Below are 55,956 nucleotides of genomic sequence, written 5' to 3' on the forward strand. Positions count from 1 at the left end.
GCCGCGAACACGTCGGCCTGCGACAGCCGGAGCGGCGCATGGCCTTCGCCCTGCATCGGCGCGGTCGCGGCCTGGCCGCTGCGCGCGCGCTCACGCGCCAGGCGCAGGATCTCGGCCTCCATCGACGCGTCGGGGTAGCCGATGCGCACGTACATCAGGAAGCGGTCGAGCTGCGCCTCGGGCAGCGGGAACGTGCCTTCCTGTTCGATCGGATTCTGGGTCGCCATCACCAGGAACAGGTCGGGCAGCGCATAGGTCTGCCGGCCCACGGTGACCTGGCGCTCACCCATCGCTTCGAGCAGCGCCGACTGCACCTTGGCCGGCGCGCGGTTGATCTCGTCGGCAAGCAGCAGCGAGTGGAAGATCGGGCCGGGCTGGAACTGGAAGCCGCCATCCTGCGGACGCCAGACCTCTGTGCCGGTCAAGTCGGCGGGCAGCAGGTCCGGGGTGAACTGCACGCGTGCGAAATCCGCTTCCAGCCGGCTGGCCAGCGCACGGATCGCGGTCGTCTTGGCAAGGCCGGGCGCGCCTTCGACCAGCAGGTGTCCGTCGGCGAGCAGGGCGATCAGCAGCCGCTCGACCAGCGCCGCCTGGCCGACGATCTCGGTCGACAGCCGCGCCCGCAGCGCGGTGAAGGCCGCATGCAGGCGCGCAGCCTCGCCCTGCGCTTCGGCGTCATGGGCGTGAAGGCCCGTCTCGGTCGTTCCTGGTGGCATCGGCACGCGTCCCTCGGGCAGTCTCGAACGCGGAGTTTGACCGATGCGGGACGGAAATGTTCATCCCGCGGCCTGCGGAATGCACGACACCACGCCTCCAAACGAAACGGGGGCCGAAGCCCCCGTCCGTCGAAACGCGCTTGCGATCGATGCCGCGTCGATCAGACGCGCGGCGCGACCTTCATGACCTTCGGGGTGACGAAGATCAGCAGCTCGGCCTTGCCCTTCGAGCGGCCGCGCTTCTTGAACAGGTTGCCCAGCACCGGCAGGTCGGCGAGGAACGGCACCTTCGATGCCTGGCTGCGGTCGCTGAACTCGTACACGCCGCCGACGACCACGGTGTTGCCGTCTTCGATCAGCACGGCAGTGGTGACTTCACGCTTGGCGATCAGCGGCACCGAGCCGGCGACCGTGTCGATGAAGTCTTCCAGCTCATCCTTCTTCACCAGCAGGTTCAGGAAGACGCGACCGTCGTTGGTGATGGTCGGGGTGACGCGCAGTTCCAGCACCACGTCCTTGAAGTTCACGGTCTGGGTGATCTGACCGTTGCTCGACTGGGTGGTGACGTAGCCGATTTCGCGACCCTGCTTGATGATCGCTTCGCGCTGGTTGCTGGTCACGACGCGCGGGCTGGAGATCACTTCGCCGCGGCCTTCTTCCTGCATCGCCGACAGTTCGATGTCGAGGGCGTAGCCGGCGTTGAGGATGGTGAAGGCCATCGTCGCCGGGTTGGACGACAGCAGGCCGCCGGCCAGCACGCCGAGATCGACGTTGTTGCCCTTGCTGATCGTGGAGCTTCCGCGGATCGGCGCCGGGCCGACCTGACCGCCCGCGATCCAGGCGCGGTACGCCGCGAGATAGGCGTTGTCGGTCTGCGTGATCGAGTTGCGGGTCGCGGTCGTGTTGGCGATGTTGTTGCCGAACGTGACGTTGTTCTTGCTGCCGTTGATGCCGAACTTGGCGCCGAGTTCACGCGCGAAGTCTTCGGTGGCGATGACCACCTTGGCTTCGATCAGCACCTGGTCGACCGGCGTGTCCAGCTGCGCCACGAGGCGGCGGACCTCGGCGACGCGCGCCGGGATGTCGATCACCAGCAGGGTGTTGGTACGGCGGTCGAAGCTGATGCTGCCGCGCGAGGACAGGAAGCCGCGGCTCTGGCCTGCACCGCCCGAGCTGCCGGCCGCACCGCCACCGCCACCGGAATTGCCCTTGCTCTCGTCGGTCAGCAGCTTGGCGATGTCCTCGGCGTTGCCGTAGCTCACCGGGATGTATTCGGTGACCGTCTCGGCGCGGTTCTCGATCGCGATGCGGGCATCTTCCTTGTCCTGCTCGAACTTGGCGATTTCCGCCTGCGGCGCGACCCAGATGACGTTGCCGCTGCGGCGCTTGTCGAGCTGCTTGGCCTGCAGCACCAGATCCAGCGCCTGGTCCCACGGCACGTTGATCAGGCGCAGGGTGACGTTGCCCTGGGTGGTGTCGCTGGCGACGATGTTGAGCCCGGACTCTTCGGCGATCAGCTGCAGCACCGTGCGGACCGGGATGTCCTGGAAGTTGAAGGTCACCGCACGACCACCGTAGCCGCGGCCACTGCCGGTCGCGGCCACCGTGGGCGCCTTCTGGGCCGTGGCGGCGACAGCCGTGGCGCTGCCGACGGCGCGCGTCGGCGTGGCGGCACGCGGCACCAGCTCGACGATGTAGTCCTTGCCGGTCTGGTAGGCCAGAGACTCGAACGGACCGGTGGTCGTGAGCACCAGCTGCGTCTTGGTATCGCCCTGCGCCAGCGCCTGCACGTTCTGCACCGGCGTCGCGAAGTCGGTGACGTTCAGCGAGCGCTGCAGGTGTGCCGGCAGCCTCGCGTTGCCGATGTCGACGATCACGCCGGCCTCGGCCGACCGCATGTCGGGCATGGCGCCGTCGCGGTCGAAGCGGAGGATCAGCTTGCCCGATCCGCCATCGCCCCGCTTGAAGTCGATGTCGGTGATGGCGCTGACCGCCGGAACCTGCTGCCCCGCCTGCGCGGCGGGTGCCGGTGCGGGCGTGGCGGCGTTGACGGCGCTGAGCGCCGACAACAGGCCGACGGTCAGGCCGAACATCGCGGCCCTGATTGGCATCGTGCGACGGCCCTGCTGCTGGCTATGCGCGTTGAGTACGATCATTTCGCTATCCCCTCGTCTTATTCGTCATCGAGCGAGACCGTCGCCGGCCGCTCCAGCCAACCGCCTGCACCGTCGGGCACCAGCTCGACGAGCTCGATCCGGTCTTCGAAGATCGCAGTCACGCGTCCGTCCGCCTGGCCCATGTAATCGCCTGGCCGCACGCGGTAGGTGACCTTCTCGGGCACCATCACCAGCGCGACCAGGTTGCCGCCCTTGCCCAGCGTCCCGACCATGTCGAGGCTGTCGAGCGGGAACTGTTCGAGCACCTGCTTGCGCCGGTTCGAGTCCGGACGCGGACCCGCACCCTCCGAACCCGGCGAGAACGCCGTGCTGAACGGATCGCGCAGGTTCTGCGCGGCATATTCGAATTGCTCGAAGCGCTGCATCACCGGCAGCGGGTCGAGCGGCGGCGCGGGCCGCGCCTTGACCTCGGCGACCCACTCCTCGAGATTCGGCGCGTCGCCGGGCGTGCTGGTGATCGAACGCCCGCAACCTGCGAGCGCGGCGACCAGCGCGACCGCGAGCACGAGGCGCGCCGTGTTGTCGTGTTGTCTGCGCATCAGCGGCTGCCTCCCTGTGCGGCGGTGGCCTCGGCGGACTTGTTCGCAGCAGTGGCGGCGGCCTGCGCACCGGGCACGGCCGGGGTTGCGCCGCCTGCCCCGCCCGCGGGTGCGTCCGCGACCACTTCGTCTTCGTCGCGATAGCGATAGGTCTTGACCGTGCCCTTCAGCTCCAGGATCGAATCCGGGCCGATGGCGACGGGCTTCTTGTCGGTCGGCGCGCCTGGCGCGCCGCGCGGGGTGAGCTGGATGTCGTGCATGGTCATGATGACCACGCGCGGCAGCGAGGCCACGCCGCTGACGAAGGCGCCGAACTGGTGGTACGAACCGACCATCTTCAGCTCGATCGGCTTCTCGACGTAGAACTTAAGCTGGGTCTCGTCGCCGGGCTGGAACAGCTCGTTGGTGATGCCCGTCGCCAGCGCGGTCTGCGAGATGTCGACGATCAGCGCGGGCATTTCGGTCTTGCTGGGCAGCTGGCGCAGCATCTGCTGGAGCTGCTGCTCCATCAGCGCGAGCTGCTGCTTCAGAGGTTCGAGGTTGGCGGCTTCGCCCTGCTTCTTCTCGAAGTCGTCGCGCAGCGTGACCTCCTCGGCCTCGAGGCCTTCAAGCTGCGCGCCCTTCGGGCGCGTCATGAAGTTCCAGAGGACGAACAGGATCAGCAGGCAGAGCGCGATGCAGAACCCGAACTGCCACTCGCGCGGCCAGGAGCCGGCGTTGTTGAAGTCGAGCTCCTTGAGGGTCATTTTCTTCTTGCTCACGACTTCGCTCCTCCCGTCGGTGCGGCCGGAGCGGCCGGCGTGGCGGGCTGCTGAGTATTGGCGGGTGCGGCGGCGCCGGCGGGCGCAGGCGCCGCCGGGGTCGCTGCCCCTGCCGCCGGTGCGGTGCCGGCGGGCGCGGTCGCCGCCGGCGTGGCGGGCGTCAGCGTCTGCAACTGCTCGGTGGTGACGGTGGCGGGCGTGGCACCGGCCGGAGCCGCGCCTTCCTCGCCTTCCTTCTTCGCGTTCGGGTTCACCAGGGTGACGGTGAGGCTGAAGGTGTACGGCAGGCCCTTGTTCTCGCCCTCGGACTGGATGACCGACAGCTCGGGCTTCGACATCCAGCCGGACGCCGACAACACTTCCATGTAGGTACTGACCCGCGCATGCGACTGCGAGCGGCCTTCCAGCGTCAGCTTGTCGCCTTCCTGCTTGATCGAGGTGAGGATCACGCCATCGGGGATCGTGCGCACCAGCGAGTCGAAGAGGTGGACCATCTGCGAGCGGTTCGCCTGCAGCTCCTCGATCACCTTCTTGCGGTTGAGCAGCTTCTTCTTCTTCTCTTCGAGCTTCTCGATCTCGGTGATCTGGGCCTTCACTTCCTCGATCTTCTGGGTGAGGAACGCATTGCGCTCCATCTGGCCCGAGATCTGCATGCTGTAGTAGGTGTTGACCAGGAACCACAGCCCGAGGCCGGCCACCGCGGACAGGGCCAGCATCAGCATGAACTGCTTCTTGCGTTCTTTCTGGCGCTCCGCGCGCCACGGGAGGAGGTTGATGCGTGCCATCAGTCGAAACTCCTCAGGGCGAGGCCGCAGGCGATCATCAGCGCCGGCGCATCCTGCGCGAGCGCGTGCGCCTGCACGCGTGGGCCAAGGGTCATCTGCGCCAGCGGATTGGCGACCATGGTCTGCACGCCCAGCTGTTCCTCGACCATCGCCGCGATCCCGACGATGGAGGCGCAGCCGCCGGCGAGCACGATCTGGTCGACGCGGTTGTACTCGCTGCCGGCGTAGAAGAACTGGAGCAGGCGGCCGATCTGCTGCGCCATCGCTTCCTTGAAGGGCTCCAGCACCTCGATCTCGTAGCTTTCGGGCAGGCCGCCCTGGCGCTTGGCCAGGCCGGCTTCCTCGTAGCTCAGGCCGTAGCGGCGCATGACTTCATCGGTCAGCTGCTTGCCGCCGAAGACCTGCTCGCGGCTGTAGATGTTGCGGCCGTTGCGCAGGATGCTGAGCGTGGTCATCGTGGCACCGACATCGACCAGCGCGACGATGCCGTCGTGCGGGATGTTCAGCGTGCCGGCGATGAGCGCGTAGGCATTCTCGATCGCGAAGGCCTCGACGTCGATGACGCGGGCGGTCAGGCCGCCGACCTCAAGCGCCGAGGCGCGCATCTCGACGTTCTCGGAACGCGAGGCGGCGAGCAGGACCTGGACCATCTCCGGATTGCCGGGCATCGGGCCCAGCACCTCGAAGTCCAGGTTCACTTCCTCGATCGGATACGGAATGTAGTTGACGGCCTCCAGCTCGATCTGGGACTCCATGTCGTCCTCGTCGAGCTCGGCCGGCATCGGGATCACCTTGGTGATCACCGCCGACCCCGCCACCGCGGCGGCAGCGTGCTTGGCCTTGGAGCCGGACCGGTTGAGCGCCCGCTTGATGGCCTCTCCCACCGCCTCGATCTCGACGATGTTCTTCTCGGCCACGGCATTCGGCGGCAACGGCTCGACCGCGTAGTGTTCCACTCGATAGCGGTCGCCAGCCCGAGACAGCTGCAGGAGCTTGACGGCGGTCGAACTGATGTCGACACCCACCAACGGTGACTGATTTTTTGCGAACAGTCCCACTTTTTTCCCCTTCCCACGCGCGCTTACGCGCGTTACGTGTCCCAATACATTAAATAACGGACTTTTCACCCCATGGCAACAGGCACGTGCGCCCGGTGATGCCCATAGTGAACTCTGTCACGACATGACCCCCTCCCGCCCGGGGTCCACAGGGGGCTCCCGACGGGTGGATGCGCGAACCCGCCCCCCTCCCGACCCCGCCCGTGAGGCAGCGGATGCGGCACCCGTCACACTGTCGCCCGGCTCCCAGCCGGCTGTCGACCCTGCGCCGCCCCCTATAATCTCCATCTGCCTTGTCTACACCCATCGCCGCCAGGATTCCCGTACGCATGTCCCTGATTCGCCGACTGTTCCGCTGGGCCCTCCTGTTGACCCTGCTCGGCCTGGTGGTCGGCGGCATCGCCTTCGCGGCGCTGTACTACACGGTCTCCTCCAGGCTGCCCGACGTGCAGACCCTGCGCAGCATCGAGCTGCAGGAACCTTTATATGTATACGCCCGTGACGGGCGGCTCATGGGCCTGTTCGGCGAGACCCGCCGCTACCCGGTCGAGATCGAGAAGGTGCCCAAGCGCCTCAAGGACGCCTTCCTGGCCGCCGAGGACGCCCGCTTCTACGAACACGACGGCGTGGACTACAAGGGCGTGGGCCGGGCCATCAAGGAACTGGTCTTCACCGACAAGGAGCGCGTCGCGGGCGGATCCACCATCACCCAGCAGGTCGCGCGCCAGTTCTTCCTCAGTTCCGAGTACAGCTACACCCGCAAGTTCGCCGAGATGCTCCTGGCCCGGAAGATGGAGCAGGAGCTGACCAAGGACGAGATCTTCGAGCTGTATCTCAACAAGAGTTTCTTCGGCAACCGCGCCTACGGCGTGGCCGCCGCCGCCGAGTTCTATTACGGCAAGTCCCTGGACCAGCTGGATCTGGACGAAATGGCCTCGCTGGCCGCGATCCCCAAGTTCCCGTCCACCGCCAACCCGATCAGCAACCCGGAACGCGCCCGCCAGCGCCGCGACAACTATGTGCTGGTGCGGATGCGCGAGCTGGGCTTCATCACCCCGGCCGAGGAGCAGGCGGCGCGCGCGACCCCGATGCACGCCAGCCCGCACGAGCGCCCGGTCGAGGTCTATGCGCCCTACGTCGCGGAAATGGTCCGCCAGGAGATGATCGACCGCTTCGGCAAGGACGTGCTGACCAAGGGCTACCACGTCACCACGACCATCGACCCGGTGCTGCAGGCCGCTGCCGACAAGGCCGTGCGTGACGGCCTGGGCACCTACGACCGCCGCCACGGCTGGAACGCCAAGGCGCTGCCGCACATCGACCTGCCCCCGGGCGAGGATGCCGCGACCGCCGCCAAGCGGCTGCGCGACCATCCGACCCAGGGCGAACTGCGCGCGGCCCTGGTGCTGGGCACCAGCGGCGCCAATGCCCAGGTCGTGCTGGCCGACGGCACGGTGCTCGACCTGGGCCCGGAGACCTCGCGCTGGACCGGCAAGGCGCCCGGCACCCTGCTCAAGCGCGGCGATGTGGCGCGCGTGCGCCGGATCGAGCCGGAAGCCAAGGTCGACCCGGCCAAGGCCGGCGCCGCGACCGCCGCCACTCCGGCTCCGGCCGGCCCGGTGACCTGGCGCCTGGAGCAGTTGCCGCGCGCCCAGTCGGCGCTGGTCTCGCTGGATGCCGATACCGGCGCGCTGCGCGCCCTGGTCGGCGGCTTCAGCTTCGCCGGCAGCAAGTTCAACAACGCCACCCAGGCGCGCCGCCAGCCGGGCTCATCGTTCAAGCCGTTCGTGTATGCAGCAGCCTTCGAGCGCGGCTACAACCCGGCCTCGATCGTCCTCGATGCCCCGGTCGTGTTCCGCATGCGCGCCGGCAAGGTCTGGCGCCCGCAGAACGACGGCGGCGGCTTCGCCGGCCCGATCCGCGTGCGCGAAGCGCTGGTCCAGTCGCGCAATCTAGTGTCGGTGCGCATGCTCGACGCCATCGGCGTGGACTACGCGCGCAAGTACATCACCCAGTTCGGCTTCGAGGAAAAGGAACTGCCGCCGAACCTGTCGATCTCGCTCGGCACGCCTTCGCTGACCCCGCTGTCGATCGCGCGCGGCTACGCGGCCTTCGCCAACGGCGGCTTCCGCATCGACCCGTGGCTGATCGACGAAGTGAAGGACCGCGACGGCAAGCAGGTGTTCAAGCAGACCCCGGCCGTCGCCTGCCGCGGCTGCGGCGCGGGCCGCGCCGGTCAGCCGGCCGTGCCCGCCTCCAGCGTCGTCGATGGCTTCGACCTCGGCCCGGCCGGCGGCACCGCCGCGACGCCCAAGCCAGGCGAAGGCAAACCGGGCGCCAAGCCGACCGAGGCCAAGGCCGCCGTCGCCACCACCCTGCCCGCCGGCGCCGTGCTCGCACCGCGCGCGATGGACGAACGCATCGCCTACCAGATCACCTCGATGATGCGCGACGTGGTCCTGCGCGGCACCGCCACCGACGCCCGCCGCCTGAACCGCGAAGACGTCGGCGGCAAGACCGGTTCGACCAACAACCACCGCGACGCCTGGTTCTCCGGCACCGGCGGCAACCTGATCACCACGGTGTGGGTCGGCAAGAGCGACAACACCTCGCTGGGCTACCGCGAATACGGCGGCAAGGCCGCGCTGCCGATCTGGATCGACTACATGGCGGTGGCGCTGAAGGACGTGCCGGTGGCGCCGAACGATCCGCCGCCGGGCATGATCAAGGTCGCGGTCACCGCCAGCGGCCAGCTGCTGCCGACCGAGAGCAGCGGCGGCATCACCGAATACGTGAAGGTCGAAGACCTCGAGAAGATGGAAAGCTTCGTCGACTACGGCAGCGACGAGGCGATGCCAAGCGAGGACTCGTTCGACATCTTCTGATGCACGACATCGCAGGCCGGGCACCGATCCGGCCTGCGGTCCACCACCGCCGCCGATTTGTCATTTCACGGGCATCGGTTACAGTCAGTCCCTGGCCACGCAGGGATCGTTCACCATGCGCCACGCCCGCCAGCACGCAGAAACGAAGACCCGCGAGCGCCGCTATCGCCTCGCCCACGAAGCCGCCCGGCTGATCGCCGAATCCGGCATCCGCGATTTCCACCAGGCCAAGCTCAAGGCCGCCGCGCGGCTGGGCATCCACGACGACGCCTCGCTGCCGCGCAACCGCGAGATCGAGGACGCGCTGCGCGAATACCAGCGATTGTTCCAGGGCGATGCGCAGGCCGGCGAGCTGCGCCGTCGACGCGATGCCGCGCTGCGCGCGCTGGAATTCTTCGCGCCGTTCGACCCGCGACTCGTCGGCCCGGTGCTCGACGGCACCGCCGATGCCAACTCGCCGGTGCACCTGCACTTGTACACCGACGAGCCCGAAGCCGTGCCGCGCTTCCTCGAAGACCACCGCATCCCCGCCGAATCGCGCAGCCGCCGCATCCGCCTCGACCGCGAACGCCCGATCGACGGCCCGGTCTGGCTGTTCAGCGCCGAAGACCTCAGCTTCGACCTCACCGTGCTGCCCCACGACGCCCTGCGCCAGGCGCCGCTGTCGAGCATCGACGAGAAGCCGATGCGCCGCGCCTCCGCCGCGCAGCTGCGCGCGATGCTGCTGGAAGAGGATATGGCGGGGTTCGAGGGCGGCGCGTGAATCTGGAACGTGCGGAACTGCTACTGATCGAGGACCGCGTCGCCATCCTTGCAAGCCCGACCGGTGTCGCGGCCTACGATTTCGACTTCCGCCTCCACTTCGACTGCCGGCATCCCTACCGGATCGACGGCGAAGTCGGTGGCGTGCTGCGGGTTGGCGCGCCGACGGACTACACCCGCTGCCATGAGGATGCCCGGACACTGGGCGTTCGACCGATCAATGATTCGGAGCAGCATCTCCTTGCCAGCGAGATCGAGCGCTGGTATCCGTTGATCGAAGACGCCACACCGAAGACGATGCTCTTCGATGCGTTGCCCGATGTCGATGTCGTCGAAGCCATCTTCGGCTGGCCGGTCTTCCTCAAGGGCTCCCGGCAAACGAGCAAGCACAACCCGGAACTGTCCGTCATCCGCGATCGCACGCACTACGCACAGGCACGCATCGCCTACGCCCGCGATCCGATCCTGCACTGGCAGAAGCCCGTGCTTCGCGCGTTCACGCCGCTGGCGCCGGTCGCCGGCCACATCGCGGGCAAGATCCGGCCGTCCATCGAATTCCGCACGTTCTGGCTGCATGGGCGCTGCATCGGACACGGCCCCTACTGGTATCAGGTGCCACCCTATCGCAGCGATCGGATTGATGACGGGCTGAGCCTCGCAGCCTCGGTGGCCGCGCGCGTGCCAGTCCCGTTTCTGGTCGTCGACCTCGCGCTGACCGCGGAAAACCAGTGGATCGTGATCGAGTGCAATGACGCACAGGAATCGGGGCATGCCGGCATTCCGCCGCCGCTGCTGTGGCGCAATCTGCTGGATGCCTGGACCTGAAACAAGACCTTGCGCGTATCCACCCACTCACCACTGACCAAGACGACTGACGGAACACCGACATGCGCCACCAGGGACGGATCCACGACTGGAACGACGACAAGGGCTTCGGATTCGTGACGCCGAACGGCGGCGGCGACCGCGCCTTCGTGCACATCAAGGCATTCGCCGGGCGCGCGCGGCGGCCGGCGAATGGCGACATCGTGACCTACGCGACGACGCGGGATGCCAAGGGACGCCTGCAGGCGGCGGACATCCGCTTCGCCAACGCGACCACATCGACCAGCACGCGCACGAAACCCGGCATCGTCGCGCCGGCGTTCGCGCTGCTCGCCTTCGCAGGCATCGTCGGCGCCGGCCTGATCGGGAAACTGCCGATCCTCGTCGCCGGGGCCTACGCGGTGATGAGCATCGTCGCCTTCGTCGCCTACGGCATGGACAAGGCCGCTGCGAATGCCGGGCGACGGCGCACGCCGGAAAGCACGCTGCACCTGCTCGGACTGGCCTGCGGCTGGCCGGGTGCATTGCTGGCGCAGCGGCTTTTCCGTCACAAGTCGCGGAAGCGCGAATTCCAGGTCGTGTTCTGGGTCACGGTCGCGATCAACCTGGTCGCATTGGCATGGCTGGCGAGCGGCGATGGCCGGGCCTTCATCGCCAGCCAGCTGCCATCGCTCTGAACACGCCCTCCTGGAGAAGACGCAGCCCGGGCCGCCCGCGGTGGGAGGGGGAGGAAGCCGCAGGACGGCCCGGTTGCGAAGACGGGAAGAGGTCGTTGTCCCGCGCGCGGATCAGCGCGGTGCGCGCGCCTCCTCGGCACGGACGCGGAACCACGCGGCGTAGAGCGCGGGCAGGAACAGCAGGGTCAGCGCGGTGGCGACGATCAGGCCGCCCATGATCGCGACGGCCATGGGGCCGAAGAACACGCTGCGCGAGAGCGGGATCATCGCCAGGATCGCGGCGAGCGCAGTGAGCACGATCGGACGGAAGCGGCGCACCGTGGACTCGATGATCGCGGTCCAGCGATCGTGTCCGCTGGCGATGTCCTGTTCGATCTGGTCGATCAGGATGATCGAGTTGCGCATGATCATGCCCGACAGCGCGATCACGCCCAACATGGCGATGAAGCCGAACGGCACGCGGAAGACGAGCAGGAACAGGACCACGCCGATCAGGCCCAGCGGCGCGGTCGACAGCACCAGCAGCACGCGCGGCAGGCTGCGCAACTGCAGCATCAACAGCGTGACCACCACCAGCAGGAACAGCGGCATGCCGGCCTTGATCGAGTTCTGGCCGCGCGCGGAGTCCTCGACCGTGCCGCCGACCTGGAGCAGGTAACCGTCGGGGAGCGACGCGCGGATTTCCGCCAGCTTCGGTTCGATCTGGCCGATGACGGTCGGCGCGGTCTGGTCGGTCGCGATGTCGGCGCGCACGGTCACCGTGGGCAGGCGGTTGCGATGCCAGACCACGCCTTCCTCGAACACCGATTCGAGCCGGGCGACCTGCATCACCGGTACGGACTTGCCGCTGGCGGTGGGCACGGCGAGGCTGCCGAGCAGATCCAGGCGCACGCGCTCGTCCTCGGGGCCGCGCAGGAGGATGTCGATCAGCTCGTTGTCCTCGCGGTACGTGCTGACCGGCAGGCCGGACAGCGCGCTCGACAGGAAGCTGGCGAGGTGCTGGGTCGACACGCCGAGCGCGCGCGCGCGCTCCTGGTCGACGATCAGGCGCACGACCTTGCTGGGTTCGTCCCAGTCGACGTTGACGTTGATGACGTTCGGGTTCTCGCGCACCTCCGCCATCACCTGGTAGGCGAGTTCGCGCACGCGTTCGATGTGCTCGCCGGACACGCGGAACTGCACCGGATAGCCGACCGGCGGCCCGTTCTCCAGGCGGGTCACGCGCAGCTGCAACTCGGGGAATCGAGCGCGCACATCGTGCATCAGCCAGGCGCGCAGCGTCTCGCGCGCCTCGATGTCGCGGCTGCGCACCACGAACTGCGTGAAATGCTTCTGCGGCAGCTGCTGGTCCAGCGGCAGGTAGAAGCGCGGCGAACCGGTGCCGACGTAGGCGACGTAGTTCTCGACCTCCTTTCGATCTGCGAGCATCGCCTCGAAGCGCTTCGCGGCCGCATCGGTGGCCTTCAGCGAACTGCCTTCGGCCAGTTCGAGGTCGACCATCAGCTCCAGGCGCGTCGATTCCGGGAAGAACTGCTGCGGAATGAAACGGAACAGCGCGATCGACACCACGAACGCGGCAACCGTTGCGAAGATCACCACCCAGCGATGCCCGATGCACCAGCGCACCATGCTGCGGAAACGCTGGTAGAACCCGCTGCGATAGGGATCGTGCACAGCGTCATGGCCATGCCCGCCGGCGGCCGGCGGCGCGAGCACGCCGGCGTATTGCGGCCAGCGGTCGGCCATGCGTTCGCGGAATGCGCGCAGGCGGCCTTCCAGCGAACCGGGCTTCGGCAGGGCATTCGGTTCCGGCAGCATCTTCTCGCCGAGGTACGGAATGAACAGCACCGCCGCGACCCAGGACACGATCAGCGCGATGGTCACCACCTGGAACAGCGATCGCGTGTACTCACCGGTACTGGACGCGGCTGTGGCGATCGGCAGGAAGCCGGCGGCCGTGACCAGAGTGCCGGTGAGCATCGGAAAGGCCGTGGTCTCGTAGGCGAAAGCCGCTGCGCGCAGGCGCGAGTAGCCCTGCTCCATCTTGATCGCCATCATCTCGACCGCGATGATCGCGTCGTCGACGAGCAGGCCGAGCGCCAGCACCAATGCGCCGAGCGAGATCTTGTGCAGGCCGATGCCGAAGTAGTGCATCACCGCGAACGTCATCGCCAGCACCAGCGGGATGCTCACCGCGACGACGAGGCCGGTGCGCAGGCCCAGCGAGAAGAAGCTGACCAGCAGCACGATGATCACCGCCTCGGCGAGCACGCGCACGAATTCGCCGACAGAATCGCGCACCGCCGCCGGCTGGTCGGCGACGCGATGCAGTTCCAGGCCGAGCGGCAGCGTCTTCTCCAGGCGCACGGTCTCCGCATCCAGTGCCTGGCCGAGCTTGAGGATGTCGCCGCCGGGCTTCATCGACACCGCGATGCCGATGGCGTCCTCGCCCATGAAGCGCATGCGCGGCGCAGCGGGATCGGCGAAGCCGCGCTCGACCGTGGCGATGTCGCCCAGGCGCACGGTGCGGTCGCCGGCGCGGATCGGGAAGGCGCGGATGTCGTCGACCGACTTGAACGCGCCGGTCACGCGCAACTGCACGCGATCGGTCGGGGTCTCGAAGAAGCCGGCAGGCGTCACCGCGTTCTGCTCGGCCAGCGCCTGCTGCACCGCCGACAGCGGGATGCCCAGCGTGGCCAGCTTGGTGTTCGACAGCTCGATCCAGACCTTCTCGTCCTGCAGGCCGACCAGCTCGATCTTGGCCACATCGGGCACGCGCTGCAGCTGCAGCTCGATGCGCTCGGCGTAGTCCTTCTTCAGCGCGTAGTCGAAGCCCTTGCCGGTCAGCGCGTAGATGTTGCCGAAGGTGTCGCCGAACTCGTCGTTGAAGAACGGCCCGACCGCGCCCTGCGGCAGGGTGTGGCGGATGTCGCCGATCTTCTTGCGCACCTCGTACCACAGCGCCGGCAGCTCGGCGCTCTTCATCGAGTCGCGCGCAATGAAGATCACCTGCGATTCGCCGGGCCGCGAATACGAGGTGATGCGCTCGTAGCTGCCGGTTTCCAGCAGTTTCTTCTCGATGCGGTCGGTCACTTCGCGCGCGACTTCCTCGGCGGTCGCGCCCGGCCACACCGTGCGCACCACCATCGCCTTGAAGGTGAACGGCGGGTCCTCGGACTGGCCCAGGCTGCGGTACGACCAGACGCCGATGATCGCCAGCACCAGCATCATGTAGAGCACCAGCGGACGGTTCGCCAGCGCCCATTCGGAGAGATTGAAGCGGCGCATGGTCACCGGGCCTGCGCGGATGGGTTCAGCACGGCACCGCCCTGGACAGGACGGTTGCTGCGATCGACCGGTTGCACCGGCGCGCCGTCATGCAGCAGGTGGCCGCCGGCCAGCACCACCCAATCGTCGGGCTTGAGCCCGGAACGCACGTCGACACCGTCGTCACCGTAGGAGCCGGTCGTGACCGACACCTGCCGCGCCTTGCGCGTCGCGGGATCGACCACCCACACCGCAGCGGCGCCCTTGCCGTCGCGCTGCAGCGCCGACAGCGGCAGATGCAGGCCTGCGGCTGCGGAGCCGGGGATGTAGACGCGCGCGCTCTGACCGAGGTCGACGGCCGCGCCGGCCTCGCCGTCGAGGCTCGCGCGGGCGGCGTAGGTGCGCGCCTGCGGGTCGGCCGACGGCGCGATCTCGCGGATCCGGCCGGGCAGGCGCTCGCCGCGACGGCTCCAGGGTTCGATCACCACGGGCTGGCCGACGCGGAATTCGCGGATGCGCGACTCGGGCAGCGCGAAGGCCACCTCGCGGCCGCTGTCGGCCGCCAGCGTGAACGCCGGCTGGCCTGCGGCGACCACCTGTCCCGCCTCGATCTGGCGACTGGCGATCACGCCGTCGCGGGGCGCGCGGAGCTGGCCGTACGCGGCCTGGTTGCGCGCCAGGTCGCGCTGTGCGCGGGCGGCCCGGGCCTGGCCTTCGGCGGCACGCAGGGCGGCGGTCTGCTGGTCGAGCGCGGAGCGGCTGACGAGGCGGTCCTCGGCCAGCGCGGCGAGTCGGGCATGGTCGGCGCGCGCCCGGACCAGCTGGGCATCGGCGGCAGCGGCCTGGGCCTGCAGGGATTCGGCCTGCAGCCGCAGGTCGCCCGGATCCAGCTCGGCGATGACGTCGCCGGCCCGGACGCGGTCGCCGGCATCGACGGACCGGCGCAGGACCTTGCCGCCGACCCGGAAGGCAAGCGCGGTTTCCTCGCGGGCCCGGACCTCGCCGGCAAATGCGCTCAGCTCCCCGCGTGCGGGGCCGGCGGCTTCCGCCGCCCGCGCCACCAGCACCGGACGTGCAATCGGCGCCTGCGTGCCGTCGTTGCCACAGGCCGCCAGGATCCCCACCATCAGGATCTGTCCCAGCACCTGCCCGAACCTTTGCCGCCCGAACCGTCGCGCCGCCATGCCTGCCTCGCTTCTCTGAACCAGCATTAGTGAACTGCGCAGTATCGTATAAATATCAAACCAATTAGTCTACTATTTCGACATGGACGCTATTTCCACCACTTCTCCTGTTCCCGTTCCCGATGCCGGCCGTGGCGCCGGTCCCGGCCGCCCCAAGGACCTGGGCAAGCGCGCCGCCATCCTCGACGCCGCCAAGCGCCTGTTCTCGACCCACGGGTTCGATGGCGTGAGCATGGACCAGATCGCCACCGACGCCGGCGTGTCCAAGCTCACGGTCTACAGCCACTTCGGCGACAAGGATTCGCTGTTCGGCGCGGCGGTGCGCGCCAAGTGCGAGGAGCAGCTGCCGCCGGAACTGTTCCTGGTCGGCCTGGAGGGCAACCTGCGCGAGCAGATCACGGCGATCGCGCGCGCCTTCTTCGCCCTCGTGACCAGCGAGGAAGCCGTCGCCATGCACCGCATGATGATGGTGCCCGGCACCGGCGACGCGCACGTGCGCGAGCTGTTCTGGCAAGCCGGGCCGCAGCGGGTCAAGGAGGGTTTCGCGGCCTTCCTGCGCGACGAAGTGGCGCAGGGCGCGCTGGACATCCCCGACATCGAGCGCGCCGCGTCGCAGTTCCTCTGCCTGCTCAAGGGCGAGCTGCACATGCAGATGATGTGCGGCCTGTGCTGCACGCTCGCCGGCGAGGACGTGGAGGCGCACATCCACGCCACCGTCGACCTGTTCCTGCGCGCCTACGGCACGGCCCGTCGGCAGGAGGCTGGCGGCGCCTGAAGCCACGGCCTCGCCCGGGCGCCGAAGGCCCGGGCGACTTGCCGAAGCGGTCGGCTTGGCCGGTGACGCCAGTACCGGTGACTTCCGGCACTCAGGCAGGACGGGGGCCTCCGGCGATGCTGGCACCACAGCGCGGGCCCCATCCCGGTAAACTTTCCGCCCCGACAGACGTTCCCAACCCGCGCAAGCGCTGCCCGAGATGCCCCAGATGACGATCGATTACGCCAAAGCCCGCGAGACCATGGTCGAACAACAGGTCCGCCCGTGGGACGTGTTCCAGCCCCGCATCCTGGACACGATCGCCCGGTTGCCGCGCGAGCGTTTCGTCGCCGAGTCCCACCGCGCCCTTGCCTATGCCGACGTGGCCCTGCCGATCGGCCATGGCGAGTCGATGATGAAGCCCGTGCTCGAAGGCCGCACGCTGCAGGCACTGTCGCTGGAGGCCGGCGAGGACGTGCTGGAAATCGGCACCGGCAGCGGCTACCTCTCCGCCTGCCTCGGGGCCCTGGCGCGCGACGTGGTCAGCCTGGAGATCCATGCCGACCTGGCCGACGCCGCCCGCGCGCGCCTGGAAGCCGAAGGCATCGGCAACGTCCGCATCGAGACCACCGATGTCTTCGCCTGGAACAGCGATCGCACGTTCGACGCGATCTGCGTCGGCGGCGCGGTCGCCACCCTGCCGACCGCGCTGCTGAAGTGGCTGCGTCCTGGCGGCCGCCTGTTCGTGGTCCACGGCCGCGCGCCGGCGATGGAAGCGGCCCTGCTGCGCCACGCCGGCAACGCCGCCGGCCACAGCGTCGACTCCCTGTTCGAAACCGAATTGCCGTACCTCATCGGCGCGGCACCCACACCGCAATTCACCCTGTAAGCCGGTCCCGCCCCCACAGCGCCTGGATCGAACAATCCAAAGGATGCCCATGACCCGCCGTCCCCTCGCCCTCGCTCTCGCCCTGATCGCACTGCCGCTTGGCGCGCGCGCGGAAGACCTGCTGCAGACCTACGAACTGGCCCGCAGCAGCGATCCGCAGTTCGCCGCCGCCGAAGCCAGCCGCCTGGCCACCCGGGAAGGGGCAGTGCAGTCGCGCGCGGCGTTCCTGCCGCAGGTCGGCGGTTCGATCGGCGCGAACTACAGCGACACGACCTCGAAGCTCAACAACGGCTTCAAGGTGTCCGATGGCAGCGGCAGCCGCAGCTACGGCCTGTCGGTGGACCAGTCGCTCCTCGACTTCGGCGATATCAACCGCCATCGCTCGCAGCTGGCCCTGGCCGAAGCCGCCGACTTCCAGCTCGAAGCCGCCGGCGACTCGCTGATCACGCGCACCTCCGCCGCCTACTTCAACGTGCTGATCGCGATCGAGACCCTCGCGGCGGCCGAGGCGCAGGAAACCGCGCTGAAGAAGCAGTTCGACTTCGCCGACAAGCGTCTGGAAGTCGGCCTGGCGCCGATCACCGACGTGCACGAAGCGCGCGCCCAGTACGACCGCGCGCGCGCCAACACCATCGTCACCCGCAACGCGCTGGAAGACGCCTATCGCGCGCTGGAGGAAATCACCGGCACCGACGTGCGCGCGCTCAAGGCGCTGCCGCAGGATTTCCAGCCGCAGCTGCCGTCCTCACTCGACGTCAACGGCTGGGTGCAGGCCGCGCTCGACAACAATCCGGCGCTGAAGGCCAAGTCCCTGGAAGTCCGCTCCGCCGAATCGAGCGTCAGCGCTGCCCGGGCCGGCCACCTGCCGAGCATCGGGCTGCGCGCCACCTACGGCAACGGCCGTCCGTTCGGCGAACCCGAGCTGCCCGCCAACGCGGAATACTCCGACACCTCCACGATCGGCCTGACCGTCACCGTGCCGATCTTCGCCGGCGGCGCCACGCAGTCGCGCGTGCGCCAGGCGATCGCCCAGCGCGACGCCGCCGCCGACCAGCTCGAACAGCAGCGCCGCGCGCTGGTGCGCAACACGCGCAATGCGTACGAGACCCTTGTTGCAGGCATCAGCGAAGTCGAAGCGCGCAAGGCTGCGGTGTTCTCTGCGCGCAGCGCGTACGAAGCCTCGCAGGTCGGCCTGGAAGTCGGCACGCGTACGGTGCTGGACGTGCTGAACAACCAGCAGACGCTGTTCAACGCCGAGCGCGAATATGCGCTGTCGCGCTACAACTTCCTGCAGAACCGCCTGCAGCTGGAGCAGGCGGCGGGCACGCTGGACGTGGACGACCTGTCGGACGTGAACCGACTGCTGTCGGTCGATGCGCAGGCCAAGTCCACGCCCTGATCCGACAGGGCATCGCAGCAGACCAGAGAGGCCGCATCGCAGACGCGATGCGGCCTTTTTCATGCCTCGATGTCACGCCTCGATGTCATGCGCCGACACGCATGCCGGACCGCTGGCCGCCGGTATCAGTCCGACGAGCAGTTGCCGGTGATCGAGCAGTAGCTGACGCCCACCAGCATCCAGCCGTCCGGCGTGCACAGGTAGGTCAGGCGCAGCGTGCCGAGCGCATCGATCTGCAAGGTCTCGGCGACCGACCACAACGAATTCTCGTCGCAGGTCGGCAATTCGTTGGACTGCGCGTGCGCGACCGGCGCAGCACTGATGCCCAGGGCCATGCACACCGCGAACATGCCCGCGATGAATCCATGCTTCATGTCGAACATCCTCTGCAAAACCCGCATCGGATCGGGGGAGAGCGGGCGCGGGGCGACCCGGGAGTCGCCAGGCCTGGCCAGTGCAGCGGATCGATGCGGGGAGACTCCACTACCCTGGCACGTATCGTCGATGCCGGGCTGCCGCGCGCCTGCCGTGCGGCGCATCCAGGCCGGACGACGCGGGGCAACGGGACATCATCTTTCGATGCTAACGCCGTTCGCAGTCGGGGAGCCGGCGCCCGCAGGCGTGAAGCGCGACGTGGCGCGCAGTTCGGCCATTCGAATTTCCGATCGATCCAGCGGACGAATCGCGGCCTGCGCCGGGATCGCACGCGCCAATCGCGCGCGGCTGGATGCGTCGGCGCCTCAGCTCAGGTAGGGACGGACCAGCGCCAGCGTGCGCCGCAGCGCACCACGCCCCTGCTCCACCAGCGCACGCGCCGCGGCGGCCATCGCATCGCAACGCACGCGGTCGCCGAGCAGCGCTTCGAGGGCGGACGCCACGCTGCTGGCGTCTACTTCCACCAGGACGGCATCCGCCTGCTGCATCTGCGCGGCGATGTCGGCAAAGTTGTGCAGATGCGGACCGGTGACCACGGCGGTGCCGACGGCAGCCGGTTCGAGCAGGTTGTGTCCGCCGACCGGCTGCAGGCTGCCGCCGACGAAGGCCACGTCGGCACAGGCGTAGAACAGCATCAGCTCGCCGAGGGTATCGATCACGAAAACCTGGTCTTCGGCATCGGGCAGGACCGTGAGCGTGCGTGTGGCCACGCGCAGGCCGGTGTCGATCGCCTGCTGGGTGGCACCGCGGAAGCGCTCGGGATGACGCGGCGCCCACAGCATGAGCAGGTCGGGCCAGCGCTGGCGCAGGTGGCGGTCGATGCCGAGCACTGCGGCCTCCTCGTCGGGATGCGTGCTGGCGGCGATCCACACTGGCCGACCGGGGACACGGCGGCGGAACTCCGCGGCGAAGCGATCGATGTCCGGATCGATGCGCAGGTCGAACTTGAGGTTGCCGCAGACCTCGACCTGGTCGTCGCGCGCGCCGAGCTGCACGAAGCGTGCGGCATCGGCGGCGGACTGCGCGGCGACGCGGCGCATCGTGCGCAGCGCGCGACCGACCAGCGGACGCAGCGCGCGGTAGCCACGCAGCGAGCGTTCGGACAGGCGCGCATTGACGAGGAAGGTCGGCACGCCGAGGTCGCGACAGGCGAACAGCAGGTTCGGCCACAGCTCGGTTTCGACGATCAGGCCGACGCTGGGGCGGAAATGGCTCAGGAAGCGCTGCACCGCACCGGTCAGGTCGTAGGGCAGGTACACGTGCGACACCCGCCCCTGCCACAGTGCGGCGACGCGCTCGGAACCGGTCGGCGTGATCGTGGTGACCAGCACGCGGCGATGGGGATGGTCGCGCAGCAGGGCATTGATCAGCGGCGCGGCGGCGTTCACTTCGCCGACCGAGACCGCATGCACCCACAGGCAGCCGTCCGGCGGCGGCGCCGCGTCGCCATAACGCGCATAGCGCTCGTGCCAGCGCAGCAGGTAGGCGCGCTGGCGGAAGCCGCGCCAGACGAGGTGGTAGAGCGTGACCGGCAGCAGCAGGTACAGCGCGGCCGAATACAGGCCGCGCAGGAGGTGCTCGCTCAGGCGATCGAGGAATGCGGCCCGCATGCGGACATGATAAGCGGCCCGCCGGCGCGCGTGCCGGATCGGTCGCGAACCGATGCCCCTCCGCAGCATGCCCGTACAATGCGACCATGCCGTTCGCCTTCGACGCCCCGCCACCCCGCTCGCCTCGCCACTGGCCGATCTGGCTGGGCATCGGCGCGATGGCGCTGCTGGCGCGCCTGCCCTGGGCGCTGCAGCAGCCGCTGGGTCGCGCGCTGGGCGTGGTGCTGCGCATGACGCTGCGCGAACGGCGACGGATCGCGGCGCGCAACCTCGCGCTGTGCTTTCCCGAGCTCGACGATGTGGCGCGCGCGACGTTGCTGCGCCGGCATTTCGCATCGCTGGGCCTGGCGATCTTCGAATTCGGGCGCGCCTGGTGGGGCTCGGTGCAACCGCAGCGCGCCGGGCTGGTGATCGAAGGCGCCGAGCACATCCGCGAGGCGCATGCGCGCGGCAAGGGCGTGATCGTCGTCTCCGGCCATTTCACGACCCTGGAGATCTGCGCGCGCCTGGCCTGCGACACCGTGCCGCTCGCCGGCATGTACCGGCCCTACGCGCAGCCGGCGATGGAATGGGCGGTGCTGCGCGGTCGTTCGCGCTATGCAGCAGGCATGTTCACCAAGCAGGACGTGCGCGGCGCGGTGAAGCACCTGCGCAAGGGCGGCCTGCTCTGGTACGCGCCGGACCAGGATCCGAGCCGAGGCGAAAGCGTGTTCGTGCCCTTCTTCGGCCAGCCGGCGAAAAGCCTCAGCTCCACGCACCAGCTGGCGCGGCTCTCCGGCGCGGCGGTGGTGATGTTCCAGCATTTCCGGCGCGCCGACGGCGGCATCACCCTGCGCTTCTGGCCCGCGTTCGATCAGTTCCCGTCCGAGAGCGCCGAGACCGACACCGCGCGCGTGATCGCCGCGATCGAAACCATGGCGCGCGAGGCGCCCGAGCAGTACCTGTGGATCCATCGGCGCTTCAAGCGCCGGCCGGATGGCGAAGCCGTCTACGACTGAGGCGCCGTCGCCGTCGTCGTATCGCGCCCGAGCAGGCTGCCGGCGAACAGTGCCGCGAGCAGCAGCGTCACCCCGCCCCAGAAGGTCGAATAGAACGCCAGGTGCGTGTTGAACGGGAACACCGTCACCGCCAGCGCCAGCATCGCCGGCCAGGCCGCTTCGCGCGCGCCGGCCTCGGCATAGCGCCAGGCGCGCCGCGCCATCGCCGCGCCCGCCAGCCACAGCAGCAGGCCGATGGCACCGGTTTCGCTGAGGATCTCCAGCACGATCTGGTGCGCGTGGTGCGCCGGCCCCAGGCCCCATTCGGCGATGCGCTCCGGCTGCGGGTCGCAGGCTGGGAAGGCTTCGCGGAAACCGCGCGGACCGACGCCATTGATCGGATGCGACTGGATGATGCACCACGCCGCAGACCAGATCCGCGCGCGTCCGGACAGGGCATCGTCGACGCCGGCGGCGCTCGCCGAGGTCATCTGCGTCGTGCGCGAGACGCGCTCGCGCACCTGCGGCGACACCACCGCGAGCATCGCCAGCAGCGCGGCCCCGAACGCGAACACGCCGAGCAGCCGCTTCCAGCCGAGCAGGCGCCAGCCCGAGAGCAGCAGCACCAGGCCATAGGTGATCCAGGAGGCGCGCGATCCGGCGAGCAGCACGATCACGCCGACCAGCGCCACCGCGACCAGCCAGCCGACACGCCCGAACCGCTGCCCCGCCGCGACGAGCAGGAACGGCGAGAGGCTGGCGAGCACCACGCCGAGCTTGAGGTTGCACGGACCGAGCACGCCGCCGAGGCGATCGAGCAGCAGGTAGTCGTTCGCGTCGCAGATCGCGTAACCACGGATCGCGAGGCTGGCTGCATCCATCGCCGCGAACATCGGGCTGATGCCGCTGACGGCCTGCGCCAGCGCATCGACCGTCCACAACGCGACGATCACCGCCAGCCCGCCGAAGGTGATGCGGCGGCCGCGCGGATCGGCGACCGCGGCGGCGGCCAGCCACAGGAAGGGCAGGTAGCGCAGGTCGGCCGCGACTTCACGAAAGGCGCGCGCGGGGTCGACCGCATCGATCGCGCCGATCAGTTCCGGTGTCCAGTAGGCGAAGAACAGCACGCTGGTGAGCGCCCAGGCCTGTGCGCTGAGCAGCGCGCCGCCGCCACGGAAACGCACGTACAGCAGGCGACCGATCGCGACCAGCGCGCCCAGTGCCAGCACGCCCTCCGCCACGCCCGGTGCCGGCCACAGCGCGACGAACGCCAGCACCCAGAACGGCGCCCAGCGCCAGCCCGGCGGAATGCGTGCAGTGTCGGCAGTGGCGTCGGGCGTCATTCCGCGATCAGTTCCCGGTAGGTGGCGAGCGTGGCGGCCTGCATGGCATCCAGCGAATAGCGCTGCAGTCGCGCGGGCATCGTAGCGGAAATGTCCGCCCCGCTTCCCGTGCGCGACAGCAGCGCGCGCGCGGCGAGATGCAGGGATTCAGCGTCGAACGGCGTCACCGCGCCGGCCGGGAGCAGTTCGTGGAGGAGTTCGCCGACACCGCCGTGCGCCCAGCCCGCAACCGGTCGACCGACCGACAGCGCCTCGATCACCGTGCGGCCGAACGCTTCGGGCTTGCGCGAGACCTGCAGCACGAGATCGCTCGCTGCGTAGGCCTCCGCGATCGCGGCGGTGGGCGGCGTGATCGCCAGCGCGTCGGCGACGCCCAGCGTGGCGGCCTCGGCTTCGAGGTCGGCGATGTACTGCTCGCGTCCGGGTTCGCGCGCACCGGGCATCCACAGCCGCGCATCGAGACCATCGCCGCGCAGCGCCGCGAGCAGGGCCAGCGCGTCGGCATGGCCCTTCAGCCGGGTGCCGCGACCGGGCAGCAGCAGCAGCGGGCCATCGCCCGACAGTGCGGGATGCTGCGCGGCCACCCGCGCGCGCGCGTCGCGATCGGGCCAAGGCATAGGCGGGAACGCCGCCGGATCGATGCCGCGCGGGATCGTGCGCAGCTTCGCCGGATCGGTCGCGGGATAGTGGCGCAGGACGTAGTCGCGGACGGTGTCGGACACGCAGATCACGCGCTCGCCGCGGGTCATGATCGCGCTGTAGCGCGACGGCGAATTCAGGCCATGCACGGTGGTGACGAAACGCGGTCGCGATGCTGCAGGCAGGCCATGCAATGCGAGATGCCCGACCCAGGCCGGCAATCGCGAACGCGCATGGACGATGTCGGCGTCGAGCGTCATGAACAGCCTGCGCAGGCGGCGCACCTGGAGGAAGGTCAGCGGAGATTTGCGGCCGATGTCGAGCGCGACGTGCTCGGCGCCCGAGGCTTCGAGCTGCGGCACCAGCCGGCCACCTGCCGACACCACGACCGCCCGGTGCCCGGCACGGACGAGGGCGTCGGCGATCTCGAGGGTGGAACGCTCGACGCCGCCGGACTGCAGCGCTGGCAGCAGCTGCACCACGGTGAGGCGGCGCGGGACTTCGTCGATCCGCGATCCGGCGCCGGTCACGGCGGCCGTCGGCAGGGTCAATCGATCAGGACGTACTGCGCGCCGCAGTACGGGCAGGTGGACTCGCCGCCTTCGGCCTCGATCGGCAGGTACACGCGCGGATGGGCGTTCCAGAGGGCCATCGCCGGCGTCGGGCAGCTCAGCGGCAGGTCGGCGCGGCGCACTTCGTGGCGGCCGGTGTCGTGGCCGGGCGTGGCGTTGGCGGGGCTGGGCTGTGCGGTCATGGCGTGGGGTGTCCTGCGCGGAACACACATTTTAGCCCAGTGCATCCCGGGCTGTGCGGGTTGGCGGCATGATCGCGGTCATCCTTCCCGCACCGGATCGCCCATGTCCGCCATCGAGACCATGCGAATCGAAATCGTCGGCCGGCAGAGCTCGCACTACACCCGCGTGGTGCGGATGCTCGCGCTGGAACTGGGCATCGACGCGCCGCTGGCGCCGATCTTCGACCTGATGAGCACCGACCCGGCGACCTATGCCGGCAATCCGGCGCTGAAGCTGCCGGCGCTGCGCGTCGGCGGGGACACGGTCTGGGGCAGCCTCAACGCCTGCCGCCATCTCGCACGGCAGATCGACGGCGGCGAGGCCCTGGTGTTCTGGCCGGAAGACGCGCGCACGCCGCTGCTGATGAACGCGCACGAGATCGTGACGCACGCGATGGCCGCACAGGTGGAGGTGGTGTTCCACGAGATCGTGTCGAAGCGCCCGCCCGACGCCACCTCGCGCAAGCGTCGCGAGAGCCTGCTCGGCTGCCTGGCGTGGCTGGACGCACACCTGGACGCGATCCGCGGGCAGCTGCCGGGCGACCGCATCGCGCTGTTCGACCTGATGCTGTTCTGCCTGCTCGAACACCTGCCCTTCCGCAACCCGGTCGACCTCTCGGGCCTGCCGGCGCTCACCGCGTTCGTCGCCGACTTCGGTGCACGGGCGTCGGCACGCGCGACGCCCTACCGCTTCGATGCGCCGCCGCCGGAGGCGAGCGGGTCCTGAAACGCGAACGGGCCGCCGAAGCGGCCCGTCCATGCAAGACAGCCCGGTCGAGGACCTCAGCCGGCCGGCTTCGGCACGATCGCTTCGGTGGTGATGCTGATCTTCACGTCGTCGCTCACGTTCGGCGCGTACTTGCCGACGCCGAAATCGCTGCGCTTGATCGTGGTCGTGGCCTCGAAACCGGCGGCTTCGCGCTTGGCCATCGGCTGCACGCCGAGCTTGTTGATGGTCACGTCGAGGGTGACCGACTTGGTGATGCCCTTGATGGTCAGGTCGCCGGTCACAGCGAGCTTGTCCTTGCCGGCGGACTTCACCGAGGTGCTCTTGAAGGTGATGTTGGGGTGGTTCGCCGCATCGAAGAAATCGTCGCTGCGCAGGTGCTCGTCGAAAGCTTCGACGTGCGAATTCAGGCCGGCCAGCGGGATCGTGACCTCGACCTTCGAGTCGCCGACCTTGGCCGGATCGTAGGTGATGAAGCCGTCGACCTTGCCGAAGTGCGCGATCGGGTTGGAGAAGCCGAAGTGGCTCCAGCTGGCGACCACGTCGGTGTGGTTGGGGTCGATCTTGTAGGTCAGCGGCGCGGCGAAGGCGACGGTGGTGGCGAGCGCGAGGGCAGCAGCGGCGAGCAGACGTTTCATGGGGACACTCCTGTGGGTGGTGCGGACATGAGGCAGCATGCGGGCGCGCGGTTGCGCGCTCGGGTTGGGATCACGCGATCAGGCAGGCTTCGTCGAAGCCCAGGCGCGGCGAACGGGGGAAGATCGAGCTGGTGTCGCCCTTGCCGAGATTGACGAGGAAATTCGAGCGGATGGCGGTGCCGGCGAAGAAGGCCTCGTCGACCTTGGCGTTGTCGAAGCCCGACATCGGGCCGGTGTCCAGGCCGAGCGAACGCGCGGCGAGGATCAGGTAGGCGCCCTGCAGGCTGCCGTTGCGCAGGGCGACGGTCTCCAGCGCGGCTTCCGGCTTGCCGGCGAACCACGAGCGCGCATCGGTGTGCGGGAACAGCACCGGCAGCTTGTCGTAGAAGGCCATGTCGTAGCCGACGATCACGGTGACCGGCGCGGCCAGGGTCTTGTCGCGGTTGCCGGCGTCGAGGGCCGGGGCTAGCTTGGCCTTGGCCTCGGCAGACTTCACGAACACGAAGCGCGCCGGGCAGGCATTGGCGGCGGTCGGGCCGAACTTCAGCAGGTCGTAGAGGCGATGCAGGGTGGCGTCATCGATCTCGCCCGAGAACGCGTTGTAGGTGCGGGCGGTCCGGAACAACTGGTCGAGTGCGGTGTCGTTGAGCGGCGAGAACATCGGGCGTACGTCCTGTCGGGATGGAAACGAGGCCGGCAGTGTAGAGTCCACGCCGGGGCACCGCAGCCGTATGGCGGGAACGAATCGAATCAAATTCGGAACAATAAAGACGTTGATGGTTGATTCGCTGCAAATCTGTGCGATCAGTGATGGGCGCGCCGGGAACGCCCGTCAGGCCGAGGCACTGGCGTCCGCACTGGCCGGCGACCGGGCCGTCTCGACGCTGACCCTCGCGCCCCGCGCGCCCTGGCACTGGCTTTCGCCGCGTCGCCTGCCCGGTGCCGAGCAGGCCTTCGGCCCGGGATTCGGCGCGCTGCTCGACACCTCACCGGGCCTGGCCGTCGGCTGCGGCCGGCAGGCGGCGCTGGCGACCCGGCTGCTGCGCGAACGCGGCTGGCGGACAGTACAGATCCTCGACCCACGACTCGACCCAAGCCACTGGGACGCCGTGGTCGTGCCCGAACACGACACCCTGCGTGGCGACAACGTGCTGACCCTGCTCGGCGGCATTCACCCGGTCGACGACGCCTGGCTGGCGCGGGCCCGCGAGGATTTCGCCGCATTCGGCAAGCTGCCCGGGCCACGCACCGCCGTGCTGCTCGGTGGCACGAGCGCGCATGCGCGCTTCAATCGCATGGCGTTCGAGGTGATGGCCGCGAAACTCGAAGCGGTGCTCGCGCGCGACGGCGGCAGCGTGCTGCTGACCACCTCGCGTCGCACCGATCCGGAACTGGTCGCCGCCCTCGCCCACCGCTACGACGGCACGCCCGGCGTTGTCTGGCGCGGGCCGGACGATGGTCCGAATCCCTATCCCGGCCTGCTGGCCTGGGCCGACCGCATCGTGTGTTCGCCGGATTCGGTGAACATGATCTCCGAGGCCTGCGCGACGCGCGTGCCGGTGTTCGTGTTCGATCCGGGCCGCGTGCGCGGACGACCGCGCGCCTTCCTCGACACCCTGCTGGCACGGGATCGGATCCGGGCAATGGATGCGACGCTGGCGTCGTTCGACACCGTGCCGCTGCGCGAATGCGCGCGGGTGGCCGAGGCGCTGCGTGGCCGCCTCGGGCTTGCCGACGCCGGTCAACCGGCGCCGTAGTCCTCGTCGGTCCGCACCCGGGAGGCAGACCCGCGCTGCCTGCGCGACAGACCGACGCCCAGGGCTGCTGCCGTGGCGACGACGACCGCCGCGAGCATCGGCTTGCGCTTGAGCGCACGCACCGCGCCGAGCGCAAAGGCCGCAGCCCAGGGTTTGCGCACCAGGCTTGCGATCAGGCCCACCCAGCCGCTGCGGCCGGTCACGGCGGCGCCGATGCCGCCGGCGATGTTCGAGAAGCTGCGCAGGCGTTCGGCACCGCCGCGCACGTCGCGGATCGCCGACACCAGTTCGGCGCGTTCCACGCCGGCGCGCATGCGGAGCATCTCCATGCGCAGTCGACGCAATTGGGTCTGGTCGTCGCGACTCATGCCTCGTCTCCCGGGTCACGCCGCGGGCGGGCGGCGAAGACCGCATCGCGGTCGCTCGCCAACTCGCGCAGGGTTTCCGAGAGCAGAGGCGGCGTGGCGGCGTGCTCGACGGCCAGGGTCCGGAAGACCCAGGCCGCGAGCAGCGTGTACACCAGCGCCAGCGCGACCAGCGTGCCCCAGCCGAACTTCGGCCACAGCGCCACGGTGAGCAGCGCCGAAATGACGATCAGCGCGAGCATCGCGAGCACCGCGCCGAGCAGCGCGAGCACGATCCAGCGCAGGAAGCGCGTGCGCGCTTCGGCCAGTTCGAGGGTCGCGAACTCGACGCGGGACAGCAGCAGGGTGACCAGCGCCGCCGGGAGGCGGCGCAGGGCATCGACCGGGGAAGCCACGGCGACGCGACTCAGCGGCGCGAGACGAGCAGGCCGACGAGGAAACCGACGCCCGCCGCAATCCCGATGGCGCCCCAGGGATGCTCGTGGACGAAGTTGTCGGTGGCGCGGGCGGCCGCCCTGGTGTTGTTGGCGACGGCGGTCTGCGCATCCTGGAGACGATGCTTGGCGCGACCGAGGGCTTCGGCGGCGCGTGCGCGCAGGGCCTGGGCGCGTTCGCCGGTGGCGTTGGCGGCCTCGTCGAGGATGGCTTCGACATCTTCCAGGACGACCTTTGCGTCGGTCACGAGATCTTCGGTGTCCAGGTAATGGTTCTTCGACATGCGGACTCTCCTTGCGTTGGGGGAAATGGCGAGCGGCTCGTCCGTCGAGCATACCCCCGATCGGGGCCGCACGTGGCCGGACCGTTCAGACTCCGATCATCAAACGGTGATCAGGGACTGCCCGGCGTGCCCAGCCGCGCGCGCAGGAAGGCCATCGTCGCCTCCACGCTCTCCTCGCCGCGCTCGATCAGATCGTCGACGACCAGCTCGACCAGGTCCTCGCGGCTGCGGCCATGCAGCTCCAGCGCCTTCTCGATCCGGCCGAACAGCACCTTGCCGGTGGCATCGCCGTTCGCGCAGTCGGTTCGGTAGTCGCGCACCAGGTCCGCGAGCACGATCTTCGGCAGCAGGTAGTCGTTGATGCGGCGATGCAGCGCGATGTCGAGCCGGTCGGCGAGCCGCGCCTTGAGGAACTTCTCCAGGCTCTTCACCGGCAGGAATTCGATCTCGCCGAGGATGCCCGGGCCGAAGCGCGCGGCGTAGCGCGGCACGTCGCCCTGCACGTCGCGGTCGAGCACGGCGATCACCTGCGCCGGACGGCCGAGCAGGTTGTTGCCGGCGATGTCGTTGAGCAGGCGGATCACGTTCTGCCAGTCGCCGCAGGGCATCACGTGGACCAGCTTGCTGTCGCGCAGGCGCAGCCGATTGATCAGCCGGTCGGCCATGCGCTTGCCGAGGTCGTCTTCGACCAGCACGACGGTGTCGTAGCCGGCATGGTCGTAGACGATCTTGGTCGCGTAGTACGGGTGACAGGGATGCACGACCTCGATCGAATCGTCGGCCATGCGTTCGAGGAAGAAGGTGTTGCGCGGCCCGGCCTCGCGGATCAGCTCGACAGAATGCGTGCCGACGAAGATCGCCATGTTGTATTCGATCGCGACCTTGCGCAGCAGCGCGGTCAGGCGGACCAGCGCGGCCGGATGCAGGGCGAACTCGATCTCGTCGAGCAGGAAGATGCAGGGCTTGTTGACGTTGCCGCGATCGCGGATGCGCAGGTCGATCGAATGCAGCAGCGTGATCAGCAGGTTCTCGCCGGTGGACATCTGCGACTTGCCGATCAGCTCGTCGCCGCGCCGATAGAAGTACGGCGGCGCCTTGAAACCGTACTTGCGCCGCGACAGCTCGGGATCCAGCGTGTACAGCCTGGGATGGCGATTGCGGTCGTTGTGCAGCACCAGGCCCAGGTGCTCGCGCACGAAGTCGCTGCTCTCGACGAAGTCGGCCGGATCCACGCCCGCGAGCTTGCCGATCGTGTCGAAGCTGTTTTCCTTGAAGCGGTTGCCGAAGATCAGACTGCCTTCGTAGAAGCCCTTGATCTGGATGCCGCCCTTGAGCCGCCACGCGCGTCCGTCGGCGCGCAGCGAATACTGCTCGCTGCCGTAGCGCACCTCGATGCCGGCATCCACGACGGACGGCTTGCCGAAGTAGCGCTCGTAGCGGGTGCGGAAGAACACGGTCGCGACCGCCGCCATCAGCGTGCTCTTGCCGGCGCCGTTCTGCCCGGCGATCACGTAGAGCCCGCGCTTGAGCGGCAGATCGATGCGCAGGCGCGCGATCGACTTGAGATCGCGAATGTCGATTTCGAGGATGGGTTCGATCATGAATGGGTCCAGTGCGTCGCGATCAAGCCGGCACGCCGGCATCGGCCAGGCCGAACGCCGCGCAGGCCTCGCGCACCGTGCGGCGCGCGGACTCCAGCGCTTCGGTGGGCGCGACGATCCGCGCGCGGCGGTCCAGCGTGCACATCAGGCCGGCGCGGACCAGGACTTCGTGCGCAGCGCGCAGGCCGGTGGCGCACGCATCGTCAAACAGTCCCTCGCCGCGCAGCGCGTCGATCAGCCCGGGCGTGTCGCGTGGACGGAGCAGCGCCGGCCGCACCGCGCCATCGCGCAGGACGAGGTACTGCAGGAGGAATTCGAGGTCGACCAGGCCGCCCTCGCCCTGCTTGAGATCGAAGCGCTCCGGCGTGGAGCGGTCGAGTTCTGCGCGCATCCGCGCACGCATCGCGCGCACGTCCTCGCGCAGCGCGGATGGTTCACGCGCACGGGCGAGGATCTGGTCACGCACGCATTCGAGCGCGTCACGCAGCGCGGGATCTCCGGCGATGGCATGGGCGCGGACCAGCGCCTGGTGCTCCCAGGTCCAGGCGCGGTGGCGCTGGTAGTCCTCGAAGCGTTCCAGCGTCGAGACGAGCAGGCCCTTGGCGCCGTCCGGGCGCAGGCGCACGTCGACGTCGTAGAGTCGGCCCGCGCCGGTGGGCGCACCGAGCAGGGCCACGATCTTCTGCGCCAGGCGCGCGCTCCAGCGCGCGGCGTCGACCGGACGCGCGCCTTCGGACATCGCATCGGCCGGCGCGTCGTAGACGAAAACGACATCGAGATCGGAACCGAAGCCGAGTTCGCGCCCGCCCAGGCTGCCGTAGCCGAGCACCGCGAACTCCGCCTGCGGAATGCAGCCGTGCTGCGCTTCCAGTTCGCGCAACGCGAGCGTGCAGACCGCTGCGAGGATCGCATCGGCGAGCGCCGCGAGCATGCGTGCACTGGCGACGCCGTCCTGGCGACCGTCGAGGCAGGCCAGCGCAATGCGGAAACCGAAGGCCTGGCGCACTTCGTTGAGGGCGAGCAACGCGCCTTCGGAATCGTCCTGCTGCAGCGCCTGCGTGCAGGCCTGAGCGAACGCGTCCGACTGCGGCAGCGGGCCGGCGACGCGCATGTCGAGCAGTTCGTCGAGCAGCAGCGGATGCGCGGCCAGGCGTTCGCCGAGCAGCGCGCTGCGCGCGAGCACGTCGACCAGCCGGGTCAATGCGGCCGGCTGCTCGTCGAGCAGCGCCAGATAGCTGGCACGACGCAGGATCGCATGCAGCACCGCAAGCAGGCGGCGCAGCGCGAGCAGCGGCTCGGGCGAGGTCGCGACCGTGGCCATCAGCGCCGGCATCAGCCGATCGAGGCGACCGCGCGCGGCGTCGGACAGGTCGCGCACGCCGGGCGCGCGCGCGAAGTCGCGCAGGGCCTGATCGACGGCCTCGACATCGGCGAAACCGGCGTCGGCCAGCGCATCGCGCGGCGTGTCCTCGGCGCCGTCGCGCAGGGCGCGCCAGTACAGCACCAATGCATCGGGCTGCGCGGCACGCCGGCGCGGCGCCAGCAGGGCCTCGAATTCGCGGCCGACGCGCTCGCGATGCATCTGCAGCCGCGCGTGCAGCGCTGGCCAGTCGGGTTCGCCGAGGCTGCGCGCCAGTCGCTCGCGTTCGAGCGGATCCTCGGGCAGGCGCTGCGTCTGCGCGTCGCGCAGCATCTGCAGGCGGTTCTCCAGCACGCGCAGGAAGCGATACGCGGCGAGCAGGGCCTCGCAGGCCTCGTCATCGAGGTGGCGCGCATCGCGCAACGCGCGCAACGCGACCTGCAGCCGACGCTCGCGCAGCGCGGGCTCGCGACCGCCGCGGATCAGCTGCAGCGCCTGGGCCAGGAATTCGACTTCGCGGATCCCGCCGGGTCCGCGCTTGATGTCGTCGGCGAGGTCCTTGCGCGCGACTTCGGCGGCGATGGTCGCCTTCATCTCGCGCAGGCCGTCGAGCGCGCCGTAGTCGAGATAGCGGCGGTAGACGAACGGCCGCAGGGCCTGCAGGAAACGCTCGCCGGCCTCGATGTCGCCGGCCACGGCGCGCGCTTTCTGCCAGGCATAGCGTTCCCAGTCGCGGCCGTCGCGCTGGAAGTACTGCTCCATCGCGGAAAAGCTCAGCGCAATCCGCCCGGCGCTGCCGAACGGACGCAGGCGCAGGTCGACGCGATGGCAGAAGCCTTCTGCGGTGACTTCGTCGAGCAGCTTCGCGAGCTGCTGGCCGAGCCGCGCGAAATAGTCCTCGGCGGCGAGCGCGCGCGTTCCGTCGCTGTCGCCGTCGTGCTCGTAGGCGTAGACGAGGTCCACGTCGGAGCTGAAGTTGAGTTCGCCGCCGCCGAGCTTGCCCAGCGCGTAGACCACCAGCCGCACCGGATGGCCGTCGACGTCGCGCACGGTGCCGAAGCGCTGCGCGAATTCCGCCTCCAGCGCCTCCAGCGCGATGCGCAGGCAGGTTTCGGCCAGCTGCGACACACCGGAGAGCGTCTGGTCCAGCGTGTCCAGGCCCTGCACGTCGCGCCAGATCAGGCGCACCGATTCCGCGCGGCGATGGCGACGCAGCAGCGTGCCCCAGTCGGTGCGCAGGGCGGGGTCGAGCACCGGCGGCGCGGCGGGCATCGCGCCGCCATCGGCGAGCAGGCCCGGCAGCAGCGCCGGCTGCTGCACGCAGACGTCGATCGCGAAGTCGCTGGCCAGCGCCAGCGCACGCACCTGCGCGAGCAGGTCGGCGTCGTCGAACGGCAGGTCGGGAAGCGCCTGGCGCAGGCGCGAGAGCGCGCGGTCGAGGTGGGCATCCAGCGCGGTGGTCGGGGGGTCGGAAGCGTGGCTCATGCGCCGATTGTGGCATCCCGGCGGGCGCGCTCCGCGCAAATAAAAAGCCCGCCCCGGTCGAACCGGTAGCGGGCCTGCTCCCTCCCCCACGTCGGGATGCCGGCGCATCCTGAAGGAAGGCTGAGGGCAACGCACGCTGCAGTGCAAAATAGGACTCGACAGTTCAGCAATGGGCTGCAACAGATCTGCGTACACGATCGGAGGACAAGCGTTCCACGCAGCGTCCCGGCGGACGCACACGTCGACGACACCGCAGGACATGCGCATGCGCATCCACCATGCAGTCGTGCATCCAGACGAGGAAAACAGGGGGTTACGCGATGATGACGATGCTCGTCACGGAACGAAACATCCGATGCGCAATCGTTGGCGTCTGCTCAAAACCTTTCCATGCCTCTCGCCGGTCCTGCGGGTTGTGCCGCAGGCGCCCGTTGGGCGTCGGGCGCCTGCGGCACAACGAAAGGGAGCGGGAAGCCTCGAACAGGCGCTCAGAGCAGCCCGAGCCTGCGCGCTTCGTGCAGCGCCTGCGGCAGGCTGTTCACCGACAGCTTCTCGTAGAGCCTGCGCACGTGGGTGTAGACGGTGGAGACCTGCACGCCCAGCAACCGCGCCGCCTGGGTGAACGTGCAGCCCTGGTCGGCCAGCACGATGATTTCGCGCTCGCGCGCGGTGAGGCGGATGGCCGTGGCGGGCATCTCGTGCATCGCGTGCCCGGGCGCGGTGTCCGCAGGTGCCCGGCAGGTCGCGCGGGCGTGGGCGACGAGCGCCCGGACGGCGGTGGCGGTGAGCGCGGGCATGCCCGAAGCGGCGGCCCGCAACGCCCGGGCCAGTTCCTCGGAGCCGTCGTGCAGGTAGAGCACGCCATCGGCGCCTGCGGCGATGGCACACAGCGACGTGCCTGCGTCCGTGTCGATGCAGACCGCAAGGCGCCGCCCTGCCCCGTCGTCGAGCGCCGCCAGCACGCGCGCTGCGGCGTCCCGACCGTCGACCGCGACCAGATGCAGGTCGGCCGGCGACGGCTCGGCGCTGTCGGGTACCCAGGGCCCCATCTCGATGCGTCCACCGGACGTCGAACAGGCACGCAGGGCCTCGATCAGCGGCACCGGCAGGCCGTGTGCGAATCCGCTGGCCCGAACACGGGGCCAGGCCGGCATGGAAGGGCGGCCATCCATGGCCTCCCCGGCAGCGTTCCCAGCTCCTTGCCCGGGCGCGCTGCCACCCGTCGCCTGCATGTGCGGTGTCATTCCGATCCCTGGATCCATCGCGTCCCTGCTCCTCAGCGTTCCTGCATTGCCGGCGACCATCCCGGTCGCCCTGGTTCGCCACCGCGCATCCGCAGCGGCGGCAGACATCCTATGCGGGCCGCGTGACGCGTACAGCTGCGGACCCGGGGCGATTCCGGGACGAAATCGATCGAAGCCCCGCCGCACGGGCGTTCCGCTGCCCCACGAAAAAGCCCCGCGTCGCCGCGGGGCTTGTCGGGAAGGGCTGCGCCCCCGATCCGCTCAGGACTTCGGCGGGTTGTAGGTGTCGAACCAGGCCTTGACCTGCTGATACCAGAAGACCGAGTTCTGCGGCTTGAGCACCCAGTGGTTCTCGTTCGGGTAGTACAGCAGCCGGGTCGGCACGCCCCGGTTGAGCAGGGTGTGGTAGAGCTCGAGGCCGTGGTTCACCGGCACGCGCAAGTCGGTCTGGCCGTGGACGACCAGGGTCGGGGTCTTGAACTTCGCGGCGGCCAGGTGCGGCGAGTTGCGCTCCAGCACCTCGCGGTTGCCCGGCTCCCAGTAGCCGCCGAAGCGCGGGGCCTCGGCCGAGAAGTCGGCGGCGTACTGCGAGTACAGGTTGTAGACCGCGGCGTGCGCGACCAGGGCCTTGAACGGGTGTTCGCGGCCCAGCAACACCGTGGTCAGGTAGCCGCCGTAGCTGCCGCCGCCGGCGACCATGCGGTCGCGGTCGATCCACGGCTGGGCCTGAAACCACTCGGCGGCCTTGATCACGTCCTGGTAGGGCTGCTCGGCCCATTCGGGGTTGATCGAGTCGGCGAAGGCCTGGCCGAAGCCCGAGCTGCCGTGGAAGTTCGGCCAGGCGGTGACGTAGCCCCAGCTGCCGAAGACCTGGGCGTTCCAGCGGAAGGCCATGCCGTCGGTGATGGCGTTGTGCGGGCCGCCGTGGATCAGCATGAAGAACGGGTACTTCTTCGATTTGTCGAAGCCCGGCGGGTAGTTCACCCACATCTGGATGTCGCGGCCGTTGGCGCCCTTGTAGGTCACCGACTCGTAGGTACCCAGGTCGGTGGCGGCGAGCAGGGCGTCGTTGATCGTCGACAGCTTGGTCGACGCGCCGGTCTTCGCATCGATGCGCACCAGGGTCGGCGGCTCGATGAAGCTCTCGCGCAGGCCGAACAGGCGGCCGTCGTCGGTGACGGCCAGCGAGCCGTGCGAGCGCTCGGCGGTGACCTTGCGCGGTGCGCCGTCCAGCGGCAGCTCGTACACGCGCACGGTGCCGGCATCGTCGATCGCACCGTACAGGCGGCGGCTGTCGGCGGCCCAGACCAGCCCGGCGGCGCTGCGGTCCCAGTCGGCGAACAGTTCGCGCGTGGTGCCGGCCTTGCGATCGAACACCATCAGCCGGCCCTTGTCGGCGTAGAAGCCGCGAATGCGCTGCTGGACGAAGCTCAGGTGGCGGCCATCCGGGCTGTACAGCGGCGACCCATCTCCGGCCTTGTTGTCGGCGGTGAGGTTGCGCGCCTGCTTGCCGCCGCTGCCGTCGGCCTCGATGGCGACCACGAACACGTCATTGTTGCTGCGGTTGATCGCCGGGTCGGCATCGGCGACGAAGGCCAGCTCGCGGCCGTCGGGCGACACCGCGAAATGCCCCCCCGCGCCCTGCACCGATCCGCGCGGCAACTGGTAGCCGCTGGGCTGGGTGAGCGCCCGGATCGCGGGCATCTCGGCATTCGCCGCCGCGTCGAAGGCGACCGAGAACACGTGGAACTGGCGCTCGTCGAGGTACTGGTCCCAGGCCGTCACCGGGCCGGCGTCCCAGACCATGCCGGTCATCTTGCGATCCTTGCGCTCGTCGAGGCGCTTGCCCTGCTCGGCCAGCGGCAGGTCGGCGAACACGCGCGAGACGAAGGCCAGGCGCTTGCCGTCCTCGAACCACTTCGGACTCTGCACGCCGGTCGCCAGCTTCGTCAGCCGACGGGCCTCGCCGCCGCCCAGCGGCATGACGTACAGCTGCGGCGCCTTGTCGTCGCCGCGCTGCGAGGTGAAGGCCACGTACTTGCCGTCCGGACTGATCGCCGGCGAGCCGTCGCTGGCGGCATCGGTGGTGAAGGCGCGCTGGCCGCTGCCGTCCGCATTCCAGACCCACAGATCGGAATAGGCCTTGTCCTCGTCCATCGCGAACCGGGTCACCGGCGCGATGATCGTGCGTCCATCGCGCGACACCGTCGGCGCGCCGATGCGCTGGAGCTTCCAGCTGCGCTCGACCGTGAACGGCTCCTTCTTCGCCTGCGCCATCGCCGCCGGCATCAGCGCCGACTGCGCGCCGATGCAGGCCAGCGCCAGCAGCGCGACCGCCATGTTTCGCATCACCATCACACCCTCCGGAAAAAACGTGCCTACGTGTCGTCGTCCGCGCGGACGTGCCGCGCGGCCCGCCAGCATGATGCCGCAAGGCATGTGCCGGGACACCGTGCCGAAGGCTGCCCGCATGCCGGCAAGGACGGCAAAGCGCGCACCCCGCCGACGGGCGGGATGCGCGCTTCGAGGGCTTGCACGGAAGGCGCGCGACCGACTCCGGAAGGCCGGTCGCGCCATCGCCTGCCTGTCAGACCGGGCAGGACGCGGCCGTGGAACGCACCAGCATCCCCGCCGGGATCGAGATCAGCCCGGGGATGAAGTTCTGCACGCTCCAGCTCACCGTGCGGTTGGTGCTGGCAGTACCCAGCACGCGCTCGGCCAGCACCTTCTCGGTGATGCGTCCGGCCGGGATGAACGGCGTAGTGGTCGTGCTGGTGTTGCACTTGATGTAGGCCTGGACCACGGACGACCCGGTCACGCCGGCCGTCGTGATCTTGAAATCGCCGTCGTAGTGCCGGGTGGCCGCGCCGCCGGTGTAGGTCGCGCAGTTCTGGCCGCCGGGATACGCGGTGAAGACCAGCTGCACACGCATGCACGAGGTGCTGTTGTTGGTCACGTTGTAGGTGACGTTGTATTCGGCACCGTAGTTCGCGGTCGAGAACTTGTCGCTGTCGCGGTCGGCCGGGCGGCCGGCGGCATAGAGCGAGGTGTTGCTGGAGTAGTAGCGCAGGGCCAGCGGACGCTGGGCGTCGCCCGAGGGCGAGACCGGCGAACCGGCCGGCGGGTCGCAGACGCCGCTGGGCATGGTGACCGGCGACGTGCTCGCCGCACGGAGCAGGTTGGCCGGCGCCGCCAGGTAGCGGTAGCCGAACGTCTGTCCGGGCGCGGTGAAGCTCACCGGCACAGTGCCGTTCCATTTGTTGTACTGGTAGATGCCGGCCGGACGGCCCCAGCCGGTCCAGTTGTATGTGCCGTCGGTGTTCTGCGACTGGCGGCTGGTGCAGGGCGTGCCACCGAGCACGTTGGTGGTGCCGTCGGCGTTGTAGGTCGTCGGCACGTTGCCCCAAGCGTACAGCGACTTGCCGAGGTCGTTGGCGGCGGTGGCCGTGGTGATCGTGGCCGGTGCGGCCACCAGTCGCGCGCGCAGGCAGCCGCTGGACGCACGGAAGGTGATGCGCGCATCCAGCGACGCGCCCTTCGGCGTGCTGCCGCCGCGCAGCTGGAAGATCTGCGTCGGCCCGGTGATGGTGCGTGGCGCCGAGGTGGGCACGTTGATGATCGTCGAACCGTTCGTGCTGCCCACCCAGCTCGGCATCGCGCCGGTGACCAGCACGCGCGCGACCGAGTAGCTGGGGCTGCGGCCCGGATCGAGCGTGTACGCGGCCTGCTCCAGGATGTCGCGCTGCGAGATCGCCGCGCCGTACGCGGTGAAGGTCGCGCTGGCGCCGACCGGCTCCAGGATCAGGAAGATGCGATCGACCCGGGCATCGGTGCCGACCGGATCGCCGAGGATGTGGTGCATGTAGAACGAGAATTCGCGCATGCCGCCGGCGGTGCACCCGCTGTCGAGGGTGGTCGCGCCGGTCAGTCGGCGGGTGACCTTGCCGGGGTCGACCGAGTTCATCGCATCCATGCCGAGCAGCAGGCCGGCACGATTGACCGATTCGGGATTGTTGCTGACCAGGATCGGCGCGCCCTGCATGCTGCCGGGCAGCGGACTGAGCTGCGAATAGGTCTGGGCGTGGGCGGTCGCGGCGGACAGCAGGGCGGTCGCGGCGGCGAACCGCAGCGTGGTGCGGAAAGATTCCTTCATGTGGACGGTTCCATGTGGGGCCGCCTCGCCGGACGCAGGACGCGCTCCGGACGATCGCGGCGGGCTCGAACTGAACGGACGCGCCGGAGGTCGAGCGGCTCCGGCGCGGGCGGCATCCTAGGCAGCGCGCCACCGGCGAAGCGTGATCGGTGTCGGCATTGCGTGCGCCGAGAGATGTCTCGGTCGCGACGAGAGATTTCTGCATACGATTTCAGGCATGCAGCCATGCCCCGGGATTCGCGGACCACCTTGGCGCCTCTGCGATGCCTTCTCTCGCGCAAAGAAAAACCCCGCCTCGCGGCGGGGTTTTTCGTGAAACGCAAGCGACTGCGGATGGATCAGAAGTCCATGCCGCCCATGCCGCCCATGCCGCCACCCATGCCACCGGCAGCCGGCTCGTCCTTCTTCGGCGCTTCAGCGACCATGGCTTCGGTCGTGATCATCAGGCCGGCGATGGAGGCCGCGTTCTGCAGCGCGGTGCGGGTGACCTTGGTCGGATCCAGGATGCCGGCTTCGACCATGTCGACGAATTCGCCGGTGGCCGCGTTGTAGCCGAAGTTGCCCGTACCTTCCTTCACCTTGTTGACGATGACCGACGGCTCTTCGCCGGCGTTGGTCACGATCTCGCGCAGCGGGGCTTCCATCGCGCGCAGGGCGATCTGGATGCCGTGGTTCTGGTCTTCGTTGATGCCCTTGACCGCTTCGACGGCGACCTTGGCGCGGATCAGCGCGACGCCGCCGCCCGGGACGATGCCTTCTTCCACGGCAGCGCGGGTGGCATGCAGGGCGTCTTCGACGCGGGCCTTCTTTTCCTTCATTTCGATTTCGGTCGAGGCGCCGACCTTGATCACGGCCACGCCGCCGGCGAGCTTGGCGACGCGCTCCTGCAGCTTCTCGCGGTCGTAGTCCGACGAGGTCTCTTCGATCTGGGCCTTGATCTGCTTGATGCGGGCCTGGATGCCGTCGGCAGCGCCGGCGCCATCGATGATCGTGGTGTTTTCCTTCGAGACCTGGATCTTCTTGGCGCGGCCGAGATCCTTGATCGTGGCCTTCTCGAGCGACAGGCCGACTTCTTCCGAAATCACGGTGCCGCCGGTGAGGATGGCCATGTCTTCCAGCATCGCCTTGCGGCGGTCGCCGAAGCCCGGGGCCTTCACGGCGCAGACCTTCACGATGCCGCGGATGGTGTTGACCACCAGCGTCGCGAGGGCTTCGCCTTCGACTTCTTCCGCCACGATCAGCAGCGGCTTGCCGGCCTTGGCCACGCCCTCGAGCACGGGCAGCAGGTCGCGGACGTTCGAGATCTTCTTGTCGTGCAGCAGGATGAACGGGTCGTCCAGCTCGGCGGCCATTGACTGCTGGTTGTTGACGAAGTACGGCGACAGGTAGCCGCGGTCGAACTGCATGCCCTCGACGACGTCGAGTTCGTTGTCCAGGCCCGAGCCTTCTTCAACGGTGATCACGCCTTCCTTGCCGACCTTCTTCATCGCGTCGGCGATGATGTTGCCGATCGACTCGTCGGAGTTGGCCGAGATCGTGCCGACCTGGGCGATCGCCTTGTCGTCGGTGGTCGGCTTGCTGATGGCCTTCAGCTCGGCGACGGCGGCGGTGACCGCCTTGTCGATGCCGCGCTTGAGGTCCATCGGGTTCATGCCGGCGGCGACGGCCTTCATGCCTTCGCGGATCAGCGCCTGGGCCAGCACGGTCGCGGTGGTGGTGCCGTCACCGGCGTTGTCGGAGGTCTTGGACGCGACTTCCTTCACCATCTGCGCGCCCATGTTCTCGAACTTGTCGGCCAGTTCGATCTCCTTGGCGACGGACACGCCGTCCTTGGTGATCGTCGGGGCGCCGAAGCTCTTCTCGAGCACGACGTTGCGACCCTTCGGGCCGAGGGTGGCCTTGACGGCATTGGCGAGGACGTTGACGCCGCGCACCATGCGGGCGCGGGCGTCTTCACCGAAACGGATATCTTTGGCAGCCATTGTTTGAAGCTCCGGAATTGGTTTGATTTCTTGGGGTGGGCTTCAACCCACCATTGCGACATCGATGCATTGGCGAGCGTGCGGCGGATGCGTCCGCCACGCGCATCAGCCGACGATCGCGAGGATGTCGTCTTCCTTGATGATCTTGTACTCGATGCCGTCCTGCTTGTAGGCGGAACCGGAGTACTGGCCGTAGATCACCTTGTCGCCGACCTTGACCTTCGGCGCGCGGGTGCCGCCGGTGGCGTCGATGAACTTGCCTTCGCCGACGGCGACGACTTCGCCCTTGGTCGGCTTTTCCTTCGCTGCGTCCGGGATGATGATCCCGCCAGCGGTGGTTTCTTCGGCTTCGATCGGCTTGACGACCAGGCGGTCGTAGAGCGGCTTGAGATTCATGTGAACCCTCGCAAGTGGTTGATTGGTGGAGAAAAGGGTGGCGATTTTAGCAGTCCCCCGGGGAGAGTGCCAAAGCCGCGGGCAAAAAACGCCCGGCGAGCCGGGACTGGCCGGAGATATGGGGTGGGCTGCGGGGGTTTCAAGGGCCCCGGACGGGGAAGGATCGGAGCGGGCTGGCCATGCCGACGGCCTCCCTTAACCGGGGACACCCATATTTCCCTCTGCCCCCTGGCCCAACCAAGCCCCACCCCCCCCAGCCCCCTCCAGCCCCCTCCCCCTCCCCAGGGACACCCACCATCCACCATCATCAATCCAACCAAGGACACCCACAACTCAGACTTCCCCGACACCCGGATCAGCACTTCCCCGACATCCCACCCGCACTGCCTCCGCGACACTGAGGCATGACCCGGCCTCGCTCGCAGATCGCCCCGCATCACAGTCCTGGCGCCTTCCACTGCGTACAGCGCTGCGTGCGCCGCGCCTTCCTCTGCGGCGTCGACCGCTACAGCGGCCAGTCCTTCGAGCATCGCCGGGGCTGGATCGAAGACCGCATCCAGCTCGTCGCCGAATGCTTCGCCGTCGCGATCGACGCCTATGCGGTGATGAGCAATCATCTGCATCTCGTGTTGCGTATCGACCCGGGCGAGACGCTGCGCTGGTCCGATGACGAGGTCGCCGCACGCTGGGTCCGCCTGTTTCCGCCGCGCAAGGACAGCGACGCCGCGATCGAGGCCAAATGCCTGCGTTTGCTGGCGAATCCAGAGCGGATCGAGACGCTGCGCGAGCGTCTCGGCAATCTCTCCTGGCTGATGCGCTGCCTCGTCGAACCCATTGCCCGCCGCGCGAATCGCGAGGACGGCTGCAAGGGGCGCTTCTGGGAAGGCCGCTACAAGTGCCAGGCTCTGTGAGACGAGCGCGCGATCCTCGCCGCCATGGCGTATGTCGACCTAAACCAGATCCGCGCGGGCATGGCCGACCGGCTTGAAACTTCGACCTACACCAGCGCAGCGGAACGTGTTTCGCAGGTGAGAGAGGGTCCGGCATCAGCGACTTCACCACTGAAGCCGATCGCGGGCAGCCTGAGACCCGCCGTCGATCTCACCACCGCTGATTATCTGCACATCCTCGACTGGACCGGGCGGCAGCTCGCGCCCGGCAAGCGTGGGCGCATTTCAGCAGATGCGCCCGCCGTCATCGCGAACATCGACTGCGACGCAACGCGCTGGGCCGCACGCGTCGCTGCATTCGGCAGCGGCTGGCACCGCGCCGCAGGCTCGGCACGGGATCTGATCGCCCTCGCCGAGCGGATGGGGCAGCAGTGGCTGGCGGGCATCCGACTGGCGTTGAAACTGGGGTGAAACATCGCCAGCGGACTGGACGCCCGGCCGGGAGGATGGCGCGTGGGCGATGGTTTATATGCGCTGCCCACGCGGCCTGCGAAGGGAGCGGACGCTGGATATTACTCACGTCCGCTTCGGCAGCAGGCAGGAAAGAAAGTGGGTGTCCCTGTCTTTTGCCTACCCAACTTGTACAGGAAAGAAAAGTGGGTGTCCCGGTTTTCTTGTGTACAGTTACACAGCCCGAAGATCCACCGCATATATCCCAGTTTCACAAACAAGGTACTGAACGCCGAGGCCGCGAATATCCATATAAAGACTAAAATCATAGCCAAAATCAAACCCATTTGAAGCCACATACCAGACGGCGCGGTAATCATTTGTCGCACCATAGACTGCCTCATTCAGTTGCCAATACTTTTCCTCGCAACCATCCATGACATCCCTGAAGCAGTCACCTATTGCAGACATGGCCTCACTAGAAGGCCAGGCATCATCACCATAAGAAATCGACTTAAACACATCCAAATCAACGAAAACGACGTTATTTTTCAAAAATGAATCAGCCAAGTCATGCTCATTGATTTTCGACAAAAAAACACGCATCCGCTCAACATCCTCACGAATCAACTGAGAAGAAGCCCTTATTCTCTCATTCGAATCGAACTGAGAATGCCCACCACTCTTTATTCGCAACAATGCAGACACATAACCTTCCGCATCAGGAAATGTTTGAAAGACAGACCGAAGCTCTTCTAACGAACAACTATCCATGAACAAGCCATAAAAATATGAATGGTCGAACGATCTTCCTTCTTCACACATCGATATCCAATCACGCAGCAATTGACTATCCATTTTTATCATTTCCTTGCAACGGGGAGAGGCGGCAAGAGAGCAGGGTCGATCTTCCATCTATCACGCAAGGCAATCACCCCAGCATTATATTCTCTCAATGAATTGCTATTAACAATGACAGCCCTAAGCTCATTGTGAAACTGTTTGCTGCCCGGGCCAGATACTTTTTCCCCATTTACGATAACAGTGTGGGCACCCCGAACACCAGTCCCCGGAACCACCCACTTAAGATCCAAAGTCCCAGTAGTAAATCTATGAACCTCATCCATAGAAACGCCCCATGACTTGAACTTCAGAGCCTCAACAACCATCATCCATTCATGTTTGGCACCGCCATTTCTAATACGTTCGGCAATAGCCTCGCGATATTTAGGAACTTGAAGAATAGTCCTTGCCTCACTTACGGTCAGATCATCCCACCAAGCATTGAATCCCTTCTTGACCGTGGGCACTCTACCGCTCGGCAATAGCTCAGCGATAGCACGATCCCGGCCCACATTAGCGACATTGCCTGCAAATCTATTCTCTAGGCTCGCAACATAAGCCTTGAAACTAGCGGGGCTATACCCCTTGGTCAAAGACCTAAGCTCAGTGCCCAACAGCCTCGTAATACTACCACCAGCAGCCGCAGACCACCCGCTCGCTCTTGGCATCCTGATGCCAGCCTGAGCATCAGGAATCTCGGTAACGAGGCCTCCTGTAATGGTGGCGGGCACAGAAACGTATTTATTGAGAGCACCGCCGATGCCTAGCTTCGCCAATGCCCCAAGCTGTTCTCCGGACGCATCACTTTGAATCCTTGCATTCTCTCTCCTAGATATCAAGCCGACAGATCCCAGCTTTCGTGCGAACAGCTTGTCATCTCCAAGTGTGCCACTTTGCCACAGCGCGGATAGTCCAGCGACAAGCCAAAGCACTCTCGTTTGACCAGACATGACCGCAGCGTCAGAGATAGCAGAGGTCTTTCCAAGCTGATCAAAATGCGCACCATCCATATTGACAAAGAAATTTGCCATTCTGTTATGGAACGTATTAGTAATAGCCGCAGGTCGCGTGTGCGTCGCGAACTCATAGGAGTTCGTGAGAGTGGTCCTCATACCAGCCAGCACTGCTGACCGGAGAGTCCGATCATCCATTGACCTCACAGCAGCAAGGTCAAGCTGGGAGGCAATCAGGAGAGGGTGGTCCGCGTTTAGCCTCGATATTCCAGCCTTCAAATCGGACAGCATTCTGCGCCCAGACCCATCATCAAGAACGATTGCTGTATAAGCCTTCAAAACATTGCCGGTATTATCAATGAGCGCATTGTGATTTTCATAACGAGTCAACTGCTTTCCAGACATTCCCCCCTGAATCGGAAGCCGCAACTTTTCGAGCGCCTCCTGATACGCCTGAACTCGAGCCAACTCCATTTTCATATCGGATTGTTCACCGAACGATGAGGTCGGCTCCAGCATTTCCCCTCGTTTCGCGGCGTCAATATAACCTTGACCGGCAATAGATTCCGGCGGGTAATCAAACGTTATTCCTTCTTGAGAACGCAGGGGCACCCAGCTCAATCCGAACTGCGCATTAATCGCGCGGACGTCTTCATCACTATGCCTCCCATCATCATTCATATCGGCCGGCGGGCCGATTCTAGGATCGAAAGTTGGCCCTGAATGACGATCAGTTTCACCGGGCTCGAAACTAACCGTTGTGGGCTGCCTGCGCACACTCCGCGCCTGCCAAACCTGCTTGACGCTATTCACCTGATTATCAATCTGCCCCGTAATTCCACTGCCAATCGTGTCGCCGACTGCATTCACGAGGAAATCAACATTGTTCCAACTGGTACCCGGAGCATCAAATGCCCTGTTGACTGCATAACTGATCGCACCCTTCGCAAGGTTGATCGCCAGATGTTGTGCAACGACCTTGTTCCATTCGAACTTCGTGTAACTCGTCTGGGAATGACCGAAGGCGCCCCGTCCCCACGGGTTGATCTCAGTGTCCGTGGAAGTTCCTGGCTTGCCCATTCCACCGAAGACGCCTGCGGTGATCCCAGCCGTGGCCACGCTTGCAGCGAAGCCACGCAGACTGAACGACGCGTCCCTGCCTAGCGCACGATTCAATCCATATGTCGTGGCGTAAGAGGCAGCTGCGCCGGCCATCGCACCGGTGACTCCGCCGCCAGCTGCGCCCGCCACTCCTCCGCCCACGTAAGCGGCGGCTGCCGAGATCGCAACGCTTTCATAGTCGATCATCCCAGGGGCGCCATTGCCCAGTGGATCGAAGATTGCACGGTTGAGATCGCTGCTGTTTCCACCGAACGGGTTGACGGTGAAACGGAAGAAACGTCCCCAGTCGTACTGACCATTCAACATCAGGGCGCTGCCCTGTGTCGCCAGATTCCCAGCTGCCGCACCGGCTACAGGGCCGGCGTAGTAGCTGACGACGATATTGACCACGACGCCAATCAGCGTGGAAAGCCATTTGCATTTCTGCCCCGGCGGCGGCGGAATGAACGGCAGCGACGGCGTGATGTTGCCGATCGCATCATTCGCGTTGTAGGGCTTGAAGGTGCTGGCATCGTTCTGGCTGACCGAGACTTCGGGCACCTTCAACTGCGTGCCGGCGACCAGCTTGGCGTCGCGATCACCCATGCCATTGGCATCGGCGATGGTGTACCACAGCATGTCGGTACCGTAGACACGCTGGGCCAGGGTGGCGAGGGTTTCGCCCTCCAGCACCATGACCATCGAACCGCCTGCGGTGTACGGCGCACCGCCATTGAGCGTGGTTATCTGCGGGATCGAATAGGTACCGTTGTTGGTCCGGATCGAGCCGCCTTCCTTGATCTCCGCCTGCTGCTTGCCGGCCGCATGGACGAACAGGAAATTCGCCTTGGCGCCGGTGCTGTCCGCCACCTGGGTGAAGACGTTGCTCTCCAGCGTACCTTCGCGGCGCGTCATGATGGTGCCATCGCCCGTGTGGGTATAGGCCTTCACGCGATCGTGCAGCACCCCATAGTTCGTGGGAAGCGGCGTATTTTCGACTTGCTTGATCAGGCGGCCGAAATAATCGTAGGTCAGCGTATTCGTCGTCGCACGATACTTGTAGTACGAACTGCTGCCGGCCACAGTCTTTTCCTGCCAGCTGTCCCAGCCTTCGTACTGGAGGTTGTAGCTATGGGTGTTCCATTCGATATCGGCCGACTTGTAGCGGTAATGCACGAGACGGCCGGCCGCATCGTAGCCACTCCCGCCGGCAGCGGTGGTATAGAAGATCTCGCTCTTGTTGGTCAGTACGCCCAGATCGCTCCACTCGCCGGAGCTGGGTGTATTCATTTCGGGGTCGCGCCAGGTCGGCTGATTCTCACGATGCAGCGTCCGCTGCCAGGTCAGTCGACCATCGGCATCATAGGTCTGCTGTTCGGCCCCGTTCAGCCAGCCGCCGATGCTCATGTCGAATCCGCGGGGGTAACCTTCCTGGTCGAGAGGCGCAGCCACCGATTCGTTGGCCTGATAGTAACTGCGCGTTTCGACGAGTCGGCCTACGGCATCGTAGAAATAGCGCTTGGCGATGCCGTTCTCGGGCGTGCCCACCGTCTGCATGTGGAACTCGTACTCACGCTGGCCGCGCAGGTCATAGACCGAGCGCTGAACCATCGTGGTTTCCTGCCCATACTGATTCGCGCGCCGACGCGCCAGCAGCGTCACACGACCCGCCGCGTCGTACACCTGCTCGTAAGAGTCGAACTGGTTGCTCATCGTCATGGAGATCGTGGTGCCAACGGCGCCTGCCGCACCGGACAACACGCCATTGACGATACGCAGGCGATTCTCGGCATCGTACGTGAACCACTTGTCCTGCACCTGCGGTGGCAGTGGGTTGGAACCGGAAGACGATGTGGTCGCATAGACGGGGCCGGTCTCGCCTGCATCGGAGTACGGCGCGACCTCCATGCCCATGTCGAAGCTGTACGCTGCGCCTTCGGTCTCGCCGCCAATCCCCAAGGGCTGCTCTTCTCCATTGCCCTGGTACGGATAGACCGAAATCACGAAATCGTCGTACTCGGTGGCGCCTTGGCTGTCGGTAGCCGTGATGCGGATCACGATGGTGCCATCGGCGGCTGCATGCGGCGTACCCGAGAACGTCTTGTTGGTCGGGTTGTACGACAACCATCCGGTCGGCGTATCGCTGGACAGGATGGTGTAGCTATAGGTCAAGCCACCGCCTTCAGGATCAACAAACGCGCCTGTCGGGATGGCGTGGGTAAAGAGGACATTTCCTTCGGCCTGCCGATCCTGCAGCGGCGAAAGCAATTGCGGAGGCTGATTCACAGGCTGTGCGCTGATCGTGTAGACGAACTGCACGCTGGCAGTGCCGCCACGCCCATCCACCGCTGAATACGTGACCGTCCAGCTGCCTTGGGTAGTCGGCGCTCCCGTGATGCGTCGATTATTCGGATCGAAACTCAACCCAGGCGGCAGATTGCTGATGCTGTAGCTCAACAGATCGCCATCGGGATCGTTGAAGGCCGGCAGCACCAGAAGTACGTTGCCGCCGACACCTGCAGCCTTGCCTGTAATCGGCACGCTGTTCGGTGCCGTGTTGGCTTGCACCTGGATAGTAAAGGTCCTCGATGTGGATTGACCTCCGTCCGAGGCTTGATAGGTCACGGCCCAGACGCCCGGCACGGTCGGCGTACCGGACAGCAGTCTGTTGCCGGAATTGAAGCTCAATCCGGGCGGCAAGCCCGTCACGCTGTAGGAGAGGACATCACCATTTCGGTCGTAGAACTCCGGCAGCGTAGTGCTGTAGAGCACGTTCTGCTTGATCGACTTGTTTTCGATGATGGCTGCATCGGGTGCGACGTTATTGGTCGACAGGATCTGCATTGTGGTGCTGACGCTTGCACCACTCGGTTCGGTCGCCGTCAGGGTGATCGTGAACACCTGGCCATTCGTGGCGCCAGGCGGTACTTGCCCCGTGATTCTCAACTGCGGTGGATTCGTACCATTCTGGTGCTCGAAGCTCAACCAGGCCGGCAAGCCACTGGCACCGATCCGCAGCGTATCGCCATTGGGATCGGTGAAAACCTGGGACACCGGCACGGTCCAACTGAAGGCATACCCGATGGACGCCTGTACCGTGCCGGGAGACGCCACGACCTGGGGCGGCAGATTCTGCTGTGCCACCAGTTGGACGGTGCGATCGACAAAAGCGCCGCGCGAATCTGTCGCCCGCAGCGTGATCGACACGGTCTGCGTGGAAGGTGGCGTACCCTGCAGGCGGACGCGGCCGCCGGTGGTATCGACACTCAACCAGGCCGGCAAGGCCGGACCTGTCAGACTCAATGCCAACTGCTCGGTGACATCCAGATCTGTGAAATAGTCGGTCGCCGACAGGGTCGCGGCAAAGACCTGACCCACGGTCGCCTTCAGCTCGGTCGAGACCCCCTGCAGCACTTCAGGCACATGGTTCTGCCGGACGCGAACGGTGAAAGTCGTGCTGGCTTGCTGCGCAGGGCTGCCGGCCTCATGAACGGCCAACTTGACGACAAGATCGGTGTCCGGCGTACCTGCAGGCACGTTCGCGGCGAAAATGATTTCGCCCGTCTGCGGATCGCGAGTCGCGGTTAGCCAGGATGGCAATGCTGTGCCATCCCCCTTCGTGATTGTCAGGGTAAGCGCGTCGTTCTCGGCATCACGGAAGATATCGGTGAACAACAGGCGGAACTGCGAAAGCTCACCAGGACGCACACCACGATCACGAGGCGTGGACGCGACCACGGGTGTCTGGTTCGTCGGCGTGACTCCTTGCAGGTTCGGGCCGTAGCCCGACTGGGTCACGACACGACGACGATTGCCGTTCGCATCGTAGTCGTAGCGCAGCTCGAAATTGCGCTTGAGGACGGCTCCGGCATCGTTCACATCGTCCTGGGTGACGCGCAGGATACGATTGTTGCTGTCGTACACTGTCCTCGCGACCGTTTGCACCTGGAGACCATAGACATCGCTGGTCTTGGCGTATTCCATGGTCCGATTGCCGGAAGCATCGTACTCATAGCGGTAAGTCGACGTGGGCTGCCCACTCTGATTTTGCACATCAGAGTTGTATTCCAGCACTTCACGGACTCGACCGTTGCGATAGTAGCTGACCTTTTTCACACCTGGCGTGGTACCCGCAGGCCCGCCGACCGCGACTTCCCGCATCAGCATGCCCGAGAGCGGGTCGTACTCGTAGTCGCTGTCTCGGCCGCTCAGGTTGTCATGATCGATCACGCGGCCGAAGGCGTCGTACTTCCACGACAGGCTGTTGTACTCGATCGCAGCTTCGCTCGCATCAGGCTGGTAGGAGCCGTAACTCAGCACACTGCGCTCCTGCACCTTGCGGCCCATGACGTCGTAACCGTATTCCTGCCACACACCCATCGCGGTCTCGCTGCGGATCACGCGACCCTGGCTGTCGTAGTCGTACTTCGCCGTCGCGTTGAGGGCATTCGTCACGGTGAGACGGTCGCCGTTCTGGTTCAGCAGATAGCTCTGCTGTACATGCCTGGTCCGCGCAGCCCCGTTGGTCAGGAAGTCGCCGATCGAGGTCACGCGGTCGGCGCGATCGAATTCCTGCCAGGTGATGTGCCCCACCCCGTCTTCGACCATTCGCTGGCGACCGAGCACATCATAGGCGTAACGGGTAACGTTGCCGGTCCCATCCGTGACGGCCACCTGCTGACCCACGCTGTCGTAGGCATACTGGCGCAGGTTGCCATTGGCATCACGCGTGCCGACCAGTCGCCCCTGCACGTCGTAATAACGGTGATGCACTGGACGCTGCCAGTTGCCGGCGCCGTTCTCGGCCACCACCCAGGCGAGCGGCCGGGTTTCCTTGACCAACTGGTTCTGGTCGTTGTATTCGAAGTCACTCTGATAGCCGCGCGCATCGACGACACGCGTGAGATTTCCCCAGCGATCGTAGCTCTGCAGCACGGTCGATGTGGTCGCGGCATCGCTCGTATGCGAAGGCAACACCACCTTCGTCGTACGGCCCAAACCGTCGACCGTCATGGCGGTCGAAACTTCCACCGCCGTGCTGGCCGCATCCAGCTTGACCCAATGAGATTCTCTCGTCTGCTGGCCTGCGAGGTTGTAGGCGTACTTGCGGATCGCACCGGTGCTGTTGTCGCTGACGAGCCTGCCAGCGTTGTCGTAGGTGTACAGCAGCGTGCCCTGGATGCCTTCGTAGGCCTTGCTGATGATTTCGCCGAAGGCGTTGTAGGTGGCGACCTCGAACTGGTCCGTGCCCAGCAGCGTCACGCCATCGAGCGTCATCCGGCGCTGCTTGGCGCTGGTCTGCCGCCCCGTCTTGTCGTAGGTGTAATCGCGATGGACGACGGTGTCGTTGTTGCCGTCGGAACGGCGGTGGCGGGTCCAGCTGTGGGTCAGCTTGTCGGTGTTGTCGTAGTGCGACCACGTGCGGTCGCCGAGGCCGTTCTGGCTCATCACCACGCGGCCGAGGGCGTCGTAGACGCTCAGCGTGACCTGGTCCCGTGCGTTGTCGATCGCAGGCGGATTGACCCCGTCGTGGCCATTGGCGTGGCGTCGCGCGGCGATCAGGCGGCCCAGGCCGTCGTAGGCCATGGTGGTGTAAGGCGAGCGGGTGACGTACAGGCTCGACGAGGCGAGATTGGTCGCGCTGCTGGCCTGCAGCGCGGCATCGGCCGTGTCGGTCAGCACCTGGCGCGAGGGCTCTCGCACCGAGGCCACCTGGCCCAGCACGTTGTAGGTCGTGGTGGTGGTTCCGGTCGCGTTGGTCAACGTGGTGACGCGATCCTCGGCGTCGTAGCCGTAGCTGCTGGCGAGGAGCTGTTGCTGGACGTTGCCGTCGGTCCCGCGCACATGACGGACCAGGGTTTCCGAGGACTTGCGGCCCAGGATGTCATAGGTCCACTGCGTCTCGCGGTTGTAGCCGGTGGCGGGATCGCCTGCCGCAGGCGCGGCCGGCGGCGTGCTCGTGGACAGACCGAGGCTGCCGGTGTAGTTGCTCTGGACAGGCGCACCCGGGCTGTTCGAGGGCGCGTTGCGCACCGCGACGGCGCGGGCGTACTCGATCGTCTTCAGCACCTCGCCGGTGGCGCTGTACTGCATCTCGGTCATGTAGCCTTCGGCATCGACCACATGGGTCATGCGGCCAGCCTGGTCGTAATAGCGATAGGTCTCGGCCCAGAAGCCGCCACCGGCCTGCGGATCGGTCGAGCCGGACTGCAGCACCTTCTCGCGCACCACTTCGCCGTAGGCGTTGTACTCGTAACGGGTGGTCGGCGTGCCACTGCTGAGGATGCTGGTGTCGTCGAGGTTGCGGTACTCGACCGCCGACAGCCTGACTTCGATCTTCTCGCCGCGCTGGTTGTAGTCGGTGAAGATGAAGCGATTCTGGGCGTTGTTGTTGTCGATACCGGCCTGGACCTGCGCCCAGATGATTTCCTTGCCGGCCTGCCAGTTGGCGCTGCTGAAGGCCGATCCGGTGGTGATCAGCTTGGCGGCATAACGCAGCAGGCGGACCTGTTCGCCGTAGGCGTTGTACAGATACGTGGTGACGTTGTGTTCCTGGTCGACTTCGGCCGACACGCGACCGAAGCCATCGTAGATCTTGTAGCTGTAGTGGTTGTTGGCGTCCTTCTGCACCACGGCATTGCCGAGTGCGTCGTAGGTGATTTCCACCGTCGGCGCGGGGCCGCTGTAGACGATCTCGCCGCTGTAGTAATCCAAGCTGCCCGGATGCGGCAGCGTGGTCTTCACCAGCCGGCCGACCTTGTCGTAGTCGTAACGCGTCGTGCGCTTGCCGCTGGCGTTGTCGGCGTCCTCGGTCTTGCTGGCGAGCTGCCCCAGTGCGTTGTAGGCATAGCGCGTCACCACCGAACGAAGGGCGACCGACAGCATGCCCTGCGCGGTGATGCCGTAGACCTCGGCCTCCGGGCTGATGTCTGCGGTTTTGCGACCGGCGGCATCGTACTGGTAGGTCCACACCGCACCGGCACGGTCGGTGCGGGTAAGCATGCGGTCCGCGCCGTCGTAGGTGAAGGTCTCGCTGCGATTCAGACCATCGGTGCGCGCGGTGAGACGACCGGCGGCGTCGTAGGTGTTCGTCACCTTGCGGATATCGGCAGCGGCCTGCGTGCGCGCCCAGGCGGTGACGCCGGCGGTGTCGATCGTGATGTTGTTCGGACGCACGCCATAGCTGCGCGTCTCGATCACCTGGCCAACGGCGTCGTAACGCTGCTCGCTGACTGCGCCGGTGGCATCCACCACGAAGCGGGTCTGGCCGACGCTGTCGAGCAGGTATCGGGTCGTGCGCTTGTCGGTCTGGCTCGACAGGGCTGCGACCAGCTGGCTGTCGGTCTGGCCCGGCGCATAGGCGATGGTCGCGCCGTAGCGGGTTTCGCTGATCGTCCGGCCGGCACCGTCGTAGGCACGCTCGGAGACGGTCCACTGGCCGAAATTGCGCTGCAACGCGAAGCGCACCTGGCCGGCGGCATCGTAGACCTGCGCCTCCATCCGCGCGGTCGATTCGTTGGCCGTGACGAAGGCAGCGAAATCCGAGTATTTTGCCTGACCGGCGAGCAGTCGGTTGGTCAGCGTGGCGTCCCCGGAGATGAACTGCGAGGCATAGCGACGCGTCGTCACCAGGCGACCGGCGCCGTCGTACTCGTAGTGCGTGACGTAGGCCGCGCCGTCGTAGACGAACTGCAGCTGGCCGGCGGCGTCGTAGACGCGGAACTCCTGCTGGTAGCCCTTGCTCCACGCGCCGAGCGGTTCGAGCTGGAAGTCGAGCTGGTGGACGGTCACCGCATCGCTGAGGATCGCCGAGTCGAAGCGGGCATCGAACTTGCGCACTGCGGCCACCTGGCCGGCGGCGTTGTACCAGGTGCGGGTGAACGCACCGGTGGCATCGATGCTGTAGATCTGCCTGCCGCTGTTGTCGTAGACGACACGGCTGGTGTTGCCATTGGCGTCGGTCACCGACAGTCGACGGCCTGCGCCGTCGTAGGTGTAGGTCTCGGTATTCCCCAGGCCGTCGACCTTGGCGATCACCTGCCCGGCGGCGTTATAGCGGTAGGACTCGCTGGCGACGGCGTTGCCGTTGAGGATGGCGAGGTTGTCGACAGACAGGCTAGCACCACTGACGCCCGCCTCACTTGTGCCATGGATTAAGAGCTTGAAAGGCCCATAGGCTGCTGACGTGACAGCGCGGTCGATCCGATAGCCGCTGTCGCGACCCTGCCCCTTCGCATAAACGAAGGTGGTTATTGATGTCGATGTGGTCTCAATCTCGACCACATAGGTCGTGCTGTTACTCAGCGCGCCGAGATCGTTGAATGTAACAGTTCCTTCCGGCGTCCCTCGATACGCGTAAAGCCGTCCATTCGCAACATATACACCCTCGTTGCCGAAGTTGTTCGCAGTGTTTCGCAATGCAAAGAGAAGATTATTATTGCCCTGATCCGGGCCCGTGGCGATTTCGGCGCGAAACCCCCGGTTTTCCGCCAGCGTGTAATTGTCCAGACTCCATACCTGCGGCCAGTTGGTGCCGCCACCGGAGGGAACCCGATTGAAAACAATGCGGCCATTCTCGATCTTTGCACCGTTATTGCCCAGCGGATCGAGCAGGCTAAGGTCCAGTCCCGGGATGGTCTTGTTGTCGAACCCCGTACTCCACGGTGCGACTGTCGACGCCGCGCCGGCCGCCGCCGCGATGTCGGCATCGGTTGCCGTGCCCGCGTCCAGCTTGGCGGCCAGCGCCGGCGTCAGCGCAATCGCGTTCCGATAGGTGTGGCGCGACAGCAGGCGGCCAGCGCCGTCGTAGTTCGATTGCGTCACGTAACCCAGCGCGTCGATCGAATACCGCAACTGGCCCGTACCGTCGTACACCATGCGACTTGTGTGACCGTTGGCATTGGTGACCGAGACCCGGCGACCGGCAGCGTCGTAACGGTAGGTCTCGGTGTTGCCCAGGCCATCGACCTTGGCGATCAGCTGACCTGCGGCGTCGTAGCGGTAGGACTCGCTGGCGACGGCATTGCTGTTGAGGATGGCGAGATTGTCGACGAAGAGGCTCGCGCCGCTGACATTGGCTTCCGTCGTCCCATGGATCAGGAACTTGAATGAACCGTATGCGGCCGAGGTCACCGCACGGTCTACTCGCCAGCCGCTGTCGCGCCCCTGGCCCTTTGCGTAGATGAAGGTCGTGATCGACGTCGACGTCGTCTCGATCTCGACGACATAGGTCGTGCTGTTGTTCAGGCCACCAAGATCACTGAACGAGTGACCACCTTCTGCGGTCCCCCGGTAGAGCTGCAGGCGACCATTCTGGATCGCGATGCCTTCGTTACCGAAGTTGTTGGCCGTGTTGCGCAAGGACAACAGGAGACTGTTGTTGGTCTGCGTCGCATCCGTCGTGATTTCCGTACGGAACGTCCGGCCCTCGGCGAGCGTGTAGCTGTCCACGCTCCACAACTGCGGCCAGTTGGTGCCGCTGCCAGAGGGAACACGGTTGAACACAACCCGGCCATTTTCGATTCGGCCGCTGTTGTTGCTCAGCGGATCGAGCAGACTCAGATCCAGCCCCGGAATCTTCTGGCCGTCGAACCCGGTACTCCAGGGCGCAACCGTCGACGCCGCACCTGCGGCCGTCGCGATGTCGGCATCGGTTGCCGTGCCTGCGTCCAGCTTGGTCGTCAATGCCGACGTCAAGGCAACAGCATTGCGATAGGTGTGGGTCGACTGCAGTCGACCCGCACCATCATGGTTCGACTGCGTCACGTAGCCCAGCGCGTCGATCTGGTAGCGCGCATGGCCGCTGGCATCGTACACAGTCCGCTGGCGCTGTGCCGTGGCGGCGTTCGCTGTCGTGAACGACGCAAAATCCGCTTCCGTCGCCGTTCCGGCGAACAGCTTGTTGGTGAACGTGCCATCACCCCAGAACGGGGGCACATACGCAATCGTGGACAGCGCGCGGCCCACGCCGTCGTATCGCATCTCCTGCAGCTGGCCCATGCTGCTGTAGATGAAGCGCACCCGGCCCGCCGCATCGTGGATCCGGTAGTTCGCCTGGTCGGCTTCCGTCCACGCCAGCTGCCCGTCCAGGCTGCCGATGGTCGTCGCATCGCTCAGGGCCGCCAGCGCGGCGGCCGAGAGCCGCGTCGCGAACGTGCGGCTGGCGACAACGCGATCGGCGCCATCGCGCCAGACGCGCGTGTAGGCACCGGTACCATCGATGGTGTAGGTCGCGCGACCTGCGGCGTCATACACCGTGCGCTGGGTCTGCGCCGTGCCGGCATTCGCGCTCACGAATGCACTGAAGTGCGCGTCCGTCGCCGAGCCGCCCGACATCGCCTGGACCGTGTTCTCATCGACCGTGAAGTGCGCTGCATACGCCATCGTCGCGAGCACGCGACCTGCGCCGTCGTAACGCGTCTGCGTCAGCTGCGCCGCATACGGGCGGGTCAGCATCGAACCGACCGCCCTCACCGTGTACACCTGCCGCCCCGCTGCGTCGTACACGAAGTTGGTGTATTCGTCGCCATCGGCCGCGACCACCATCGACTCCAGCTGCACCGCAGTGGTGGCATCGGTGATCGTCGCCAGATTCAGCGGGGTGACGGCCTTGCGCACCACGACCACTCGATCCGATGCATCGTAGCGGTAACGGGTATACGCGCCGATCCCATCAATCGTGTACTGCATCCGCCCCGCAGCGTCGTACACGCGACGCTCGCCCTGCGCCGTCGCCGGATTCGCGGCGACGAACGCGGCGAGGTCGGACTCCACGCCGTTGCCGCCGGCGATCTTGCCCGCCGTGGTCAGATCCAGCAT

38 protein-coding genes and 1 pseudogene (1 of these 39 running past the window's edge) are annotated in these 55,956 nt (G+C 66.9%); 12 read left to right on the plus strand and 27 right to left on the minus strand.

Translation table 11 applies throughout. The features are described 5' to 3' along the window. From ACFQ0E_RS17960 to ACFQ0E_RS17985, 6 genes and pseudogenes are all read right to left on the minus strand, one after another. Window positions 1–722: the 5' portion of an AAA family ATPase gene (locus ACFQ0E_RS17960; protein WP_386826186.1), read on the minus strand. It extends 334 nt beyond the left edge of the window; 722 of the gene's 1,056 nt are visible here — the first part of the coding sequence; the start codon lies at window positions 720–722; its stop codon lies off the left edge, out of view. Between the two features lie 155 nt (window positions 723–877). Further along, a complete protein-coding gene (locus ACFQ0E_RS17965; protein ID WP_386826188.1) occupies window positions 878–2,872 on the minus strand; it encodes a type IV pilus secretin PilQ in 1,995 nt (664 codons plus the stop codon). A 17-nt stretch (window positions 2,873–2,889) separates the two neighbouring features. Beyond that, window positions 2,890–3,432, minus strand: coding sequence for a pilus assembly protein PilP (locus tag ACFQ0E_RS17970; protein ID WP_386826190.1), 543 nt, complete (start codon window positions 3,430–3,432; stop codon window positions 2,890–2,892). Window positions 3,433–3,518: 86 nt separating this feature from the next. After that, window positions 3,519–4,193: pseudogene (locus tag ACFQ0E_RS17975) on the minus strand (type 4a pilus biogenesis protein PilO); the annotation flags it as partial. Beyond that, window positions 4,190–4,978, minus strand: a complete 789-nt coding sequence (locus ACFQ0E_RS17980; RefSeq protein WP_386826192.1) for a PilN domain-containing protein — start codon at window positions 4,976–4,978, stop codon at window positions 4,190–4,192. The gene ACFQ0E_RS17980 and the pseudogene ACFQ0E_RS17975, both read right to left, overlap by 4 nt. Beyond that, window positions 4,978–6,036: a pilus assembly protein PilM gene (locus ACFQ0E_RS17985; RefSeq protein ID WP_386826194.1), complete on the minus strand. Its 1,059-nt coding sequence runs from the start codon at window positions 6,034–6,036 to the stop codon at window positions 4,978–4,980. The genes ACFQ0E_RS17980 and ACFQ0E_RS17985 overlap by 1 nt, the downstream gene beginning before the upstream one ends. A 329-nt stretch (window positions 6,037–6,365) precedes the next feature. Here ACFQ0E_RS17985 and ACFQ0E_RS17990 point away from each other — a divergent pair, with 329 nt between their 5' ends. From ACFQ0E_RS17990 to ACFQ0E_RS18005, 4 genes are all read left to right on the plus strand, one after another. Beyond that, window positions 6,366–8,921, plus strand: coding sequence for a penicillin-binding protein 1A (locus ACFQ0E_RS17990; RefSeq protein ID WP_386826195.1), 2,556 nt, complete (start codon window positions 6,366–6,368; stop codon window positions 8,919–8,921). A gap of 115 nt (window positions 8,922–9,036) precedes the next feature. Further along, window positions 9,037–9,684 carry a hypothetical protein gene (locus ACFQ0E_RS17995; RefSeq protein ID WP_386826197.1) on the plus strand — a complete coding sequence of 216 codons (648 nt, stop codon included), beginning with the start codon at window positions 9,037–9,039 and terminating at the stop codon, window positions 9,682–9,684. Continuing rightward, entirely contained in the window at window positions 9,681–10,508 is an 828-nt protein-coding gene (locus ACFQ0E_RS18000; protein WP_386826199.1) for an ATP-grasp domain-containing protein, read from the plus strand. Before ACFQ0E_RS17995 ends, ACFQ0E_RS18000 begins: the two co-directional genes overlap by 4 nt. 62 nt (window positions 10,509–10,570) lie before the next feature. Beyond that, the gene (locus ACFQ0E_RS18005; RefSeq protein ID WP_386826200.1) at window positions 10,571–11,185 is read left to right on the plus strand and encodes a DUF1294 domain-containing protein; all 615 of its coding nucleotides are present in this window, start codon (window positions 10,571–10,573) and stop codon (window positions 11,183–11,185) included. A gap of 111 nt (window positions 11,186–11,296) precedes the next feature. Here the strand turns inward: ACFQ0E_RS18005 and ACFQ0E_RS18010 are convergent, their stop codons facing one another. Continuing rightward, entirely contained in the window at window positions 11,297–14,473 is a 3,177-nt protein-coding gene (locus tag ACFQ0E_RS18010; RefSeq protein ID WP_386826202.1) for an efflux RND transporter permease subunit, read from the minus strand. A 2-nt stretch (window positions 14,474–14,475) separates the two neighbouring features. After that, the gene (locus ACFQ0E_RS18015; protein ID WP_386826203.1) at window positions 14,476–15,636 is read right to left on the minus strand and encodes an efflux RND transporter periplasmic adaptor subunit; all 1,161 of its coding nucleotides are present in this window, start codon (window positions 15,634–15,636) and stop codon (window positions 14,476–14,478) included. 82 nt (window positions 15,637–15,718) lie between these two features. Here ACFQ0E_RS18015 and ACFQ0E_RS18020 point away from each other — a divergent pair, with 82 nt between their 5' ends. The 3 genes from ACFQ0E_RS18020 to ACFQ0E_RS18030 all read left to right on the plus strand — a co-directional run bounded on the left by ACFQ0E_RS18020 (window position 15,719) and on the right by ACFQ0E_RS18030 (window position 18,678). Continuing rightward, on the plus strand, window positions 15,719–16,411 hold the full coding sequence (locus ACFQ0E_RS18020; RefSeq protein ID WP_386826205.1) for a TetR/AcrR family transcriptional regulator: 693 nt from the start codon (window positions 15,719–15,721) through the stop codon (window positions 16,409–16,411). 208 nt (window positions 16,412–16,619) lie between these two features. Then, entirely contained in the window at window positions 16,620–17,279 is a 660-nt protein-coding gene (locus ACFQ0E_RS18025) for a protein-L-isoaspartate O-methyltransferase family protein (protein WP_386826207.1), read from the plus strand. 49 nt (window positions 17,280–17,328) lie between these two features. Next, the gene (locus ACFQ0E_RS18030) at window positions 17,329–18,678 is read left to right on the plus strand and encodes a TolC family outer membrane protein (RefSeq protein WP_386826208.1); all 1,350 of its coding nucleotides are present in this window, start codon (window positions 17,329–17,331) and stop codon (window positions 18,676–18,678) included. A gap of 125 nt (window positions 18,679–18,803) precedes the next feature. Here the strand turns inward: ACFQ0E_RS18030 and ACFQ0E_RS18035 are convergent, their stop codons facing one another. Next, window positions 18,804–19,052, minus strand: a complete 249-nt coding sequence (locus ACFQ0E_RS18035; protein WP_386826210.1) for a hypothetical protein — start codon at window positions 19,050–19,052, stop codon at window positions 18,804–18,806. Window positions 19,053–19,418: 366 nt separating this feature from the next. After that, window positions 19,419–20,723, minus strand: coding sequence for a lipid IV(A) 3-deoxy-D-manno-octulosonic acid transferase (gene waaA / locus ACFQ0E_RS18040; RefSeq protein WP_386826212.1), 1,305 nt, complete (start codon window positions 20,721–20,723; stop codon window positions 19,419–19,421). Between the two features lie 86 nt (window positions 20,724–20,809). Here waaA and lpxL point away from each other — a divergent pair, with 86 nt between their 5' ends. Next, entirely contained in the window at window positions 20,810–21,721 is a 912-nt protein-coding gene (gene lpxL, locus ACFQ0E_RS18045; RefSeq protein ID WP_386826214.1) for an LpxL/LpxP family Kdo(2)-lipid IV(A) lauroyl/palmitoleoyl acyltransferase, read from the plus strand. Here lpxL and ACFQ0E_RS18050 read toward each other — a convergent pair. The 3 genes from ACFQ0E_RS18050 to ACFQ0E_RS18060 are packed head-to-tail and all read right to left on the minus strand — an operon-like array spanning window position 21,712 to window position 24,436. Continuing rightward, entirely contained in the window at window positions 21,712–23,043 is a 1,332-nt protein-coding gene (locus ACFQ0E_RS18050) for an O-antigen ligase family protein (protein ID WP_386826216.1), read from the minus strand. The genes lpxL and ACFQ0E_RS18050 overlap by 10 nt on opposite strands. Continuing rightward, window positions 23,040–24,191, minus strand: coding sequence for a glycosyltransferase (locus ACFQ0E_RS18055; protein WP_386826275.1), 1,152 nt, complete (start codon window positions 24,189–24,191; stop codon window positions 23,040–23,042). Before ACFQ0E_RS18055 ends, ACFQ0E_RS18050 begins: the two co-directional genes overlap by 4 nt. 38 nt (window positions 24,192–24,229) lie before the next feature. Continuing rightward, window positions 24,230–24,436, minus strand: coding sequence for a zinc-finger domain-containing protein (locus tag ACFQ0E_RS18060; RefSeq protein WP_386826218.1), 207 nt, complete (start codon window positions 24,434–24,436; stop codon window positions 24,230–24,232). Between the two features lie 103 nt (window positions 24,437–24,539). Between ACFQ0E_RS18060 and ACFQ0E_RS18065 the strand changes: the two genes are divergently transcribed. Beyond that, window positions 24,540–25,202: a glutathione S-transferase family protein gene (locus tag ACFQ0E_RS18065; RefSeq protein ID WP_386826220.1), complete on the plus strand. Its 663-nt coding sequence runs from the start codon at window positions 24,540–24,542 to the stop codon at window positions 25,200–25,202. 56 nt (window positions 25,203–25,258) lie between these two features. On the opposite strand, the gene ACFQ0E_RS18070 is transcribed toward ACFQ0E_RS18065, so the two are convergent. Together ACFQ0E_RS18070 and ACFQ0E_RS18075 are read right to left on the minus strand one after the other, a co-directional pair. After that, complete coding sequence (locus ACFQ0E_RS18070) at window positions 25,259–25,879, minus strand: YceI family protein (RefSeq protein ID WP_386826222.1); 621 nt, start codon at window positions 25,877–25,879, stop codon at window positions 25,259–25,261. A gap of 31 nt (window positions 25,880–25,910) precedes the next feature. After that, window positions 25,911–26,501 (minus strand): malonic semialdehyde reductase, encoded by a 591-nt coding sequence (locus tag ACFQ0E_RS18075; RefSeq protein ID WP_386826224.1) that lies wholly within the window; start codon window positions 26,499–26,501, stop codon window positions 25,911–25,913. A 115-nt stretch (window positions 26,502–26,616) separates the two neighbouring features. Between ACFQ0E_RS18075 and ACFQ0E_RS18080 the strand changes: the two genes are divergently transcribed. Beyond that, on the plus strand, window positions 26,617–27,597 hold the full coding sequence (locus ACFQ0E_RS18080; RefSeq protein WP_386826225.1) for a mitochondrial fission ELM1 family protein: 981 nt from the start codon (window positions 26,617–26,619) through the stop codon (window positions 27,595–27,597). Here the strand turns inward: ACFQ0E_RS18080 and ACFQ0E_RS18085 are convergent. The 10 genes from ACFQ0E_RS18085 to ACFQ0E_RS18130 all read right to left on the minus strand — a co-directional run bounded on the left by ACFQ0E_RS18085 (window position 27,582) and on the right by ACFQ0E_RS18130 (window position 40,901). Beyond that, window positions 27,582–27,965, minus strand: coding sequence for a hypothetical protein (locus ACFQ0E_RS18085; protein ID WP_386826226.1), 384 nt, complete (start codon window positions 27,963–27,965; stop codon window positions 27,582–27,584). The two genes, ACFQ0E_RS18080 and ACFQ0E_RS18085, sit on opposite strands and share 16 nt — an antisense overlap. Next, a complete protein-coding gene (locus ACFQ0E_RS18090; protein WP_386826228.1) occupies window positions 27,962–28,357 on the minus strand; it encodes a phage holin family protein in 396 nt (131 codons plus the stop codon). The genes ACFQ0E_RS18085 and ACFQ0E_RS18090 overlap by 4 nt, the downstream gene beginning before the upstream one ends. Window positions 28,358–28,368: 11 nt before the next feature. Further along, window positions 28,369–28,680 carry a DUF883 family protein gene (locus tag ACFQ0E_RS18095; RefSeq protein WP_386826230.1) on the minus strand — a complete coding sequence of 104 codons (312 nt, stop codon included), beginning with the start codon at window positions 28,678–28,680 and terminating at the stop codon, window positions 28,369–28,371. A 110-nt stretch (window positions 28,681–28,790) separates the two neighbouring features. Next, a complete protein-coding gene (locus tag ACFQ0E_RS18100; protein WP_386826232.1) occupies window positions 28,791–30,281 on the minus strand; it encodes an ATP-dependent nuclease in 1,491 nt (496 codons plus the stop codon). A gap of 22 nt (window positions 30,282–30,303) precedes the next feature. After that, window positions 30,304–33,126, minus strand: a complete 2,823-nt coding sequence (gene glnE / locus ACFQ0E_RS18105) for a bifunctional [glutamate--ammonia ligase]-adenylyl-L-tyrosine phosphorylase/[glutamate--ammonia-ligase] adenylyltransferase (RefSeq protein WP_386826234.1) — start codon at window positions 33,124–33,126, stop codon at window positions 30,304–30,306. Window positions 33,127–33,614: 488 nt separating this feature from the next. After that, the gene (locus tag ACFQ0E_RS18110) at window positions 33,615–34,280 is read right to left on the minus strand and encodes a helix-turn-helix transcriptional regulator (RefSeq protein ID WP_386826236.1); all 666 of its coding nucleotides are present in this window, start codon (window positions 34,278–34,280) and stop codon (window positions 33,615–33,617) included. Between the two features lie 351 nt (window positions 34,281–34,631). Then, window positions 34,632–36,725 (minus strand): S9 family peptidase, encoded by a 2,094-nt coding sequence (locus ACFQ0E_RS18115; protein WP_386826238.1) that lies wholly within the window; start codon window positions 36,723–36,725, stop codon window positions 34,632–34,634. Window positions 36,726–36,957: 232 nt separating this feature from the next. Then, complete coding sequence (locus ACFQ0E_RS18120; protein ID WP_386826240.1) at window positions 36,958–38,523, minus strand: hypothetical protein; 1,566 nt, start codon at window positions 38,521–38,523, stop codon at window positions 36,958–36,960. A 338-nt stretch (window positions 38,524–38,861) separates the two neighbouring features. After that, complete coding sequence (gene groL / locus ACFQ0E_RS18125) at window positions 38,862–40,505, minus strand: chaperonin GroEL (protein ID WP_386826241.1); 1,644 nt, start codon at window positions 40,503–40,505, stop codon at window positions 38,862–38,864. A gap of 105 nt (window positions 40,506–40,610) precedes the next feature. Then, complete coding sequence (locus ACFQ0E_RS18130; RefSeq protein WP_137850076.1) at window positions 40,611–40,901, minus strand: co-chaperone GroES; 291 nt, start codon at window positions 40,899–40,901, stop codon at window positions 40,611–40,613. A 404-nt stretch (window positions 40,902–41,305) separates the two neighbouring features. Between ACFQ0E_RS18130 and ACFQ0E_RS18135 the strand changes: the two genes are divergently transcribed. Both ACFQ0E_RS18135 and ACFQ0E_RS18140 read left to right on the plus strand, forming a co-directional pair. After that, window positions 41,306–41,812, plus strand: a complete 507-nt coding sequence (locus ACFQ0E_RS18135) for a hypothetical protein (protein ID WP_386826243.1) — start codon at window positions 41,306–41,308, stop codon at window positions 41,810–41,812. A gap of 24 nt (window positions 41,813–41,836) precedes the next feature. Continuing rightward, on the plus strand, window positions 41,837–42,262 hold the full coding sequence (locus ACFQ0E_RS18140; RefSeq protein WP_386826245.1) for a hypothetical protein: 426 nt from the start codon (window positions 41,837–41,839) through the stop codon (window positions 42,260–42,262). 213 nt (window positions 42,263–42,475) lie between these two features. On the opposite strand, the gene ACFQ0E_RS18145 is transcribed toward ACFQ0E_RS18140, so the two are convergent. Both ACFQ0E_RS18145 and ACFQ0E_RS18150 read right to left on the minus strand, forming a co-directional pair. After that, window positions 42,476–43,099, minus strand: coding sequence for a hypothetical protein (locus ACFQ0E_RS18145; RefSeq protein ID WP_386826247.1), 624 nt, complete (start codon window positions 43,097–43,099; stop codon window positions 42,476–42,478). 5 nt (window positions 43,100–43,104) lie between these two features. Continuing rightward, a complete protein-coding gene (locus ACFQ0E_RS18150; RefSeq protein ID WP_386826249.1) occupies window positions 43,105–55,911 on the minus strand; it encodes a putative Ig domain-containing protein in 12,807 nt (4,268 codons plus the stop codon). Window positions 55,912–55,956 lie beyond the last annotated feature (45 nt).

Origin of the sequence: Lysobacter brunescens (assembly GCF_042677005.1) — a bacterium.
GTDB lineage: Bacteria > Pseudomonadota > Gammaproteobacteria > Xanthomonadales > Xanthomonadaceae > Lysobacter_I > Lysobacter_I brunescens.

Coding starts and splice junctions, on each gene's coding strand:
- ACFQ0E_RS18095 (WP_386826230.1), bottom strand. CDS start 28,680: ATGTCGAAGAACCATTACCTGGACACCGAAGATCTCGTGACCGACGCA.
- ACFQ0E_RS18115 (WP_386826238.1), bottom strand. CDS start 36,725: ATGGTGATGCGAAACATGGCGGTCGCGCTGCTGGCGCTGGCCTGCATC.
- ACFQ0E_RS18065 (WP_386826220.1), top strand. CDS start 24,540: ATGTCCGCCATCGAGACCATGCGAATCGAAATCGTCGGCCGGCAGAGC.
- ACFQ0E_RS17990 (WP_386826195.1), top strand. CDS start 6,366: ATGTCCCTGATTCGCCGACTGTTCCGCTGGGCCCTCCTGTTGACCCTG.
- glnE (WP_386826234.1), bottom strand. CDS start 33,126: ATGAGCCACGCTTCCGACCCCCCGACCACCGCGCTGGATGCCCACCTC.
- ACFQ0E_RS18010 (WP_386826202.1), bottom strand. CDS start 14,473: ATGCGCCGCTTCAATCTCTCCGAATGGGCGCTGGCGAACCGTCCGCTG.
- ACFQ0E_RS18060 (WP_386826218.1), bottom strand. CDS start 24,436: ATGACCGCACAGCCCAGCCCCGCCAACGCCACGCCCGGCCACGACACC.
- lpxL (WP_386826214.1), top strand. CDS start 20,810: ATGCCGTTCGCCTTCGACGCCCCGCCACCCCGCTCGCCTCGCCACTGG.
- ACFQ0E_RS18135 (WP_386826243.1), top strand. CDS start 41,306: ATGACCCGGCCTCGCTCGCAGATCGCCCCGCATCACAGTCCTGGCGCC.
- ACFQ0E_RS18075 (WP_386826224.1), bottom strand. CDS start 26,501: ATGTTCTCGCCGCTCAACGACACCGCACTCGACCAGTTGTTCCGGACC.
- ACFQ0E_RS17970 (WP_386826190.1), bottom strand. CDS start 3,432: ATGCGCAGACAACACGACAACACGGCGCGCCTCGTGCTCGCGGTCGCG.
- ACFQ0E_RS18110 (WP_386826236.1), bottom strand. CDS start 34,280: ATGCCGGCCTGGCCCCGTGTTCGGGCCAGCGGATTCGCACACGGCCTG.
- ACFQ0E_RS18035 (WP_386826210.1), bottom strand. CDS start 19,052: ATGAAGCATGGATTCATCGCGGGCATGTTCGCGGTGTGCATGGCCCTG.
- ACFQ0E_RS18080 (WP_386826225.1), top strand. CDS start 26,617: ATGGTTGATTCGCTGCAAATCTGTGCGATCAGTGATGGGCGCGCCGGG.
- ACFQ0E_RS18070 (WP_386826222.1), bottom strand. CDS start 25,879: ATGCTGCCTCATGTCCGCACCACCCACAGGAGTGTCCCCATGAAACGT.
- ACFQ0E_RS17965 (WP_386826188.1), bottom strand. CDS start 2,872: ATGATCGTACTCAACGCGCATAGCCAGCAGCAGGGCCGTCGCACGATG.
- groL (WP_386826241.1), bottom strand. CDS start 40,505: ATGGCTGCCAAAGATATCCGTTTCGGTGAAGACGCCCGCGCCCGCATG.
- ACFQ0E_RS18020 (WP_386826205.1), top strand. CDS start 15,719: ATGGACGCTATTTCCACCACTTCTCCTGTTCCCGTTCCCGATGCCGGC.
- ACFQ0E_RS18100 (WP_386826232.1), bottom strand. CDS start 30,281: ATGATCGAACCCATCCTCGAAATCGACATTCGCGATCTCAAGTCGATC.
- ACFQ0E_RS18130 (WP_137850076.1), bottom strand. CDS start 40,901: ATGAATCTCAAGCCGCTCTACGACCGCCTGGTCGTCAAGCCGATCGAA.
- ACFQ0E_RS17995 (WP_386826197.1), top strand. CDS start 9,037: ATGCGCCACGCCCGCCAGCACGCAGAAACGAAGACCCGCGAGCGCCGC.
- ACFQ0E_RS18140 (WP_386826245.1), top strand. CDS start 41,837: ATGGCGTATGTCGACCTAAACCAGATCCGCGCGGGCATGGCCGACCGG.
- ACFQ0E_RS17980 (WP_386826192.1), bottom strand. CDS start 4,978: ATGGCACGCATCAACCTCCTCCCGTGGCGCGCGGAGCGCCAGAAAGAA.
- ACFQ0E_RS18015 (WP_386826203.1), bottom strand. CDS start 15,636: ATGGCGGCGCGACGGTTCGGGCGGCAAAGGTTCGGGCAGGTGCTGGGA.
- ACFQ0E_RS18050 (WP_386826216.1), bottom strand. CDS start 23,043: ATGACGCCCGACGCCACTGCCGACACTGCACGCATTCCGCCGGGCTGG.
- ACFQ0E_RS18085 (WP_386826226.1), bottom strand. CDS start 27,965: ATGAGTCGCGACGACCAGACCCAATTGCGTCGACTGCGCATGGAGATG.
- ACFQ0E_RS18025 (WP_386826207.1), top strand. CDS start 16,620: ATGACGATCGATTACGCCAAAGCCCGCGAGACCATGGTCGAACAACAG.
- ACFQ0E_RS18120 (WP_386826240.1), bottom strand. CDS start 38,523: ATGAAGGAATCTTTCCGCACCACGCTGCGGTTCGCCGCCGCGACCGCC.
- ACFQ0E_RS18005 (WP_386826200.1), top strand. CDS start 10,571: ATGCGCCACCAGGGACGGATCCACGACTGGAACGACGACAAGGGCTTC.
- waaA (WP_386826212.1), bottom strand. CDS start 20,723: ATGCGGGCCGCATTCCTCGATCGCCTGAGCGAGCACCTCCTGCGCGGC.
- ACFQ0E_RS18145 (WP_386826247.1), bottom strand. CDS start 43,099: ATGGATAGTCAATTGCTGCGTGATTGGATATCGATGTGTGAAGAAGGA.
- ACFQ0E_RS18030 (WP_386826208.1), top strand. CDS start 17,329: ATGACCCGCCGTCCCCTCGCCCTCGCTCTCGCCCTGATCGCACTGCCG.